The 57261-nt window shown below is 58.1% G+C and carries 55 protein-coding genes and 1 pseudogene (1 of these 56 only partly in view); 34 read left to right on the top strand and 22 right to left on the bottom strand.

What is annotated here, in order from left to right:
• Positions 1-1109, top strand: the 3' portion of a protein-coding gene (locus FJ145_14675; protein ID MBM4262661.1) for an acyl-CoA dehydrogenase. It extends 43 nt beyond the left edge of the window; 1109 of the gene's 1152 nt are visible here — the last part of the coding sequence; its start codon lies beyond the left edge, outside the window; its stop codon occupies positions 1107-1109.
• 66 nt (positions 1110-1175) lie between these two features.
• Here the strand turns inward: FJ145_14675 and FJ145_14670 are convergent, their stop codons facing one another.
• Together FJ145_14670 and FJ145_14665 are read right to left on the bottom strand one after the other, a co-directional pair.
• Positions 1176-3056 (bottom strand): amino acid permease, encoded by a 1881-nt coding sequence (locus FJ145_14670; GenBank protein ID MBM4262660.1) that lies wholly within the window; start codon positions 3054-3056, stop codon positions 1176-1178.
• Positions 3057-3096: 40 nt separating this feature from the next.
• Positions 3097-4935, bottom strand: a complete 1839-nt coding sequence (locus FJ145_14665; GenBank protein MBM4262659.1) for an APC family permease — start codon at positions 4933-4935, stop codon at positions 3097-3099.
• A gap of 127 nt (positions 4936-5062) precedes the next feature.
• Between FJ145_14665 and FJ145_14660 the strand changes: the two genes are divergently transcribed.
• The 3 genes from FJ145_14660 to FJ145_14650 all read left to right on the top strand — a co-directional run bounded on the left by FJ145_14660 (position 5063) and on the right by FJ145_14650 (position 7862).
• Complete coding sequence (locus FJ145_14660; protein MBM4262658.1) at positions 5063-6202, top strand: response regulator; 1140 nt, start codon at positions 5063-5065, stop codon at positions 6200-6202.
• 9 nt (positions 6203-6211) lie between these two features.
• Complete coding sequence (locus FJ145_14655; protein MBM4262657.1) at positions 6212-6550, top strand: tetratricopeptide repeat protein; 339 nt, start codon at positions 6212-6214, stop codon at positions 6548-6550.
• An 82-nt stretch (positions 6551-6632) separates the two neighbouring features.
• Positions 6633-7862 carry an MFS transporter gene (locus FJ145_14650; protein ID MBM4262656.1) on the top strand — a complete coding sequence of 410 codons (1230 nt, stop codon included), beginning with the start codon at positions 6633-6635 and terminating at the stop codon, positions 7860-7862.
• A gap of 55 nt (positions 7863-7917) precedes the next feature.
• Here FJ145_14650 and FJ145_14645 read toward each other — a convergent pair whose 3' ends face one another.
• The 8 genes from FJ145_14645 to ppk1 form a co-directional block, all read right to left on the bottom strand.
• Complete coding sequence (locus tag FJ145_14645; GenBank protein ID MBM4262655.1) at positions 7918-8286, bottom strand: hypothetical protein; 369 nt, start codon at positions 8284-8286, stop codon at positions 7918-7920.
• Positions 8287-8660: 374 nt separating this feature from the next.
• Entirely contained in the window at positions 8661-8981 is a 321-nt protein-coding gene (locus FJ145_14640; GenBank protein MBM4262654.1) for a winged helix-turn-helix transcriptional regulator, read from the bottom strand.
• A gap of 6 nt (positions 8982-8987) precedes the next feature.
• Positions 8988-9155, bottom strand: coding sequence for a hypothetical protein (locus FJ145_14635; GenBank protein MBM4262653.1), 168 nt, complete (start codon positions 9153-9155; stop codon positions 8988-8990).
• A 55-nt stretch (positions 9156-9210) separates the two neighbouring features.
• Positions 9211-10197 (bottom strand): PstS family phosphate ABC transporter substrate-binding protein, encoded by a 987-nt coding sequence (locus FJ145_14630; GenBank protein MBM4262652.1) that lies wholly within the window; start codon positions 10195-10197, stop codon positions 9211-9213.
• A 345-nt stretch (positions 10198-10542) separates the two neighbouring features.
• Positions 10543-11547, bottom strand: coding sequence for a CHAD domain-containing protein (locus FJ145_14625; protein ID MBM4262651.1), 1005 nt, complete (start codon positions 11545-11547; stop codon positions 10543-10545).
• On the bottom strand, positions 11445-11963 hold the full coding sequence (gene sixA, locus FJ145_14620) for a phosphohistidine phosphatase SixA (protein MBM4262650.1): 519 nt from the start codon (positions 11961-11963) through the stop codon (positions 11445-11447). The genes FJ145_14625 and sixA overlap by 103 nt, the downstream gene beginning before the upstream one ends.
• 73 nt (positions 11964-12036) lie before the next feature.
• Positions 12037-13581: a Ppx/GppA family phosphatase gene (locus FJ145_14615; protein ID MBM4262649.1), complete on the bottom strand. Its 1545-nt coding sequence runs from the start codon at positions 13579-13581 to the stop codon at positions 12037-12039.
• Positions 13582-13623: 42 nt separating this feature from the next.
• Entirely contained in the window at positions 13624-15723 is a 2100-nt protein-coding gene (gene ppk1, locus FJ145_14610) for a polyphosphate kinase 1 (GenBank protein MBM4262648.1), read from the bottom strand.
• Between the two features lie 116 nt (positions 15724-15839).
• Here ppk1 and FJ145_14605 point away from each other — a divergent pair.
• The 9 genes and pseudogenes from FJ145_14605 to FJ145_14565 all read left to right on the top strand — a co-directional run bounded on the left by FJ145_14605 (position 15840) and on the right by FJ145_14565 (position 26519).
• Positions 15840-16010 (top strand): annotated as a pseudogene (locus tag FJ145_14605) (aquaporin family protein).
• On the top strand, positions 16007-16429 hold the full coding sequence (locus tag FJ145_14600) for an arsenate reductase ArsC (protein ID MBM4262647.1): 423 nt from the start codon (positions 16007-16009) through the stop codon (positions 16427-16429). Before FJ145_14605 ends, FJ145_14600 begins: the two are co-directional and overlap by 4 nt.
• A gap of 508 nt (positions 16430-16937) precedes the next feature.
• Positions 16938-18191 (top strand): FAD-dependent monooxygenase, encoded by a 1254-nt coding sequence (locus FJ145_14595; protein MBM4262646.1) that lies wholly within the window; start codon positions 16938-16940, stop codon positions 18189-18191.
• 120 nt (positions 18192-18311) lie between these two features.
• Positions 18312-18599 carry a hypothetical protein gene (locus FJ145_14590; GenBank protein ID MBM4262645.1) on the top strand — a complete coding sequence of 96 codons (288 nt, stop codon included), beginning with the start codon at positions 18312-18314 and terminating at the stop codon, positions 18597-18599.
• A gap of 179 nt (positions 18600-18778) precedes the next feature.
• Entirely contained in the window at positions 18779-20902 is a 2124-nt protein-coding gene (locus tag FJ145_14585) for a carboxypeptidase regulatory-like domain-containing protein (GenBank protein ID MBM4262644.1), read from the top strand.
• Between the two features lie 111 nt (positions 20903-21013).
• Positions 21014-22270, top strand: coding sequence for an amidohydrolase family protein (locus FJ145_14580; GenBank protein MBM4262643.1), 1257 nt, complete (start codon positions 21014-21016; stop codon positions 22268-22270).
• A 408-nt stretch (positions 22271-22678) separates the two neighbouring features.
• Positions 22679-22879: a helix-turn-helix domain-containing protein gene (locus tag FJ145_14575; GenBank protein MBM4262642.1), complete on the top strand. Its 201-nt coding sequence runs from the start codon at positions 22679-22681 to the stop codon at positions 22877-22879.
• Between the two features lie 104 nt (positions 22880-22983).
• A complete protein-coding gene (locus FJ145_14570; protein MBM4262641.1) occupies positions 22984-24609 on the top strand; it encodes a GAF domain-containing sensor histidine kinase in 1626 nt (541 codons plus the stop codon).
• Between the two features lie 44 nt (positions 24610-24653).
• Positions 24654-26519 carry a PAS domain S-box protein gene (locus FJ145_14565; protein MBM4262640.1) on the top strand — a complete coding sequence of 622 codons (1866 nt, stop codon included), beginning with the start codon at positions 24654-24656 and terminating at the stop codon, positions 26517-26519.
• Here the strand turns inward: FJ145_14565 and FJ145_14560 are convergent, their stop codons facing one another.
• The 3 genes from FJ145_14560 to FJ145_14550 form a co-directional block, all read right to left on the bottom strand.
• Entirely contained in the window at positions 26520-28073 is a 1554-nt protein-coding gene (locus FJ145_14560) for an acyl-CoA carboxylase subunit beta (GenBank protein ID MBM4262639.1), read from the bottom strand.
• Between the two features lie 22 nt (positions 28074-28095).
• Positions 28096-29244 (bottom strand): sodium ion-translocating decarboxylase subunit beta, encoded by a 1149-nt coding sequence (locus FJ145_14555; GenBank protein ID MBM4262638.1) that lies wholly within the window; start codon positions 29242-29244, stop codon positions 28096-28098.
• Between the two features lie 218 nt (positions 29245-29462).
• The gene (locus FJ145_14550; protein MBM4262637.1) at positions 29463-29654 is read right to left on the bottom strand and encodes a biotin/lipoyl-binding protein; all 192 of its coding nucleotides are present in this window, start codon (positions 29652-29654) and stop codon (positions 29463-29465) included.
• A 219-nt stretch (positions 29655-29873) separates the two neighbouring features.
• On the opposite strand from FJ145_14550, the gene FJ145_14545 reads away from it, so the two are divergent.
• The 3 genes from FJ145_14545 (at position 29874) to plsY (ending at position 32330) form a co-directional block, all read left to right on the top strand.
• Entirely contained in the window at positions 29874-30965 is a 1092-nt protein-coding gene (locus FJ145_14545; GenBank protein MBM4262636.1) for an ethanolamine ammonia lyase-activating protein, read from the top strand.
• Positions 30966-31069: 104 nt separating this feature from the next.
• A complete protein-coding gene (locus FJ145_14540; protein MBM4262635.1) occupies positions 31070-31714 on the top strand; it encodes a hypothetical protein in 645 nt (214 codons plus the stop codon).
• Between the two features lie 25 nt (positions 31715-31739).
• On the top strand, positions 31740-32330 hold the full coding sequence (gene plsY / locus FJ145_14535; protein ID MBM4262634.1) for a glycerol-3-phosphate 1-O-acyltransferase PlsY: 591 nt from the start codon (positions 31740-31742) through the stop codon (positions 32328-32330).
• On the opposite strand, the gene FJ145_14530 is transcribed toward plsY, so the two are convergent.
• Both FJ145_14530 and FJ145_14525 read right to left on the bottom strand, forming a co-directional pair.
• Positions 32317-33030 (bottom strand): OmpA family protein, encoded by a 714-nt coding sequence (locus tag FJ145_14530; GenBank protein ID MBM4262633.1) that lies wholly within the window; start codon positions 33028-33030, stop codon positions 32317-32319. The two genes, plsY and FJ145_14530, sit on opposite strands and share 14 nt — an antisense overlap.
• A 100-nt stretch (positions 33031-33130) precedes the next feature.
• Positions 33131-33469, bottom strand: a complete 339-nt coding sequence (locus tag FJ145_14525) for a hypothetical protein (protein MBM4262632.1) — start codon at positions 33467-33469, stop codon at positions 33131-33133.
• 196 nt (positions 33470-33665) lie between these two features.
• Between FJ145_14525 and FJ145_14520 the strand changes: the two genes are divergently transcribed.
• Genes FJ145_14520 through amrB form a run of 3 tightly spaced genes read left to right on the top strand, consistent with a single transcriptional unit; the run spans position 33666 to position 36342 of the window.
• The gene (locus tag FJ145_14520) at positions 33666-34766 is read left to right on the top strand and encodes an Mrp/NBP35 family ATP-binding protein (protein ID MBM4262631.1); all 1101 of its coding nucleotides are present in this window, start codon (positions 33666-33668) and stop codon (positions 34764-34766) included.
• Between the two features lie 13 nt (positions 34767-34779).
• Positions 34780-35079: a DUF59 domain-containing protein gene (locus FJ145_14515; protein MBM4262630.1), complete on the top strand. Its 300-nt coding sequence runs from the start codon at positions 34780-34782 to the stop codon at positions 35077-35079.
• A gap of 15 nt (positions 35080-35094) precedes the next feature.
• Complete coding sequence (gene amrB, locus FJ145_14510) at positions 35095-36342, top strand: AmmeMemoRadiSam system protein B (GenBank protein MBM4262629.1); 1248 nt, start codon at positions 35095-35097, stop codon at positions 36340-36342.
• 27 nt (positions 36343-36369) lie between these two features.
• Here amrB and FJ145_14505 read toward each other — a convergent pair whose 3' ends face one another.
• The 5 genes from FJ145_14505 to FJ145_14485 all read right to left on the bottom strand — a co-directional run bounded on the left by FJ145_14505 (position 36370) and on the right by FJ145_14485 (position 41382).
• Entirely contained in the window at positions 36370-37131 is a 762-nt protein-coding gene (locus tag FJ145_14505) for a glucose 1-dehydrogenase (protein MBM4262628.1), read from the bottom strand.
• A 105-nt stretch (positions 37132-37236) separates the two neighbouring features.
• Entirely contained in the window at positions 37237-38277 is a 1041-nt protein-coding gene (locus tag FJ145_14500) for an amidohydrolase (GenBank protein ID MBM4262627.1), read from the bottom strand.
• Between the two features lie 129 nt (positions 38278-38406).
• On the bottom strand, positions 38407-39177 hold the full coding sequence (locus FJ145_14495) for an SDR family oxidoreductase (protein ID MBM4262626.1): 771 nt from the start codon (positions 39175-39177) through the stop codon (positions 38407-38409).
• 43 nt (positions 39178-39220) lie between these two features.
• Complete coding sequence (locus tag FJ145_14490) at positions 39221-40315, bottom strand: zinc-binding dehydrogenase (protein MBM4262625.1); 1095 nt, start codon at positions 40313-40315, stop codon at positions 39221-39223.
• An 89-nt stretch (positions 40316-40404) separates the two neighbouring features.
• Complete coding sequence (locus FJ145_14485) at positions 40405-41382, bottom strand: ABC transporter substrate-binding protein (GenBank protein ID MBM4262624.1); 978 nt, start codon at positions 41380-41382, stop codon at positions 40405-40407.
• Between the two features lie 98 nt (positions 41383-41480).
• On the opposite strand from FJ145_14485, the gene FJ145_14480 reads away from it, so the two are divergent.
• The gene (locus tag FJ145_14480; protein ID MBM4262623.1) at positions 41481-42461 is read left to right on the top strand and encodes an ABC transporter substrate-binding protein; all 981 of its coding nucleotides are present in this window, start codon (positions 41481-41483) and stop codon (positions 42459-42461) included.
• A gap of 61 nt (positions 42462-42522) precedes the next feature.
• Here FJ145_14480 and FJ145_14475 read toward each other — a convergent pair whose 3' ends face one another.
• The gene (locus tag FJ145_14475; protein ID MBM4262622.1) at positions 42523-43017 is read right to left on the bottom strand and encodes a hypothetical protein; all 495 of its coding nucleotides are present in this window, start codon (positions 43015-43017) and stop codon (positions 42523-42525) included.
• Positions 43018-43176: 159 nt separating this feature from the next.
• Between FJ145_14475 and coxB the strand changes: the two genes are divergently transcribed.
• From coxB to FJ145_14405, 14 genes are all read left to right on the top strand, one after another.
• Entirely contained in the window at positions 43177-44199 is a 1023-nt protein-coding gene (gene coxB, locus FJ145_14470; GenBank protein ID MBM4262621.1) for a cytochrome c oxidase subunit II, read from the top strand.
• A 95-nt stretch (positions 44200-44294) separates the two neighbouring features.
• The gene (locus FJ145_14465) at positions 44295-46046 is read left to right on the top strand and encodes a cytochrome c oxidase subunit I (protein MBM4262620.1); all 1752 of its coding nucleotides are present in this window, start codon (positions 44295-44297) and stop codon (positions 46044-46046) included.
• 14 nt (positions 46047-46060) lie between these two features.
• Positions 46061-47026, top strand: coding sequence for a cytochrome oxidase assembly protein (locus tag FJ145_14460; GenBank protein ID MBM4262619.1), 966 nt, complete (start codon positions 46061-46063; stop codon positions 47024-47026).
• Positions 47023-47928: a protoheme IX farnesyltransferase gene (gene cyoE, locus FJ145_14455; protein ID MBM4262618.1), complete on the top strand. Its 906-nt coding sequence runs from the start codon at positions 47023-47025 to the stop codon at positions 47926-47928. The genes FJ145_14460 and cyoE overlap by 4 nt, the downstream gene beginning before the upstream one ends.
• 145 nt (positions 47929-48073) lie before the next feature.
• Positions 48074-48739: a heme-copper oxidase subunit III gene (locus FJ145_14450; GenBank protein MBM4262617.1), complete on the top strand. Its 666-nt coding sequence runs from the start codon at positions 48074-48076 to the stop codon at positions 48737-48739.
• Between the two features lie 40 nt (positions 48740-48779).
• Positions 48780-49055: a hypothetical protein gene (locus tag FJ145_14445; GenBank protein ID MBM4262616.1), complete on the top strand. Its 276-nt coding sequence runs from the start codon at positions 48780-48782 to the stop codon at positions 49053-49055.
• The gene (locus FJ145_14440; protein ID MBM4262615.1) at positions 49052-49669 is read left to right on the top strand and encodes a cytochrome oxidase subunit III; all 618 of its coding nucleotides are present in this window, start codon (positions 49052-49054) and stop codon (positions 49667-49669) included. The genes FJ145_14445 and FJ145_14440 overlap by 4 nt, the downstream gene beginning before the upstream one ends.
• An 18-nt stretch (positions 49670-49687) precedes the next feature.
• Positions 49688-49966, top strand: coding sequence for a hypothetical protein (locus tag FJ145_14435; GenBank protein ID MBM4262614.1), 279 nt, complete (start codon positions 49688-49690; stop codon positions 49964-49966).
• The gene (locus FJ145_14430; protein MBM4262613.1) at positions 49966-50391 is read left to right on the top strand and encodes a DUF420 domain-containing protein; all 426 of its coding nucleotides are present in this window, start codon (positions 49966-49968) and stop codon (positions 50389-50391) included. The genes FJ145_14435 and FJ145_14430 overlap by 1 nt, the downstream gene beginning before the upstream one ends.
• Positions 50392-50438: 47 nt before the next feature.
• On the top strand, positions 50439-51239 hold the full coding sequence (locus FJ145_14425) for an aspartate dehydrogenase (GenBank protein ID MBM4262612.1): 801 nt from the start codon (positions 50439-50441) through the stop codon (positions 51237-51239).
• A 124-nt stretch (positions 51240-51363) separates the two neighbouring features.
• Positions 51364-52962, top strand: coding sequence for a thiamine pyrophosphate-binding protein (locus FJ145_14420; protein MBM4262611.1), 1599 nt, complete (start codon positions 51364-51366; stop codon positions 52960-52962).
• Between the two features lie 15 nt (positions 52963-52977).
• The gene (locus tag FJ145_14415; protein MBM4262610.1) at positions 52978-54198 is read left to right on the top strand and encodes an MFS transporter; all 1221 of its coding nucleotides are present in this window, start codon (positions 52978-52980) and stop codon (positions 54196-54198) included.
• Positions 54199-54456: 258 nt separating this feature from the next.
• Positions 54457-54942: a DUF393 domain-containing protein gene (locus FJ145_14410; GenBank protein MBM4262609.1), complete on the top strand. Its 486-nt coding sequence runs from the start codon at positions 54457-54459 to the stop codon at positions 54940-54942.
• 109 nt (positions 54943-55051) lie between these two features.
• Positions 55052-55618: a periplasmic heavy metal sensor gene (locus FJ145_14405; GenBank protein ID MBM4262608.1), complete on the top strand. Its 567-nt coding sequence runs from the start codon at positions 55052-55054 to the stop codon at positions 55616-55618.
• Positions 55619-55875: 257 nt separating this feature from the next.
• Here the strand turns inward: FJ145_14405 and FJ145_14400 are convergent, their stop codons facing one another.
• Positions 55876-56910 (bottom strand): hypothetical protein, encoded by a 1035-nt coding sequence (locus FJ145_14400; protein MBM4262607.1) that lies wholly within the window; start codon positions 56908-56910, stop codon positions 55876-55878.
• Between the last annotated feature and the right edge of the window lie 351 nt (positions 56911-57261).

The raw sequence follows: 57261 nt of genomic DNA, 5'->3' as shown, positions 1-57261 counted from the left end.
CCATCGACAGGTTCGCTGCCAAAGAGCTTAACCGCGACAATCTCGAGCGCGATCGCGATCATGTGTTTGCGCGCGAGCTTTGGCTCAAAGCCGGAGAAATGCGCTTGCAAGGTTTGCCGGTGCCCGAGGAGGACGGCGGCAGCGGCTTGGATCCACTGACGACGGCGATCGCGCTCGAAGCGCTGGGCCATGGCTGCCGCGACAGCGGCCTGGTCTTTTCCATCTGCGCGCATCTGCTCTCCTGCGTTATTCCGATCTGGCAGTTCGGCAACGCCGAACAGAAAAAACGCTATCTCGCCGATCTTTGCAATGGCAAGTTGATTGGTGTCCACGCCATGACCGAAGCGGAGTCCGGCTCGGACGCATTTGCCATGCGAACCAAAGCCGAGCCCGACGGCAACGGCGGCTACCGCATCAAAGGCACCAAGACTTTTATCTCCAACGCGCCGGTCGCCGACATTGTCATCGTCTTTGCCGTCACCAATCCGGGAAAGGGCTACTACGGCGGCATCAGCGCTTTTCTGGTCGAAAAGGGCGCGCCCGGTTTCCAGTGCACCCAGACGTTCGAGAAAATGGGCCTGCGCACGGCGCCGCTGGGCGCGCTGGTGTTTGACGACGTCAGGGTCGGGCCGGAGGCGATCCTCGGCGGACTCGGCGCCGGCACGGCGATTTTTACCCACGCGATGGATTGGGAGAGGGTTTGTCTATTTGCCAGCCACGTCGGCACGACGCAGCGGCTGATGGAGCAGAGCATCTCCTTCGCGAAGTCACGCAAACAGTTCGGTCAGACCATCGCCAAGTATCAGGCGATTTCCCATCGCATCGCCGATATGAAAGTGCAGCTCGAAGCGGCGCGCCTGTTGGTCTACAAAGCCGCTTCGCTCTTGGATAAAACCAAAACGGTTTCCCTCGACGCGGCGATGGCCAAGCTGTTTGTCAGCGAATCCCTCGTGCAAACCGCTTTAGGCACCGTGCAGATTCACGGCGGCAATGGCTACATGGTGGAATACGAAATGGAACGGGCGCTGCGCGACGCCATCGGCAGCACGCTCTACTCGGGCACCTCGGAGATACAGCGCAATATTATTGCCCGATGGTTGGGGTTGTAGGAGGGGGCGGTTTAGATCCTTCGCTTCGTTCAGGATGAAGTTAGCTGCGTTGCAACACAGCCAACTTCAATTGCAGATCATCAAGTGAACATCCCGCGGCAGTCTTTTCATCAATCCCTTGATCACGTGGCCGCGCAGCATGTGATAAAACGCCGAGCGGCGCGACTGGCCGATGATCACCGAGTCGACGTCGAGCGCTTTGGCGGCGTTGGCGATCGCTTCGGCGGCGTTGTGCGACACTGCCCAGATCGGCACGATCTCGACGCCCTTGGCGCGCGCGTTTTGCAGCACGGCCTTGAGCGTCTGCACGCCTTGCTCGTTAGGGACATGGGGCGTCTCGCCGGCAAACAAGCCCGGCCATTCCTCGACGTAAATGCAATAAAGCGCCGCTTCGCCTTTGCCCTTGACGCGCGTGACCGCTTCTTGGACCAGGCTCGGGCTATCGTCGCGCACCGCCAGCAACGTGGTCGACGAGTAGAGCGGCTTTACTTCCACCGCTTCGGTGAGCGTCATCAGACCTTTGAGCTCATCTTCGACCAAGTCTTCCGAGGCGCGATAGGCGCGCGCTTGTAGCTTCTGAATAAACGGAATCTGGACGAGTAGATCGACGAACCAGGCGCGCCGCACGCCCATGGCGATCAATAGGCCGAGCAGTGTGACGCCGCCGCCGAACCAAGTGGCGAGCTGTTTTTCGATCAGGTTTACGCCCCATGCCACGATCACCATTACTGTGGTTAAAAATCCCAGCCAAAACCCGATATCGCGCCGGCCCAGGTTCCAACGAATCTTGTCGAGGCTGAGCGAAGAAAAGACAAACGCGCCAAGCAAACCGAAGGCGTACATGTCGCCCAAAATTTTCATCTGGCCGCCGCTCATGAGGATGATCAGCACCGGGACAATCGTAGCTATTCCCACGGCGATGTGTGGAGAATTAAATGTGGTGTTGCGCACCGCCAAGATGCGCGGCATGAAGTCGCCTTTGACCAAGGCGAGAAACACGTGATAGGCGCCGATGATCGCCGTGTTGGCGGCAAACAGCAGCAAGCTAGTAGCGGTCAACACCACCGCCAATTTCACGCCCAACCCGCCGACGATGGAGCCGAGTTCGGAGATGAAGCGCTCGCTTTCGGTGGCTTTGAAATGTTCCGGCAAAAGGCCGATCGAAAGCGCGGTCAACATCGGCGAAGTGACCACCATGGTAAACATCACGGCGCCCATCGCCCAACGAGTAGTTTTGCGCAGCGGCAGGCGCATGGTCGGGCTCAACTGGCTGATGCTTTCGAGGCCTGAGAACGCCAGCCAGGCCGATGCAAAGCCGACCAGCAGTTCGTAGGAAGATATCCCCTTGGCGGTGCCGAGCTTGCTGAGACCTGTCTGCCATTGGGCGCCATCCATATAGGCAAACGCCGCGCCCATGACGACGAGATTAACGAGAAAAGACGCGCAGGCCATCACCAGCGAGACCGCGGCGCTCTCGCGGATGCCGACGATATTCAATGCCGCGAGCACGCCGACGCCGGCGCAGGACAAAAGGACGATATGTGAATCGAGGGCAGGGAAGGCGCTGCCGAGATATTGAAAGCCCGAGACCGCCGAGATCGCGGTCGTAAGAAAATAATCGACGGTTATCAGCATGCCGCCCAGGCAACCCCACATGGGGCCGAAGGCTTTCGAGGTGATCGTCACGACGCCACCGCCCTCGGGGTTGCGCCAGGAGATTTCGATGTATTTGAACGAGAGTAGAATGAAGCCGGCGGTTGTCAGCAGCACAAAGAACGGCGTGGCATCTTTGACATGGCCATACATGATGCCGGGAACGTAGTAGACCGAAGTGCCAATGTCGCAAAAGACAACGGCCCAAGCCAAAAACCAATTGAGCTGGCGAGTGTCGTGAGTCGGCTGCATGACGTGTGCACGCGTGGACTGGCAATATAGAATCGCCGGCATTGAGATTCAATCGCACTAAAGGCGTAGGGGCTGGCAGCGTTCAGTTGAAGATCATCAGGTGGCAATCGCGCGGCAGTTTCCTGGTGAGCCCTTTGACGACATGGCCGCGCAGCATGTGATAAAACGCCGAGCGGCGCGACTGGCCGATCAAAACACTCTCGACGTCGAGTGCTTTGGCGGCCGAAGCAATGGCGTCGGCGGCGTTGTGCGACACCATCCAGATGGGTATCACTTCGACGTTCTTGCCGCGCAGATGCTGGACTGCGAAACGCAGCGTGCGAATGCCTTCCTCATTGGGACGGTGCGGCGTGTTGCCGTTAAGCAAACCGGGCCACTCCTCGACGTAGATGCAATACAGCGCGGTTTCGCCTTTGCCCTTGGCGATGTGGATCGCCTGTTGGAGCAGCGCCGGGGTCTCGCCGCGCAGCGCCACGAGCGTGGAGCCGGGATAAAGCGCTTTCAGCTCGGCGGCATCGGCCAGTGTGACCAAGCCCTTGAGCTCGTCATCCACCAACGCTTCCGAAGCGAGATAGGCGCGTGCCTGCAGCCGCTGGATGGCGGGAACCCGCGAGAGCAAATCGACAAACCAGGCACGCCGCACACCCACCGCGATGAGCATGCCCAGGATTGTGAGCGCGCCGCCGAAGAGGGTGGCCAGCTCTTTCTCGACCAAATTGACGCACCACGCCACCGCAAGCATGACCGTGGTCAGTGCGCCGATCCAAAAGCCGACGTCGCGGCGGCCGAGGCGCCAGCGGATGATGTCCAGGCTGAGCGAGGAAAAAACAAACGCACCGAGCAATCCAAACGCGTACATCTCGCCCAAGATGCCGAGCTCGCCGCTGGTGGCGACGATGACCGCGATCGGCACCACGGTGGCGACGATGATGGCGATGTGCGGGCTGTTAAAGCGAATGCTGCGCAGCGCGATGACGCGCGGCAGAAAGTCGGTGTTGGCGAGCGCGAGAAAGACATGGTAGGCGCCGATGATCGCGGTGTTGGCGGCAAACAGCAGCAGGCTGGAAGCGCTGACGACCACGGCCAGCTGCAAGCCAAAGCCGCCGGATACCGAAGCGATTTGCGAAATGAATCGCTCGCTCTGGGTTGCCTTGAACTCCGGCGCGAGCAGATTGATCGATAGCAGGCTTAACATGGGCGCCGTGATCAGCATGCTCGCCATGACGCCGTACATCGCCCAGCGGGTTGTTTTGCGCAGCGGCAGGCGCATGGCTGGGCTCAGCTGGCTGATGCTTTCCAGGCCGGAGAAAGCCAGCCACGCTGCGGCGAAGCCGACGAGCAAACTATGGAACGGCATTTCACGACCAGGCTGGAGGCTCTGCAGCATCTGGGTCCACTGGCTTGCGGAGAAATCTTTGACCGAAAACAAAATGACCAGAATATCGACGCCAAACGCCGCCACCGCCATGATCAGCGCGGCCATGGCGCTTTCGCGAATGCCGATGACGTTCAAGATCGCCAGTGCGACCAGGCCGGTGCAAGCCAATATGACGATATAGTTATCGAGCGCATGCACCACCGAGGCGATATAGTGGAACCCGGAAACCGCTGAGATCGCCGCCGTGAGAAAGTAACTGGTAGTGATCAGCATGCCGCCCAGGCAACCCCACATGGGACCAAAGGCCTTAGTCGTGATCGTGACGACGCCGCCGCCCTCTGGGTTGCGCCAGGTAATCTCAATGTACTTGAGCGCTAGCGGAATGAAGCCGAGGGTGGTCAGAAGAATGAAAAACGGAGTCTTGTCGCCGACGTTGCCGTACAAAATACCCGGGACGTAGTAGACCGAAGTGCCTATGTCGCAGAAAACCACGGCCCAAGCGAGCGTCCAGCTAAGCTGTCGAGTGTCAGAGGTTGCGGCCATGTGCGTGAAATAGGGTGATCTGGGAATGACGATGCAATCCGAAGGATCGCAGATAAGAGACGTCTAAGCTAAGACTCTTGCATTCCCTCAATGGTTAGAATTAAGATACGCGGAACGCCAACGATCTATGGCCTTACCTGTACAATACTTTCAAAAGCTCGTCGAGAGTTGCCCAGACATAATCATCTCCGTCGATAATCAGGGCACGATCACGTTCTACAACGACGGCGCGCGGCAAAACCTCGGTTTTGCCTATGAAGAGGTGCTGGGTAAGAACGTTTTGGAAATCTACCCGAGCATCGATGAAGCGCGCCGGGTGATGTCGGCCATGCGCGCCGACAACGAAGCTGGCAAGGGGCGGCTGCGCAACTTCGAGACCGCGTTTAAAACCAAAAAGGGCGAGAAGATTCCGGTGACGATCTCGGCGTCGATCATCTATGACGATAAAGGCAAAGAGGTCGGCTCCATCGGTTTTGCCAAGGATATTCGCGAAATTCGCCGGCGCGATCGTTTAGTAACGCTCGGTGAGATCGCCATCGGTCTGTCGCATGAGATCAACAACTCGCTCGAGGTCTTGGTCAACCAGACCGAGATGGTCAAGAAATACGTCGAGCGGGTGGCGACCGATGAGGATTATATCGTCGAGTCGGATCGCGTCGAGTCGATCGCTTCGCAAGTGAAAAAAATTCAGGACATTACTACGCGCATCGGCAGCATGGCCGAAGAAGGGGAATACGGGACCAAAGAGTATATCGGCGGCAAGTTGATGACCGATCTGCATGTCGACGGTGACGAAAAGCCATGCGAGCGGCCAAAGCCGGACGCGCGCTTCCCGTTAGGCGGCTTGCGCATTCTGGTCGTCGACGACGACGCCGGCATTTGCAGCTCGTTGCGCGAGCTGCTCGAAGCCGAACGCTGCTGCATCGAGACCGCTGCCTCGGGCGTCTACGCCATGGATTGGCTCGGCAAACAAAAGTTCGATCTCGTGTTGAGCGACGTCGTCATGCCCGACATGGACGGCTATCAACTCTACCAGACCGTCAAACAAACCACGCCCGAATTACCGGTCGTGCTGATGACCGCTTTCAACTACGACAAAGATCACATCATCAAGCGCAGCTGCTTGGAGGGTCTGCAAGGCGTGATCTTTAAAAAGCCGGTCAATCCAACCATGCTGAAAAAGGTTTTGCTCAAGCAATGCCGCCCCGAAGTCGCCGAATCCTTGCAATCGGCCAAAGTGCCGCTCGCCGCTAACAAAGTCGCCTAACAATTTACCGTGAATAAAGAAGACCTGTACAACCAGGGAATGGAGTTTTTCGCCCAGGAAAATCTTGGCGAAGCGATTCGCTGCTACCGGCAGGCGCTCGATGAAGACCCCGCCTACGCCGACGCGCTGCACGCGCTGGCGATGACCTACGCGCATCAAGAAAAGTTCGATGACGCCATCGCGGTCGGGAAAAAACTTATCGAAGTTGCGCCCGACGATGAGTTGGCCTACACCAGCCTGTCGATTTTCTACCAACAAAAAGGCATGATCGTCGAAGCCGAGCAGGTCGCCGCGCAAGCGCGCACCCTGGGTTGGAAACGGCAATTGGCCGAGCAAAAGAAAAACTGACCGGGTTTTCTTTACCCCTCTCGCCGCCGCGTTTGGTTTCCCCCGCAGCGACTCACGCCGTGGGTCGTCGGCCTGAACTACCATGTTTCTCAAGAACACTTTTCGGGCGTTTCGCCATCGCGATTATTTTATTTTCTGGTGCGGCCTGTTTCTCGGCCATTCGGGCACGTTGGTGCAGACCACGGCGCAGGCATGGCTGATTTTTCAACTGACCAACTCGCCATTTTACTTGGGCCTCGACGGCTTGTGCCTCGGCCTGCCGCGCGTGCTTTTCTCGGCGTTTGGCGGTGCAGTGGTCGACCGCGCCGATCGCAAACAGCTTTTCGTAATTACGCAAAGCGCGTTTTTCCTGATGGCCTTGTTTCTCGGCATTATGAATTATTTGGGCACCATTCAGGTCTGGCATATCTTGCTGGTTTCGGCGTTGACGGGCTTCTCGGTTTCCTTCGAGCAGCCGGTGCGCCAATCGATCTTGCACGACGTCGTACCGCGCAGTGATCTGCCCAACGCCGTGGCGCTCTATCAGATGATCTTCAATGGCTCGATGCTCTTCGGTCCGTCGATCGGCGGTTTGCTGATTCCGATCATCGACACCCAGGGCTGTTTCTTCGCCGCGGCGATCGGCAACCTGATCGTGCTGGTGACGATCTTCATGATCCGCATCCCAAAGACCAAGCCTGTGGAGCGGCGCGCCAGTCTGCTGCAGGATATGATGCAAGGTCTATCGCTGGCATGGAACACGCCGATCTTTCTGGCGCTTCTGTTGGGGCTCGGCGTCGTCAGCTTCTGCACCAAACCTTACACGCAGTTCATGCCGGTCTTTGCGCGCGATATTCTCAACGTCGGCGCTCCAGGTCTGGGGATGTTGTTGATGGCGCCCGGAGCTGGGGCGATTCTCGGCGGGCTGACTTTGGCTTCGGTGCGGCGCTTTCCAAAACCGCACCGGCAGCTGATCTTTCTCGCCACCGGTTTTGGCGTGGCGATTCTGCTGTTCGCAGTTTCTCAGGTGTTTGCGCTATCGCTAGTGTTCTTGTTTATCGCCGGCGCGTTTCAGACGACATTTCTGTCATCGACGGCGACGCTGTTGCAAGTGCACACCGACGAAAAAAATCGCGGCCGCGTCATGTCGCTGTTCGGTTTGATCAACCGTGGGCTGGGACCGATGGGGAGTTTCCCGTTTGGCCTGTTGGCGAGCTGGATTGGCGCGCCGTGGACGGTGGCGGGTTGCGGTGTGCTGACCGTTGTGTTGGTGGCTTACATCATTCGCCGTCAACCGGCGCTACGTGCGGCGCAACCGATTGGCGAGAGCTAAAAAAGAGCCCGCGCCCCAGCCCGAAGTCTGGGAGGCGGGCCCGCTTGGCTGAAGATTAGATCTTACCGTGCGCTTTGAGATGGTCGAGGCGTGATTGGACGATTTCCGCCAGGTCTTGGCTCTGCAGGCTGTCAGGGATTTCCATCACCGGCGAGCCCACTTGGGTGAGCTTTTCATTTAAGCCCGACAGGCCCGAGCGGATGCTGTTGTATTCATCCAAAGCTTGGCGGCAAGCCAAGATGTTGTTATCGATTTGTTCGAGACACTTGTGCAGCCGTTGGCTTTCCTGGGTAAAAGAGACGCGAATGTGCTCGCGGTTGGCGTGAATGATTTGCTCTTCGACCGGCCGAATTTGCTTGGCGATCTCGTTTTTCATGTCCTGCAGAGCTTGCAGCAGTCGTTCGTAGGATTGTTCTTCGTTCATAAGATCCTCCGGCATGTGTATTCGCGGACCCTGGCTCGTGTAGTTTTGTACTAGCGATTCGGAAATCTTCTTCTTGACAAGAGTCAACGCAGCTTGAGTATCGCGGATCTTCTCGTTGATGCGCGTTTCCTCGGCGATCAGCTTAGCCAACGTTAGAATCGGATCCGTTGCGGGGGGGATGCCATGGCTAGATGTTCTCCCGTTGTATTCTTTGCACCCTAAAGCGAAACCGGGCCCAAAGTGGAGAAAGTCTTATCGACTCTTGCACTAACTTTCAAGAGGGAAAATCGTTATTGGCGGTAAAAATTGTAGTAGATGTTCGGTAGGCTCTCACAAATCAAAATAATTCCTAGAAAGCTCCTTGAATGGCATTACTACCGGTGGTGGGATTCGTCGCGAAGCGGCTCCTCCAGCGTCCTCTCATCGAACTTGTAGCCCACGCCGCGCAGCGTCGAAATCCATTTTGGATTACTGTCGTCTTGTTCAATGGCTTTGCGCAGACGCCTAATATGCACGTCGACTGTGCGCGGCGTGACGAACGTGTCGCCGCCCCAAACGCGATCCAATAGTTGATCGCGGTTCAACACCCGGTTGGGATTCTGGACGAGGAAACGCAGCAGTTCGAACTCTTTTAGGGTCAGTTTGACCGGCCTGCCGGCGACTGAAACTTCGTAGGTGGTATAATCGATTTTCAGCTCACCTTACTGGTAGGCGGGCCGCTCGTTGCCCTTGACCATAAAGACCACCAGCTCGGCGATGTTGGTCGCGTGGTCGGCGATGCGCTCGATGTACTTCGAAATCGAGCTGATCTTGATCGCCCGGCTGATCGTTTGAAGGGTGGCACGAACGTCCTGTAAGTTTTGACTCAATAAATAATAGAAGCAGGAGCCGGCTCGGCCCCTGCCTCGCGGCGCGCCCTGACGGTTAGAGTCTGGCTTCGCGCTTCAGGAGATCTTCGATCTTGACGCCGATCTCGGCGGTGCCGTCAAACACGGTGCCGGTCTTATTCTTTTTCAGATGGTCCATGCCGATGCTGTAGGCTTTAGCCGGAAGGGCAACATACTTGACCTGCGGCACGAGCTTGGGGGCTTCTTTGAGGGAGAACTCAACGAACTCCCTCACTTCCGGTTTGCTGTCCATGGCCTTTTTGCTGACGTAGATGAAGATGGGTCGGGAGAGCGGCTGGTAGCTGCCGTCCTCGACCGCTTTTGCGGAAGGCGCTACGGGCCCCTTGCCGCCGTCGATGGCAACGCCTTTGAGTTTCTTTTGGTTTTCGACGTAGTAGGCGAAACCAAAGTAGCCGAGCGCATTGCGGTCGTTGGCGACGCCTTGCACCAGCACGTTGTCGTCTTCGCTGGCGGTGAAGTCGCCGCGGCTCGATTTGGCCTTGCCGACGATCGCTTCGGTGAAATAGTCAAAGGTGCCGGAATCGGCGCCAGGACCGAAAAGCTTGAGCGGCGCATTCGGCCATTCAGAACGGACCTGATTCCAGTTGGTCACTTTCCCTTGAGCGCCCGGTTCCCACATCTTCTTGAGGTCAGCCACTGTCAGTGATTTAACCCAGTCGTTTTTCGGGTTGACGATAATAGTAAGCGCGTCATAGGCCACCGGCAGCTCGATGAACTCAACGCCGCTGCCTTTGCAGGCTGCGATTTCCTGTTTCAAGATCGGCCGCGAAGCGTTGCTGACGTCGGTTTCGCCGCGGCAGAATTTTTTGAAGCCGCCGCCGGTGCCGGCGATGCCGACGGTGACTTTCACCTTGCCCTTCTTGGCTTTCTGAAATTCTTCCGCCACCGCTTCCGTGACCGGAGACACCGTGCTCGATCCGTCGACTTGAACAATCTGCGCCCGCGCGTAGGAGCTGAACCCTAAGCCGGCGGCCAACCCAAACGCTAAAATTGTATTCTTCATCTGGTTATTTCCTCCTTGTCAAAAAATAGGTTTGCTTTGTTACAACTGTGTTTCGCCCACATGAATCGTTGATGAACTACCGATCTCTACTTGAAGCTGTTCTTCACCTCCTTGAAGGGCTGCTTTGTGAAAGTCAGTTTTACTTTTTCGACGCGAAGGCAAAGAAGATTTGTTAACGGCGCGTGAAGCTTCGGTGAACTGCCGGATAAATTTGTTCTGGATCAATATAATGAAGAGCTTGCGGGGGAGACCCGCGGAGGCTTTTGATTGAGCGTAGGGTGGATTGAGGCGTTTCGCCGATACCCACAGTGTTGAGACGATGGGTATCGCTACCCTCAACCCATCCTACGCAGCAGGGTCGGACTTGATCGGCCAACTGTTGCGCAGCGACTGGGCTGCGGCGATCGCTTCGTCGGCCTGGGTTTGACCGCGTTTTTGCTCGCGCTCCACCTCAGAAAGGAGTGCGCGGCTTTCGCCGGCACGTTCGGCGCGGAGTTCTTTCTGATTGAGATAGGCGTCGACGTACTGCATCAGCGTGTGCACGTCGTGCCAGGCGCCGAGGTTGTCCTGCAGCTTGGCCAGCGATTGCGCCAGCGGTTTTAACGTGCCGTCGCTCACTGCGGCGCGCAGCTCGATGGAGTAGCGCAGCCGCTTGCCGGCGATGCGCAAGGCGTGCAGGCGTTTCACTGTGGGCTCCGTAACGACCTGGCTCAACGCATCGCTCCATGACTGGAAACGGCGCTCGGTAGTCTCTTGCAAGTCTTTCGCATCCGAGTCCTGGGCCGACCGACTGTGCAGCGTGCGCGTCATGCGGTCGAGAAAGCCGGTCAAATCGAAATCCTTCATCGCTTCGCGGGCGCGCGCGTTTTCCTCGGCGCGCTCTTTCTCAATGGCCGACGCAATTCCCAGCCAAGTGCCGCGGGTCGCCGCGCTGTGGCCAGCTTGGGCGCGGGCTGCCGCCATTTCTGCCATCACGTCCAGGTTGCGCAGCGGCCCAAGGGCCTGGCGCAGCGCGCGCAAAAAATCGCCGGCCTTTTTCGCCGGTTTCTTGTTCTTGACAGAGTGCAGAGCGCGCAACAGTTGCTGCAGGCGCCGGCTGGCAACGCGCAGGTCGTGGACAGTTTTCGGATCGTCGGCAATCATCGCTTGAGCGAACAGGGCGGCGAAATCGCCGAGCCGCTTGTGCGCCAACTTGCCGAGGGCGTCGGTCTCTGCGCGCGCTGGCTTTGTGTCGGGCTTGCGCCGGGTTACTTTTTTGTCTCGCCCAGTTGGCGCAGCTGTTTTGGCGTCAGCCAAAAATGCAGCGTTGCCGGTTCGGAGGGCGGAAGGTGATCGACTTCGAGGTGGCATAGGCCCGCCTTTTTGAGCGTGAGGTTCAGGCTCTGATCTCTTTCAAGCGCCAATAAGAATGAACAGGCTTGCGTCAACAGCGGTTCATGGCCGACGAGCAGCAAATTGTCTTGCGCCGGCAGCCGGCTCAAACCAAAGATCAGATGCTCCACCGTGCTCTCCGGTGCCAAGTCCATCATTTCCCGTGGCTCGGCCGCGATCTTGAGCGCGACCGCGACGATCTGTGCGGTCTGGCGCGCGCGCACGGCCGGGCTCGTCAGAATGGCGTCGAAGGACAGACCGAGCGCGCGCATGCCGCGCGCCGCTTGGCGCAGGCGCTTGATCCCTTTGGGCGTGAGGAAGCGCTCCGTGTCGCTCTCGACGCGCGGATCGCCGTGCTCGATGGCGCTGCCGTGGCGCAGAAAAAACAAGTTCATCTGCCAATAGCGTAACTCTCAGCTGACGTTGCGCCAATAGTCCATGAACGGTGAGCCCCTCCGTTAGCGTTGCTTACAAACTGCGTGGTTTGGCGCGGTTCAACGATAGCTTGACGTCGAAAACTTCTTCGATCAGCTTGCCTTTCTGCAAAGCCCAATGAATTTCATCGCTGACATTTTCCGCGGCGCTGCAGGCGATGTCGATCACTTTGCCGCCGTGGTAGGCGCAGGCCACCGACTTCACCGCTTGGGCGCGCTTGAAGTCGAGCGCGTCGGCGACGCGCAGGACTGCGCTCAATTTGCGCACCACGTCCTGGTTGTCCGGCGATAGCTGGCTAAAGCCCAAGTGCTTGGGGCTCGGGTGGGCTTTGCGATGATAGCGGGCGATGTTGGCCACCAGCTCGAGCTCCAGCTTGTTGAAGGATTCGAGGCCGGAGCTTTTGATCAGATAGTAAGAGTGCTTGTGATGCTTTTTCTGGGTGATGAAGTGGCCGATGTCATGCAGCATCGCGGCGGCGTGAAGGATGCCGGCATCTTTTTCGCCGAGCTTATGGAGCGGCTGCAGCTGATAAAATAGACTGAGCGCGAGTTGGCTGACGTGGGCCGAGTGGACGGCGCCGCCGTCGTATTTCTGAAACACCTGCTCCACCGATTGAGCGCGCTCGCTTTCCTGCTGCCAGGGCGCGCTCTCGCCGTATTTCTTGCGCAGCAGATCGACCATGACGCCGTCGCGCAGGCCGCGCTTGGAGACGAAGAGATAATCGAGCTCCGCCTGAACCATGATCTCATGCAGGACTAAAGCGCCGGCGACGATGATGTCGGCGCGCTTCGGATCGCCGCTGATTAACCTGGCGCGCTCGGCGGCCGGCTGCTGCATTAAGATTTCGATCAAGGTCTTTAAGCGCGGCCGGCGCAGCACCGCCAGCGAGCCGATCTTGCTGTCGCCGGCCAGGCGCGCGTCGGTCTCGGCCAAGGTGGTCAAAGTGCCGCCGCTGCCGAAGGCCATCGTGAACTTTTCTTTGCGGATGCGCTTGACGACGTCCTGCAGCGTCTCTTCGACGTGGTAGCGCAGATGTTTGATGCCTTTGCGCCGCGGCGGATCTTCCTGCAAAAAACGCTCGGTTATGCGCACGGCGCCGAGCGGCAAGCTGAACAAACAATAATTGCTGCTGGCGTTGGCCACCGCCATCTCAACGCTGCCGCCGCCGATGTCGACAAATAGTCCGAGCGGCAAATGAAACTGTAAGCCGCTCATGATGCCGAGCGAGATCAGCCGCGCCTCTTCGGCTTCCGAGATCACTTCAAGGTGGACGCCGAGTTTTCTCACCCGGTCGGTAAAAGCTTTGGCGTCGCTGGCTTCGCGCAACGCGCTGGTGCCGACGGCACGCAGCGCTTTGACTCGGTAACGGTCTGCGGTGGCTTTGAATTTCGCGAGGGCCGTGAGCGCTTGCTCCGCCGCGCGGCTGTCGAGCTGGCCGGTTTGAAAGACCTGGTAGCCCAGGCGCACGGGCAATCGGTCTTGTTCGAGAACCCGATAGCGCTTGGGCTGCGGCACACTCGCTAACTGAAAGCGCAGCGCGTTGCTGCCCACGTCGATGACGGCGAAATGTTCGAGCATAAAGCTTTTTACCTATACCAACCCCGGGTGGGAACTATTTGCTCAAGACGGCGTGACCGAGCCGTTGGCGGCGCTGCGGGTGAGCTCGTAAAGTTTTTCCTGAGAACGAACCAGCCTCGTGCCGCAGGGCGGCGAGCGGCGCCACGTACCGTCGGGCTGCAGACGCCAGCTCTTGAGGCAATCGCTCAGCTGCACTTCGAGAATCTCTTTTAACCTTGCCTGATGCTGCAGGTCGAGCACGGGAAAGGCGATCTCCAAACGGCGATCGAAATTACGCTCCATCCAGTCTGCTGAGGCGAGCCAATACTTCGGATCGTTGTCGTCGTGAAAATAGAAAACCCGGGCGTGCTCGAGATAGCGGTCGATGATCGAGACGACTTCGATATGCTCCGACACTCCCACCAGCCGCGGGCGCAGGCTGCACATGCCGCGCACGATCAGGTCGATCTGCACGCCCGCCTGGCTGGCGCGGTAGAGCTCGTCGATAATCGCCGGGTCGATCAGGCTGTTCACCTTGGCGATGATGCGCGCCGGCCGGCCGGCGCGCGCATGGTCGGCTTCGCCGCGAATGCAATTGATGAAATGCTCGCGCAGGCCCAGCGGTGCAAGCAAGATGTGGTTGAATTTTTGCGGCCGGGTGTAGCCGGTCAGTAAGTTAAACAGCTCGGTAAGATCCTGGGCGAAGCTCTCACGGCAAGTGAACAGGCCGAGATCGCTGTACACTCCGGCGGTGCGCACGTTGTAGTTGCCGGTGGCGAGATGACAGTAGCGCCGTATGCCGTCGGCTTCCTGGCGCACCACGAGACAGATCTTGCAGTGAGTCTTGTAGCCGACCATGCCATAAACCACGTGGGCGCCGACGTCTTCCAGGGCGCGTGCCCAGGTAATGTTGGCTTCCTCATCGAAGCGCGCTTGCAATTCCACCAACACCGAAACTTCTTTGCCCGCCTCGGCGGCGCGCCGCAGCGCCGGCGCAATCGGCGAAGTCGGACTGACGCGATAAAGCGTCATCTTGATCGCCAGGACCTTGGGATCGCTGGCCGCCTCGTCGACAAAGCGGGTCACGGTGTCGAACGACTGATAGGGGTGAAACACCAGCACGTCGCGCGCTCGAATCGCGCTCCATAGATCGGCGGCGTGTTCGAAGGACGGCACTGGCAGCGGCGGCTGCGGCCGGTCGCGCAGACGCGGAATGTTGAGCGCGTTGTAGAGCTGGAGCAGGTCGGTGAACGCGGTGAACCCTTCGCCGGGGTAGAGGCTTGCCGGGCTGAGGTCCAACTCGTCGACCAGCTGGTTGACGATGGCCATCGGCATGTCGCGATCGTATTGCAAGCGCACCGCATCGCCCATGCGCCGCTTGCGAATGCCCTTTTCGATGAGCATCATCAAATCTTCGTCGCGCCGGCGCGTCAGGCCGAAATCGGCGTCGCGGGTGACGCGGATCGCGTGGCAGGAAAGTATTTCAAAGCCCTGATAGAGCCGCGGCAAATAATGGCGCAGCACATCCTCCAACAAAACGAAGGCGTGTTGGCCCTCAACGGTTGGCAGCGCAATAAAGCGCGGCGCGACGTGGGTGGGAATATGGACGATGGACAAATCGGTGTGGGGTAGGCGCGAGGCGATCGCCGCGCGCAGCGAGACCACCAGACAGAGCGAGCGATTGGCCAGGTAAGGGAACGGATGGCCCGGGTCGATCGCCAACGGCGTGACAATCGGGTAGAGCGTGCCGAGAAAATAATCCTCGAGAAAACGCCCCTGTTCGGCGGTCATTTCTTTGGGACGGCAAAGATAAATGCCTTCATAGGTGAGCCGCGGCAAGATCGTGTCGAGAAAACACTGGTGCTGCTCATCGACCAACTCGTGCGCCAACTTCGCCATCGCCGTGAGGGTCTCGGCGGGGGTGAGGCCGTCGGGCCCGGGGCGCCGATCGCCGTCGTGGACCCGTCTCATCAGCCGAGCGACGCGAACCATGAAGAACTCATCGAGGTTGGAGCTAAAAATCGCGAGAAACTTGATGCGCTCGAGCAGCGGCACCGAGTCGTCTTTGGCCTCTTCGAGCACCCGGCGATTGAACTCCAACCACGAAAGCTCGCGGTTGATGAAAAGGCTCTCGCCCGCAACGGGGTCGGTTAAAGAATCCATAGTGCCAAAAAATTAATCATCGTTGTGTTACAAGGACGTTACGAATCTATTAAATGCACCGCCGTCTTGGCAATCACGGCATCGGCAAGAAAGCATAATTGTTGCGTGAAAGCTTTGCCAGCGATACGTTCGCAGGCATGCGGCGCGCCGATGCAGCTGGCTTTGTCGTGATGCAGCTCCTCGGCGCAGCGGCGGCGACGTTTGTGTTGCGCTGGCTGGTGCCCGCGTGTCCGAAGGAAGTTGCCGCCGCTGTATCACCTATTTCTCAGCCCATCGCCAAACCATGAGCGTCAAAAAACGTGTCCTGATACTTTGCACCGGCAATTCGGCGCGCAGCCAAATGGCCGAGGGATTATTGCGCCACGATGCCGGCGAGCGTTTCGCAGTAGCCAGCGCCGGCACCCGGCCGAGCGTCGTGCGACCGGAAGCGATCGCAGTCATGGCCGAGCTCAATATCGACATCTCGGCGCATCGCTCGAAACATGTCGATGTGTTTCATGGCCAAACCTTCGACTACGTCATCACGGTTTGCGACAACGCGCGCGAATCCTGCCCAGTGTTTTTGGGCAAAGCGCAGAAGCTGCATCATGATTTCACCGATCCGGCAGCGCTTGACGGAACCGAGCAAAAACGGTTAGCGCTGTTTCGCCGCGTGCGCGACGAGCTGCGGGCGTATTTGCGGGTGTTCGCACTCGGTCACCGATAAGCCGAAGTCGCGTAATGTCCCAGGCACGAAATCACCAGGGATCTCATTCATTCATCGGGTTTTCTCTCAACACAATTTTAGCCCTGAATTCACCGAACCGTCTGTTTCCATCCTGCCTAAGCTTGTCGGCGGGGATGGTAAAAGTTGCCGCGGCGTTTAACGCCAACCAAGAGCTGCGCACGTGCAAGAAGTGCGGCACGGTGCTGCCGGATCCGACGACGTCGTAACAGAATATTAGACTCTGCTGAAAAACCCATCTAGAGTTCATCGACGAGGTCAGAAAGAACCGTTTCGCAGTTGAAATTGTTCATGAAAAAGTCCGAAATGGTTCCCATGTCCGCTTTGCGACATGTTGTTCGTTCTCGCTGGCGCCGACGTTGATTGTCGTGAAAACTTTGGCCGTCAACGAAGGCGGGTCCGCTGTTAACGGAGTTGTCGGGCCAATACTTGATGGAGTAGCTCTACCCGTCGGGCGGCATGCTATTTGACACGAGCATTGTCGAGGCCAATGCCACTACCACTGCAGAGAAATAGAAGGCCGATTGAAATGAAATCTCCTCATATCATTATTGCCGGTGCCGGGCCGGTTGGCGTCGTGGCCGCGCTGGCGTGCGCGCAAAACGATTTTTCCGTGACGCTGCTCGAAGCTGAAGCGAAGATCGATGACAACCCAAGGGCGGCGACCACCCATCCTTCGACGCTGGCCATGATCGCGCGGGTCGGCTTGATCGATCAGTTCATCGCCGAAGGCTTGGTGGCGCGCTACTTTCAGTTCTGGGACAAAGCGAAGCGAACTAAGATTACCGAATTCGATCACGAGCTGTTGCGTGGCGAGACCGAGTTTCCCTTCGTTGTGCAGACCGAGCAGCACAAGCTATGTAACATGGGACTAAAGAAATTAACCCAATATGGCCACGTGCAAATTCGCATGAACACGCAACTGACCGACTTGTCGCAAACCGATGCCCGAGTGACGGCCACCGTCAACGGACCCCACGGCACTGAGTCCATCGAAGGCGACTATTTAATCGGCGCCGATGGTGGCCGCAGCGTCGTGCGCAAGGCACTCGATATCGAGTTCGAAGGTTACACCTGGCCCGAGCAATTTCTGGTTTTGACCGTACGCGACGATTTTCAGCAGATCCTAACCGGATCGTGCTACCGCAACTACATGGCCGATCCCGACGAGTGGACGAACTTATTCAAAGTAGCGGGCGATGACGGCAAAGGCCGCTGGCGCGCGGTGTGTCCGACGCGGCCTGAAGAAACTGACGCCGAAGCGCTCAGCGACGAATCCGCCTATCGCCGCTTGGAACGCATTTGCCCGTTGCCCAAGGGCTATCGCTTGATGCACAAGAACCTCTATAAAGTTCATCAACGCGTAGCGGTGAAATTTCGCAAAGGGCGAGCCTTTCTCGCCGGCGACTCGGCCCACGTGAACAATACGGTAGGCGGCCTGGGTTTGAACGGCGGCATTCACGACGCTATGGAGCTGGTCGAGACGTTGATCGAAGTCGAGCGCAACGGCGCCGATCGATCGCTACTGGATCGCTACGAGCGGCGCCGGCGCACGCTCAATATCGAGTTCGTCCAGGAGCAGACCATCAACAATAAAAAGCGGTTGGAAGAAAAAGACCCGAGCGCGCGCCAGGCGCGCTTTGATGAGCTGCGCGCGATTGCCGAAGACCCCAAGCGACACAAGCAATTTCTACTGCGCACCTCGCTGATCGAAAGCGTGCGCAAGGCCAAAGGCATTAGCTAAGGCGAAGATACACGCTTGGACAAGCTCAGCATGACGGGAGCCTTTTGAACAGTTTCGACCCCGACCGAACAACAGTATTGTTTCAACGAAGGCACGAAGGACACGAAGGGAGGAACGAAGATGGTCTACGAAATGCGTTTTCAAACCGTCGATCCAGCCAAGCGTGCGGAGTACGTCAAGATTTATCGTGACGCCGTGCAAGGTTGTAAGTCGGCGGGCTCTACCGGCGGCCATATTCTCTGCAGCGACGACGATCCGTCGCAGGTGATCGTTATTCTACTCTGGGAAAGCAAAGAACACCTGGCGCGCTGGCGCTTTACGGATTCCTACAAATCGTTCCGCGCCGCCGTCGGACACTTACAAACCGAGAAAAGCCACGGTGGGTTCTACATCGCGGAAGCCATCTGACAAAATCAAATAGGCTCCACCGCCTGGGCAGACCGAACCGCATAAGATATCGGCTGGCGCTATCTACTTCCCGCCGATTGACGAGATGCTTCTTTCTCGCTAATCTCCGCTCGCTTCCAGTAAACACGTGTAGAGTTAAAGGAGTCGGTATGAAATCAAGGATTGCGTGGCTCTCATGCTTGACGATTGCCGGGTTGGCGCTGGCGGTTTTTCTTTTGCCGCATCCCCTGAGCAGTCAGCAAACGGTCGCTCTCGATAACAACGATATCGGCGGCGTCGTGACGAGCGCTAAAGGACCGGAGGCGGGGGTTTGGGTCATCGCCGAAACCAACGATCTGCCGACGCGTTTTGCGCGCATGGTCGTCACCGACGATCAAGGCCGCTACGTGCTGCCGGATTTGCCGAAGGCGAGCTACGATATCTGGGTGCGCGGCTACGGTCTGGTCGATTCGCCGAAGGTGAAAGCGGCGCCGGGGCGGCACCTGAACTTGCGCGCGGTGCTAGCGCCCAACGACGCGGCGGCGGCGAAGTACTATCCGGCGATCCATTGGTACTCGATGCTGAAAATCCCCGAAGCGAGCGAGTTTGGCGGCAAGGGCGCGGTCCCCGTCAAGATAACCCAAAACGCCTGGCTCAATTCGATGAAGAGCAATGGCTGTGTCGGCTGCCATCAGATGGGCCAACTCTCGACGCGCACGTTCCCGAAGGACATTCCCCATCCGATTAATATTGAAAATTCCCAGGAGGCATGGTTCCGCCGCATCCAGTCGGGACAATCCGGCGAGTCGATGTTCAACACACTGATGAAGGATCTCGGCGGGGCGCCGATCAAATATTTCGCCGACTGGACTGACCGGGTCGCCAAAGGTGAGCTGCCCGACAGCAAGCCGGCACGGCCCCAGGGTGTGGAGCGCAATATCGTGGTGACGACCTGGGACTGGTCGAGCGAGAAAAAGTATTTGCACGACCTGATCGCGTCCGACCGGCGCTACCCGACCGTCAACGCCTACGGACCGCTTTACGGCTCACCGGAGTATAGCACCGACCTCATGCCGGTGCTCGATCCCAAAAAACACACGGCGACCCATATCTCAACGCCGGTGCGGCCCGGTACCCCGGAAGCCCTCGGCCCGGGGCATGCAGCCAGCGATAAACTCTTGCAGCCTTCGCCCTACTGGGGCGCGGAAAAACTCTGGGACACTCGGTCGAATAATCACAACGCGATGTTCGACCGCAAAGGGCGGGTGTGGTTTGCCGCTGCTTTTCGCGACGCGCCGGCGCCTGATTTCTGCAAGAAGGGCTCGAGCCATCCTTCGGCAAAAGTCTTTCCCGTGGAGCGCAACAACCGCCAGCTCACGATGCTCGATCCCAAGACCGGCCAATATACTTTCGTCGATACCTGCTTCGGCTCGCATCATTTGCAGTTCGGCTACGACGCCAACGATACGCTGTGGACGAGCGGTGCGGGCCAGGTGGTGGGTTGGGTCAATACCAAGATGTTCGATGAAACCGGCGATATCGCGCGCTCGCAGGGCTGGACGCCGATGATTCTCGACACCAACGGTAACGGCAAGCGCGATGAATACGTCGAGCCCAACCAGCCGGTGGATCCGGCCAAGGATAAGCGCATCGTCGCCGGCTTCTACGCTGTGATGCCGAACCCGGTGGATGGCTCGGTCTGGGGCACGTTCCGCAGCTTTCCCGGTGCGGTGGTGCGCGTCGCTCCCGGCAGTAATCCTTCGGAGACGGCGCTGACGGAAATCTACAACGTGCCGTTGCCCGGCTTCGGCCCGCGTGGCGGCGACATCGATAAGCAAGGTGTTATTTGGGTGTCGCTATCGAGCGGACACTTGGCGAGCTTCGATCGGCGCAAGTGCAAAGGGCCTTTGAACGGTCCGAAGGCGACGGGCGATCACTGCCCGGAGGGTTGGGCGTTTCACAAATATCCGGGCCCGGGCTTCAAGGGCTTGGGCGATAACAGCGCCGAGTCGAGCTACTACACCTGGGTCGACCAGCACAATACGTTTGGCTTAGGCAACGACGTGCCGATGTCGACGGGTAACTTGAATGATGGTTTGATCGCCTTTAAAGACGGCAAGATGATGGTCCTGCGCGTGCCCTATCCGCTGGGTTTCTACGCCAAAGGTTTCGACGGCCGCATCGACGATCCCAACGCTGGCTGGAAGGGGCGCGGCCTGTGGAGCGCCAGCGGCGACCGCGCGCCGTGGTTAAACGAGCGCGGCAAGGGCGCCAAACCGATGGCGGTGCAGTTTCAGTTGCGGCCGGATCCGTTGGCGAAGTAATTCGGAATGTCTCGCGCAGAGGCGCAAAGGACGCAAAGTAAAAATACCTCCGAGCTTTGCGTCCTCTGCGTTCTCTGCGCGAGATACTCCGAGCACGATTGAGGAGGCGGTATGCGCAAGAGCGTCTTGCTAAGCATCGTGCCGATTGCCGCGGCGATCTTCTTTGCGTCGATTGCCGCCGCTCAAGTAATCGTTCTCAATCGCGCCACGGTCATCGACGGGAGCGGCGCGCCGCCGCAAAAAGATTTCACCGTCGTGATGGAAAACGGGCGCATCCGCGACCTGGGACCATCGTCCAAGATCAAAGCGCCAGCCGGTGCCACCGTCATCGATCTCACCGGCAAGTTCATCGTTCCTGGCAGTATCAACGCCCACGGCCACGTCGGTGAGAATAGCGAGCCGCAGCTGCGCCAGTACGCGCTGTACGGTGTGACTACGGCGACGAGCATGCAGACTGATCCGGACGAAGTCGTTCAGGTTCGCGAGGCGCAGAAGAAAGGGGTGCTGCGCGGCGCGCGAGTCTCTACGGTCAAGCATCGCTTTGCGCCCGACCCGGAAATTGCCACGCCGGAGCAGGGGCGCGCCAAAGTTGACGAGATCGTCGCCGCTGGCGCCGACTACATCAAAGTCTGGGTCGACAGCGGCTTCGGCACCCGCGCCAAGCTTTCCGCCGAGTTTTGCGCCGCCGTGCTCGAACAGGCGCGTAAGCTCGGCAAGCGCACTTTGGGCCATGCCTACGAGATGGTTGATGCCAGGATGCTCATCGAGGGCGGTCTCAATATCCTTGGCCACAACGTGCGCGATCGCGAAGTGGACGCGGAGTTTATCGCCCTGGCCAAAAAGCACGACGTGACGTTGACGCCGACGTTGATTCGCGACGAGTTTCTTTTCGCTTACGGCGATAGTCCGGCCTGGATCGAGGATCCGTTTTTCCACAGATTTTTGTCGGCAGCGCAAATGACGGCGCTTAGAACCAAGGTGCGCGAGCTTCAGGCCAAGCATCCGCAACGCGATCTCTTCAAGGCCGGTTTCGAGATGAATAAAATCAATCTGAAAAAGCTTGCCGATGGCGGTGTGCGCATCGCCCTGGGCACCGACAGCGGCGGCGCGCCCAGCCGATTTTTAGTGCAGGGGTTTTCCGAGCACCGCGAGATGGAGCTGATGGTGCAGTCGGGATTGACGCCGATGCAGGTGATCCAGTCGTTCTCGAAGAGTGCATCGGAATCGCTCGGCATCGCCAAAGATTTCGGCACGCTGGCCAAAGGCAAGGCCGCCGATTTGCTCGTGCTGGATAAGAATCCGCTGGAAAACATCACGCACATGCGCGCCATTCATACGATCTATCTTGGCGGCAAAAAGTTCGCGTGATTTTGGGTGACAAGAATGGCCGCTAAAAACGCAAAAGACGCAAACCTTTGCGCCTTTGCGCGAGAAAAATCCTAATCGATATACCCTTTCTCTAGCTTCATTCGGCTAGACTCCAGCGATCAATTTGCCTATCACTGTCCGTAAACGTCTAGCTTGTCAATTGCGCCAAAATTTCGTCAGATAGGAATGACCCCTTTGGGCTCGATTCACGATCAATACACCTCCCAGGCTGCCGTTGTCGGTCCCGCAGGCCTCCTTGCACAGATGGGTCAATATTTGTCCGGGCATGTCCAATTTTGTGCTCGAAGCAAACACAGGTCAGTAACAAGTGCTGTAAAATCAGCATGTTAGGCCGCACCCGGCGCTGGCATTTTACTTGCCTACGCAGTGCGCGGGGGATTTTTAGCCATGGAAAAACAGCTTGAAATTATCCGTCTTCTGACCCTCTCCGAGGCTGCCAAACTGCTTCAGGTTTCCACTCGGACCTTGCAGCGCATGATTCGGCAAAAGCAGTTGCCGGCGTTCAAGGTCGGAGGCCAATGGCGTCTGCGCGAAGCGCAGCTGAGCGATTGGCTCGATCAGCGTGAAAAGTTAGCCCGCGAAGAGTGATTGGGTTCAAGGACAAAAATGTCCAAACGATCCGGGAAAGCACCCTGCTGCTACCTGGGTCGATTGCCTTAGGGGGTGGGTCTGGCTGTTACTTTTGATGATCTATGAAACCGCGAACCCGTACTGTGTTGCTACCCGGAGCGGTCTTCTCGATTTTGCTTCTCGATAGTCCCGGAAACATTGCTTTAATAAGACTGGCCGTTGCGGCCCCGGTCGCTGCGTCCGTGGTGGCGCCAGGGCCACGGCCCGCGGCGCCGGTGCCGTTCATGCCGGGCGATTTCGGGCTCGTGCTTGGCGCCGCTGCGGCGGCGCTGTGGAGCGCGCGCCGCCGTGCTGCAACGCATCAATTCGCCATGCGCGCCGCCAAGCACAAGAGCGATAAGTCCAGCACCGGCAGCAGCAAAGCGGCTGGTTGGCGTCCAGTCGTCGGTCTGCCGACAGCGAAAAGCAACCCGTCATCGTTGTTGCCTTCGCCGCGGCGCTCAAGAGACTATATCGAGCGCATGGAGCACCTGCATCGGCTGGCGCAAACCTTTCTCACAGCACCCGGTCTGCATAAAATTCTCGACGCGTTATTCGATGCTGCCGCGCCGATCGCCGCGGTCTCCGCCATCACCATACGCATGCGCAACCGTAAGACCGGCGCGTTGGATGCCATCGCTTGCAAAAACCTTGATGAGGAGGAATGGAAGCATACCATCCCCCGCGGTGCCGTTGGGCTGAGCAGGACCGCCTTGGAGACCGGTAAACCGGTCATGATTGCTAACGCGCAAGCCCGTGCCAGTACGCGCTACATCCGGTTTCTGCGCAAATATGGCCTGCGCGCCTACTACGGCGTGCCGCTGGTTGTCGACGGCACTATTCTCGGCGTCATCGGCTACTATTCTACGGCGCCGCATGGTTTTTCCCGCGACGAAAGGGTCGAGCTAACAACACTGACCGGCGTCAGCACCGTGGCGTTGCACAACGCGCTTTTGCGCGAAGAAAACGCGCTGCAGGCTCTCGATCTGCGGCGCGCGACAGTGAGCGCGGAGCGATCGGATAAAGCCAAAGCCGAATTTCTCAGCGTCATGTCCCATGAATTTCGCACACCTTTAAACCTCATCATGGGCTACGCCGGCATGATGCAGGAAGGTTTGTTGGGCGATCTGACCGACGAGCAGAAACGGGGCATCGACCGCATCATGCAATGCTCCGACGATCTGCTCGGTATGATCATTAGTATCTTGCAAGCCACCAGTATCGAAGCGGGCGCAGTCCGGGTGGATCATCAGGTCATCGAGGCGAGTCAATTGATCGATGTGCTCAAAGCGACTTGCACGGTGCCCGCCGGGAAAGAACTCGATCTGGTCTGGCACTGCCAGCCCGACCTACCGGATCTGAAAACCGATCCGGAAAAGCTCAAGGAAGTTATTGAGCATCTCATCGAGAACGCAATCAAGTTCACCGACCAGGGGCGTATCGTCGTCACTGCGTCGGCTGCGGCGGGTGGTAACGCCGTGCGCTTTTCCGTGAGCGATACCGGCATTGGCATTCCAACCGAAGCGCTGCCGCATATTTTCGAAATGTTTCGACAATTGGACAGTTCGATTACGCGCAGCCACGGCGGCGTCGGTCTCGGATTGTACGTCGCCAAAAAATTCGTCGACTTGCTGGGCGGCGAGTTACAAGTCGAAAGCGAGCTCGGACGCGGCTCGACTTTTAGTGTGACGCTGCCGCGCCATCTGTAGGTAAAGCCGTTTGTGGCAAGAAATTATTGATTAAGCAGACTTCGATGACATCCAACGGCCAACAGCGCATCAAGTTTATTTTCGTCCTGCTTTTGCTTTGTGGCGTTTTGGCATTGCTTGGGCATGAACTGCTGTACCACACGGCGGGGTCGAATTTGCTCGCCTGGGTGCTGGGTTTCGTCTTGCTGTTGGCCACCGCGATCGGGATTAGCGCCAACCGATTCATGGAAGCGCGCGGGCGTGCCAACGAAGCGCAGTCGCAACTGGCGGCCATCGTCGAGTCCTGCGAAGACGCCATTATCGGTATGACGCTCGATGGCGTGGTGACGAGTTGGAACGCCGGCGCGGAAAACACCTATGGCTACGGCGAACAGGAAATCGTCGGGCAGCCGGTGACACTGCTCAATCCCCCCGACCGGCCCAACGAGATTCCCGATTTGCTGGTGATGGTCGCCCAGGGCAAAGGCATCAACCGCTACGAGACCGAGCGCATCCGCAAAGATGGCCGGCGGCTCTACGTCTCGGCATCGGTTTCCCCGATCAAGGATCCGGCTGGCAAGATTATCGGCGCGTCGACGATCGCGCGCGATATCACTTCGCTGAAAATGGTTGAAGAACGGCTGCGCACTGACGCCAGCCATATGGAAACCCTTTACACCGTTGCTCAAGAGGTCGGTGGCACACTTGCGTTGGGCGACGTCGTCGAGCGCGCGCTGCGCCGCTTGGTCGCCGCCGCGGGCTTTGAGTACGCGTTTATGCGTTTCTACGACGCCAATGGCCAGCCGCGCAGCTACGGTGCCAGCAGCCGGCCCAACGTTGTGCAAGCAGATCTCGACGACCTGAAGCACCTGAGCGAGGCGACGGTGGATCGCATGCCCGACCCCGGCCAACCGTGGTTTGTTGAGGACGCCAGCAAGTTGCCGCGCATCGGTGCGGTCTACAGCGCCGCGGGAATGAAGGCCCTCACTGTCTTGCCGCTGCCGCGCAGCGCGCAGCTGCACGGAGCGCTGACGCTGATGCATCCCGAGGCGCGCGACTACACACCTGAGCAAAGTCAATTTTTGCAAGCGCTGGCGCATCAGATTGGCTTGGCGGTGGAGAACGCCAGCCTTTATGGCAACACGCTACAAATCAATGCCCATCTCGAGGGCGAGATCGAAGAGCGGCGCCGGACGGAAAAGCTGTTGGCCGATTTCACCGCCATGGTGGTGCACGATCTGCGCGCGCCGCTGTCGAACCTTGCCTCCATTGCCGAATCGCTACAGGACGAGGTCTTCGGCGAAGTCAACGCGGAACAGAAGCAATGGCTCGGCAAGATGCGCGGCAGTTGCATGAGTCTGGTTGAGCATATTACGCAGTTTCTGGACCTCTCGAAAATGGAAGCCGGCCATATCAAATTGACCAAGCAAACGGTCGATATGGGCGCCATCCTGCGCGAGAGCATGCTGCAGTACTCGATTCAGGCTGGCAAAAGATCAATCGAGATGGCCGTTGTCGTGAGTCCGGACTTGCCGCCGGTGCCGCTCGACCCACGCTTGATCAATCAGGTGTTAGACAACCTGCTCAACAATGCGCTTAAGTTCACCCAGCCGGGGGGGCGCATCGAGATCGGCGCGCGCTGCGAGAGCGCCTCGCAGATCACCGCCTGGGTTAGAGACAGCGGCGTCGGCATTCCTGAAGCCGAAATTGCTTCGATCTTCGAAAAATATCGCCAAGTTTCGAGCGGGCAAAAGTCAGCGCCGCTGGGCACCGGCCTGGGCCTGGCGATCTGCAAAAAAATCATCGAAGCGCACGACGGCGTGCTCTGGGTTGAGAGCGAAGAAAAGCGCGGAGCGACGTTCTTCTTTTCGTTGCCAGCCGGACTGGGCGAGCCAGCTGAGCTGCTCGAAGAGCAGAGAGCAGATCTTTAACTACACCGGCATCAAGCCGTGTTTCTTCTGCGGCCGCTCTTCTTTTTTGTTGCGCAGGATCTCCAAGGATTGAATCAACCGTTTGCGGGTTTCCGCCGGGCGGATGGCCGCCTGGGCGAATTGCTTTGACAATGCTTCGAACGGGCCGCTAAAACGCTCTTGATATTCGGCGATCTTCTCGGCGCGGGTCTTCGCCGGATCGGCGGATTGATCGATTTCTTTTTTGTACAGCACATTGACCGCGCCGCCGCCGCCCATGACCGCGAGTTCCACGCCGGGCCAAACAAATAGCTGATCGGCGCCCATCTCGCGCGTGCACAGCGCCTGCTTGGCGCCGCCGTAGCCCTTGCGCAAAACGATCGTAATTTTGGGCACCGTCGCCTCGGCGTAGGCGTAGAGCATCTTGGCGCCGTGGCGGATGATGCCCTTCTCTTCTTGCTGTTTGCCGGGAAAAAATCCCGGCACGTCCATGAGCGTAATGACCGGCACGTTGAACGCATCGCAGAAACGAATAAAGCGCGCCGCTTTGTCCGAAGCATCGACGTCCAAGCTGCCGGCCAAAAACATCGGTTGGTTGGCAACAAAGCCCACCGGATGGCCGTCGAGGCGGCCGAAGCCGATCACCAGATTGCGCGCGAACTTGGCTTTCAACTCGAAAAAATCGCCGTCGTCGACGATCGCTTTGATTACCTGGTTGATGTTATAGGCGCGCTTCATCTCTTCCGGGACGATCTGCTCGAGCTTATCCAGCGCCCGCGCCGGATCGTCGGTGGGTGGCTTGCGCGGTGGCTGCTGTTCGAAGCTGAGCGGCAGAAAGCCGATCAGCTTGCGAATCATTGCCAAACACTCTTCATCGTTTTTCGCCACCAGATCGGTGCAGCCGGAGACTTCGGAGTGAATTTTGGCACCGCCGAGCTCTTCCATGGTGACCGTCTCGCCGAGCACTTCTTTAATGACCGCGGGGCCGGTGATGAACATTTGGCTCGAGCCCTGCACTTGCAAAATCACATCGGTCAGCGCCGGCGAGTAGGAGCCGACGCCGATGCAGGGGCCCATGATCGCCGAGATCTGGGGCACGCAGCCCGAAGCGATGCTGTTCTCAAAAAAGATTTTGCCGATGGCGGAGGTGACCGAGAGTCCTTCTTGAATGCGCGCGCCGGCGGAGTCATTCAAGCCGATCACCGGCACACCGACCTTGCGGGCGGTTTGAATCGCGTAGGCAATTTTCTCCGCATGGGCGGCGCCGACGCTGCCGGCCATCACCGAGCGGTCTTGCGAGTAGACGTAGACGAGGCGGCCGTCGATCTTGCCGTAACCGATGACCACACCGTCCGAGGGTTGGCGGCGCTCGGCCATGCCGAAGTCGGTGCACGGCGTTTCCGCCAGCATAAACTCTTCAACGAAAGTGCCGGGGTCGAGGAGCTTGTCGATGCGCTCGCGACAGGCGAGGTTGCCCTGCTCATGGAGCTTGGCGACGGTTTTGGCGTCGCCGGTGATGACTTTCTGTTCGAGGCCGGTGAGTTTTTTTGCTAGCTCTTCACGGGTTGGCGCCATGGCTCACCTGATAGAAAATTTTTTATTTGCCGACAATGCCCATGCCCTGCAGCACCGAGAGCATGACCGCGGCGGCTATCACCGAACCGATTTGGCCGCCGGCGTTGGCGCTCATGGCATGCATGAGCAGATAGCTCTTCTTATTGTACTTTTGTCCTTCCGCCTGCACGACCCGAGCCGACATCGGAAACGCCGAGATGCCGGCGGCGCCAATCAGCGGGTTGACTTTGCCGCCGGTGAAAAAACACATCGCTTTGCCGAACAGCACGCCGACGGCGGTGTCGAGGCTGATGGCGATGAAGCCCAAAGCGAGGATGAGCAGGGTTTGGGTTTTGAGAAATTTGTCGGCCTCCATGGTCGCGCCGATGCACAGACCGAGGAGCAGGGTAACGATGTTGGCGATCTCGTTCTCCGACGCACTTTTCAAGCGCTCGACCACGCCGCACTCGCGCAGCAAATTGCCAAGCATAACCGTGCCGATCAACGGCGCGCCTTTGGGCGCTAGGATCGACGCAAATATGGTGACAGCGATGGGGAAAACGATCTTGGTTGTCTTTGAGATCGGCTCGAGCTTGGCCGCGCCCATGACGATCTGCCGTTCTTTCTCGGTGGTCAGCGCGCGCATGATCGGCGGCTGGATGAGCGGCACGAGCGACATGTAAGAGTACGCAGCGACCGATACGGCGCCCAGCATATGCGGCGCGAACTTCGAGCTGACGTAAATCGCCGTCGGGCCGTCGCAGGCACCGATGACCGCGACGGCGACGGCGTCGAGCTTGTCGAAACCGAGCGCCAGCGCGAGCAATAGAGTTAGGAAAATCCCGAACTGGCCGGCGGCGCCGAGCAGAATAATTTTCGGATTTTGCAGGAGCGGCTGAAAGTCGGTCATGGCGCCGATGCCAAGGAAAATCAGCAGCGGAAAGATTTCCGTGCTGACGCCGATGTTGTAGAAAAATCTCAGAAAACCGCCGTCGTGCATCATCTCGGACAGCGGAATGTTGACCAGAATGGCGCCAAAACCAATGGGCACGAGCAACAACGGCTCGTAGCCTTTCTTAATGCCGAGATAGAGCAGCCCGGAACCGATTAAGATCATGATCACCTTGGGCAAGGTGATGTTCACGACGCCGAGAAACAGGCCTTGTAGACCATAAGCGAGGGCTGATTCCATTCTAGCCGATTAACCTTTCTTGGCGCCCGAGTCTTCGGGCTTGTAGGGGAAGGCTTTGCGGATCAATAAAATCATCAGGCTCATCAGCCACAAAACCAGCATGGTGCCGCCCATGCCGATCAGGGCGAGGGTCCAGCCAAACGTCCAATTATCTAGATTCATCCGCGTTCCTCGGAAAGCGCTATAGAGTGAGAGGGTATTTGCGCCAGAGCGGCGAGTTATTCGATAACGGCGAGCACTTGTTCGGCTTCGACAGCCTGGCCCGCGGTCACCTTGATTTCCTTAACCGTGCCGGCGGCAGGAGCCACCACGGGAATTTCCATTTTCATTGCTTCCATGACAATCACCACATCGTCTTCATCCACATGGTCGCCGACGTTCTTCTCGATTTTCAAAACCTTGCCCACCATGGGGGCTTCAACGGTTGTCGCCAAGGCGTCGCTCCTTTTCTGCTGCAACTAAAATAGTAGCCGCCATTTAGAAGAGTTTCGACTTTAAAGTCAATGCTATGAGTTTTTCAGCGAGGAGATTTCCGAGGGTTTTGGGCGCCTCTAGAACGCGGCCAACAACCTTGCTTTCACCGGTTCGATACGATATGAAAACGGCATAGTTTTTTTCGGAGGAAAATCATGTCGAAAGCCGCTGAGCAAGTCGATAACATAATGGATAATATCCCCTTCTATGACAAGTGGCAGCTGGGTGAGGGGATCCCGGTGATGAAAACCTTTTTCGTTCAAGACTTAAAGAAAGTCGAGGTCAAACCCTGGGCGCGCACCGGCGGCAGTGGTGCCTTTATCAACATGGAAGGCGCTGAAGGGGCGACCGGCTCTTACGTGAGTGAAATCCCCGGCGGCAAGAAGTTGAACCCGATGCGCCACCTGTATGAAGATCTGCACTTTGTCTTGAAGGGCAGCGGCGCGACGACCATTTGGAATGACAAAGGTGCCAAGACTCAGTTCGAATGGCACGAAGGCAGCTTATTCGCGCTGCCGCTCAACTGCACCTACCAGCATTTCAACGGCTCAGGCAGCGAGCCGGCGCGATTTTTTTCAGTTAACAGCGCGCCGATCGTGTTGAACCTGTTTCACAATGAGCAATTCGTCTTCAACACGCCGCAGGATTTTACTGAACGCTTCGACGGCGACCCGGAATACTTCAGCGGCAAAGGCAAAGCATATCCGGGGCGTGTGTGGGACACCAACTTTGTCGCCGATGCGCGTAACTTCGCGCTTGAAGAATGGAAAGAGCGCGGCGCCGGCGGTAAGAATGTTTTCCTGGAAATGGCCAACGGCTCAATGGCGGCACATATCTCGGAATTTCCCGTGGGAACTTACAAGAAAGCCCACCGCCATGGCCCTGGCTTCAACGTGATCATCATCAAAGGCAAAGGTTTTTCACTCTTCTGGAGAGAAGGACAAGAGCCGAAACGCTACGACTGGCAGGACGGCAGCGTGTTTACGCCGCCGGCGATGATGTGGCACCAACATTTCAACACGGGAGCGGAGGGCGCGCGCTATCTGCCGCCGCGTTTGGGCGGTATCAAATACAGCCTGGGCGAAGGCTTTGGCGACATCACCAAAGTCGACAAGGATGTCAAAGCCGGCGGCAACCAGATTGAATATTTCGACGAACAACCATGGATTCGCAAAGCCTTCGAAGAAGAACTCGCTAAGTCCGGCACCACGACGAAGATGGATCCCAATTTCTACAAACGACCGTAGTTCTGGTTTCGATGTAGAGCAAAAGCCTCGCATGGGTGCACGCTATGCGGGGCTTTTTTGTGGCCGAAGAGCGGCCATGAGACAACCCGTATTAGGTCAAAGCCATGCACGTCGCAATTGTTCGAGTTTTTCTTGCGCTAGTAATCGCTTTCTTCAGCAGTTCGCCAGCCTTCGGCGCTGAGAAGGCGCTGGTCTCTGGCACTCCGACGGCGAACCTGCGCGTTGGCCCGAGCGTCGAACAGGCGATCATCGTCACCCTCAAGGAGGGCGACGCCGTTATGGTTGAAAGACTAGACGGCGAATGGTACCAGGTGACGGCCGCCGAAGGGCAAAGGGGCTTTATTCATAAGAACTTGTTGAAGTTTTCCGAGCCGCAGAAAGCGGCCGGGACGCCGGCGAAGGCCGGCGAAACCAAAGAAGTTGGCAAGACGCCGGTCCCACCGAACGTACCCACGCCGGTGGCCAACCCTAAAAAATCCGCAGAAGCACCGGTGACTCCGACTGCCGTGCCTCCTGCGCCGGCTCTGGTGCCAAGCGCTCCGGCGGCAAAGGGGCCGGTGCCGCTTACCGTCGGCACTAATGCAGCAGCCGGCAAATCGCGGCCGTTGATCGACCTCCTAGTCGGTGGCGGCTTGGGCACCGCCATTTGGCTCGGCGTTGCAGTGCTGACCTTCGTTCTAGGGTGGATTTGCGGCGGTATTCACTCTCTGCGGCGCGAGCGGCTCAAGCGCAGCCGCTTGATGTTTTAAACCGGTTCATATTGTTTGCTCCCTCATGGAAATTTTGTTGATTCTTTGCGCCTATTTCATCGGTGCGATCCCGAGCGGCTATGTGTTAGGAAAGCTCGCCGGTGTCGATGTCCGCAGTGCCGGCAGCGGCAACGTCGGCGCCACGAACGTTGCCCGCGTCGTCGGCAAGCGTCAGGGAATACTGACGTTAGTCATCGACGTCGCCAAAGGAGTCCTGCCGGTTGTGGTTGGGCGCCGGATGAATTTAGCGGAACTGGCGATCGCCTGCGCCGGCATCGCGGCGTTTCTGGGACATCTCTATCCAGTCTACCTTAAGTTTAAAGGTGGGAAGGGAGTGGCCACGGCGTTGGGGGTTTTCCTGGCCTTGGCGCCGCTCGCCACGTTGGTTTTCGTCGGGGTTTTCGCTGGGGTGATTGGCAGCAGCCGCATCGTTTCATTGGGCTCGATTGCCGCTGCTGCCGCTGCCCCAATAGCTTTGTGGCTTTTAGCCTATCCGCCGGTTTTAGTCGGCATGGGAGTTCTTCTTGCCGTCATGATCGTTTGGCGCCACCGCGGCAATATTCAGCGGCTGCGCGCCGGCACCGAGCCGCGCTTTGGCTCGGCTAGTTCTCGATAATTACTTCCACGCGGCGGTTTTGGCTGCGCCCCGATTCCGTATCGTTGGTTGCGATTGGCGAACGGGTGCCAAGGCCGCGGGCGCCAAGATTGCGGCCATCGACGCCGTTGCGCTCAAGGGCATCGGCCACTGTATTAGCCCGTCGTTCGGAAAGCCGCTGGTTGTAATCCTCCTGAGCGGCGCTTTCGCGGCTCGCGTGCCCTTCCACCGAGATTCTGCGGCCCGGCGCATCTCTGCGAATGATGCTGGCGATTTGGCTGACTTTGCTTTGACCGTCGCGGGTCAGGTCGGCGCGGTCAAATTCGAAATTGACCGCCGGCAGATTGACCATGACGCCCCGGTCGGTTTCGCGCGCGTCGATGTTGCGTTTGCGCAACTCTTCGATCAATTGGCGGTTCTTTTCGATCTCAACACGCTGTTGATCGAGGGAGCGCTGTTGCTCGGCCTGTTTGTTTTGCTGGCCTTGAATCTGATCGCCGATGATTGCGCCGGCGCCGAGGCCTAACACGCCGCCGATGGCAGCGCCGGTTCCCGGGCGTCTGACCGCAGCTCCGACGGCCGCACCGGCCGCGGCTCCACCTAGCGCGCCAATGGCAGCGCCTTTTTCGCGAGTGGTTATCTCACCCCCGGCGCACCCCGAAATAATAACGGCGGCTGACAATGCCACACCGGTAAGCTTTTTCATTGAAAGATTCATCATTGATACTCCTTCTTGGCACGCGCCACGGGAAACTCACGGCGGCGGCGCTTTGCTATTAGACGTTTAACTCGGAAAAAAAGTAGATTTTTTGTGCCGGATGCTAATATTCGCCCTGTTTTCTCAGACGTTCCAGCTCGCGCCGCTGGCGCTCGATTTCCGCCTGATTGCTGTCGATTTGACGCTGTTGGTCGATCTGTCGGTTGTCGGTTCCCTGGATTTGGTCGCCGATCAACGCGCCGGCGCCCAACCCCAATAGCCCCCCGACCGCCGCCCCCACTCCTGGGCGGCCTACCGCCGACCCGATGGCACCTCCCGCTGCGGCGCCGCCGAGCGCGCCAATGCCGGCGCCGGCTTCACGCTTAGTAATCGAACCGCCAGCGCAGCCTGTCACCGCACCGATGAGACATACCAAAGCCACTCTCTTTGCAGCGTTTCGCATGGAAACCTCCTGACGCATTTGCAAGTGTTGTTAAGGGTGTAAAAGTTACCTCAATTTTATCAGAGCAAACCGAGAGCGGCAAGGTAAGTAGCGGCAGATGCAATGAAAACTCTGCGCGCTGCGCTTTGGCCGGGGAGAATCGTTGACCTGATAGACCTTATAGGTCTATAGTTTTTTCATTCGCGAAAGGAACCTTGTGGAAGCTGTAACGCAGGAGCAAATTCTTCAAGCATTAAGCCGCGTGCAAGATCCGGAACTGCACCGAGACATTGTCAGCCTAGGCATGGTGAAGCAACTCGCCCTAAACGGCGGCAGGGTTAGCTTTACCGTGGAGCTGACGACGCCAGCCTGTCCGCTCCGAGAAACTATTGAAACCGACTGTAAAATGGCCCTGGCCAGCGTGGCGGGGATTACCGGGCTGGAAATTAACTTCGGCGCTCAGGTGCGTGGCAGCAAAGCTGGCGCCGGACAGACCGATCTCTTGCCGTCGGTGAAAAATGTCGTGTTGGTCGCTGCGGGCAAGGGCGGCGTGGGCAAGTCGACGGTGGCCGCCAATCTCGCGGTCGCGCTCAAAGCGCACGGCGCGGCGACGGGCCTCCTCGATGCCGACATTTACGGCCCCTCGGTGCCGATCATCATGGGCGTGAAGGGCGAGCCCACCAAGGTCGACGTCGCCGGCGCGCAGAAAATCGCGCCGACCATGGCGCACGGCATTCCGATCATGTCCATCGGCTTTTTTCTCGACCCCGATCAGGCGGTGATCTGGCGCGGCCCAATGTTGGGCAAAGCGCTGCATCAATTGATGGCCGACGTGCATTGGGGCGACTTGGATTATCTGGTCGTCGACATGCCGCCGGGCACCGGCGACGTGCAGATTACTTTTTCGCAGCAATTGAAAGTCAGCGGCGCGTTGTTGGTGGCGACGCCGCAGAACGTCGCGTTGGCCGATGTCGTGCGGGCGAAATCGATGTTCGACAAAGTGATGATTCCGATCCTCGGCATCGTTGAGAACATGAGCTATTTCATCTGCGACGGCTGCGGCAAGGAGCACGATATTTTTTCCCGCGGCGGCGCCAAGAATGCAGCAGATCGATTTCAAATTCCTTATCTCGGTGAAATTCCGATCACACCGGCGCTGCGCGAGGGCGGCGACAGCGGCGTGCCGATTCTCGTGCAAGATCCGAAATCACCCGTAAGCAAAAGTTTTCTCGATATCGCGGCCAAGTTGGCCGGCCAACTGTCGATCGCTTCCGAGCGCGCGCAGAGAGTTCAAGGGTTGAAAATCGTCTCGAGCTAAGAGGAAAACTCTCATGGTCACCAAAGAACAGGTTTACGAAGCGCTGCAAGATTGCTACGACCCGGAGATTCCGGTCAACATCGTCGACCTCGGTTTGGTCTACGACGTCGAAGTCAACGACGATCAGGTGGCGGTAAAGATGACGCTGACGGCGCCGGGCTGCGGCATGGGGACGATGATCGCCAACGACGCCAAACAGAAAATCATGGCGCTCGAAGGGGTGAGCGATGCCACTGTCGATCTGGTCTGGGACCCGCCGTGGAATCCGAGCATGATCGCCGAGGAGGCGAAGCAGAGATTAGGCATTGTCTGATTTTTGTTCGGACCCATGGACAAACCGCTGCTGCGATATGTCGATGCGTTCCCGGTAAAAGAGGGGGAGCAGACCCTTATCTATCTTAAAGATCCCGCCAACTTCGCCACCCCCATCGGTCTTTCGCCGGTGGGTTATTTCATTCTTTCTCACTTCGACGGCCAGCATTCGCTGCTCGATATTCAGGAGGCCTATGCCAAACAGTTTGGCACATTGCTGCTGAGCGACGAGCTGAAAAAGTTCGTCGACATGCTCGACCAGCAGCACTATTTGCAGAGTGAGAACTTCGCGACGTTCCAAAAAGGGTTGATCTTAGAGTTTCGCCGGCAGCCGACGCGCGCCGCCGCGCATGTGGGTGGTTGCTACAAGAACGATGCGCGTGGGCTCAGAGCCCAGCTCGACGGTTACTTTCAATCGCCGAAAGGGCCGGGCATGCCGGCGGGCAAAAACTCTGCGCCGACGCCGAAAGCGATCGTTGCGCCGCACATCGATTTCCATCGCGGCGGGCCCGCCTATGCCTGGGCGTACAAGAGCTTGGCGGAAAGCGCAGGGGCGGATCTCTACATTATCCTTGGGACTTCGCACTGCGGCGGCGAAATGCCGTATATTTTAACGCTGAAAGATTTTGAGACCCCGCTGGGCGTCGTCGAGACCGATCGAGAATTTGTCAACCGCTTGCACGAGCAATGTGCCAGCGATTTTTTTGTCGACGAGTATCTGCACCGCGGCGAGCATTCGGTCGAATTCCAAGTGCTCTATTTGAAGTACATCGCGCAAAAACGCGCCGAGCTCTCCGGCAAACCGGAGCGGCCGTTTAAGATCGTGCCAATCTTGGTGTCGTCGTTTCACGAAGCGATGATCAGCAAAACCCTGCCGGAGAGCCAAAACGATGTCGGCAAGTTCCTTAGCGTTTTGCGCCGGCTTGCCGAATCCGACGGCCGGCAAGTCTGTTTCGTTGCCGGCGTCGACCTAGCCCATGTGGGCAAGCAATTCGGCGATCACGAACCGGTCGATGAAGCGTTCCTCAAATGGGTTGAAGACGAAGACCACAAACTGGTCGAGCGTTTAGCTGCCCTGGACGCGCCGGGATTTTTTCACGAGATCGCCAAAGATCAGGACAAGCGCAAAATCTGCGGCTTCTCGCCGCTCTACTCACTCATTCATCTGCTCGACGACACGCGCGGCAATCACCTGCACTACGGCCAAGCCTTCACGCAGGAGACCGGCTCGGCGGTGACGTTTACGAGTATAGTCTTTGAATAAGTCTCGCGACCCTCTAATCCCGTTGCCTCAATGCATGTTCATGCCGCCGTCGACGACGATCGACTGGCCGGTCATGAAGTCGCTGTCATCAGAAGCAAGAAAGATCACCGTGCCGACGAGATCCTGCGGCACTTGGTCGCGCTGAAAGGCGCGCCGCTTTCTGCGGTCGGCGAGCTGCTCGGGGCTGGTGACCCCTTCCTGGTTGGGGCCCGAAATAGTCAGGCCGGGCATGATCGAGTTGACGCAGATGTTGTCGCTGCCCACCTCGCGCGCCAAGGCGCGGGTAAACGAGAGCACCGCACCCTTCGACGAGACGTAGTGCAAAAACATCGGCGTGCCGGTTTGGGTCGTGCCCGACGAAATATTGATGATCTTGCCTTTGCCCTGCTGTTTCATCGACGGATAGACGGCTTTGACGCAATGCCAAAGTCCTTTGACATTGACCGCCATGACGCGGTCCCACTCGTCGCCGTCGATTTCCATGAAGGCTTTCTTCTTGAGCGCGGAATAGAGCCCCGCGTTGTTGACGAGAATATCGATGCGGCCGTAGGCTTTGAGCGCGGCGGCCGCCATGGCTTGAGTTTTTTCTCGCGACGTCACATCCACCGCGACGGCGATCGCTGCGCCGCCGGCGGCTTTGATTTCCGCGGCGACCTTCTGCGCTTCGGTGTCTTGAATATCGGCGACGACAACCTTCGCACCTTCTTTCGCGAGACCGTGGGCATAGGCTTTACCGATGCCCACGCCGCCGCCGGTGACGATGGCAACTTTGTCTTTCAAACGCATGATGAGCCTCCTGTGGGGGAGAATTCAGAAGAATATCTCGCGCCGAGGCGCTGAGTTCGGAAAATATTTTTTCTCTGCGATCTCTGCGCCTCTGCGCGAGATACTTTCTTAAATCTTCAGCCGGTAAAAGTTCACTGGGTTGTCGTGCAGGATCGCTTTCTTAGTTTCGTCGCTGATGTCGTCCCGTTCGAGAAACTCCGGAATATCGCGCTTGAACATGTCCGGCAGCCGCTCGTGCGGATAGTCCGAGGGCCACATCAAGCATTTGGGATTGAATAGTTTCAGCACCGACGGCAGCGCTTTCTCCTCGACTTCGCAGGTGGTCCAGATCTGGCCATTGCGGATCAGCTCGCTGGGTTTTTGTTTCAACAGCGGCGCCTGAACGCGGTAGGGCTTCTCCATCTCTTCGTCCATGCGGTCCATCATGTAGGGGAGCCAGCCGCAGCCGGCTTCGAGATACGCCACGCGCAGTTTGGGAAAGCGCACGAAGACACCTTCGAAAACCATGTGGGTGAATTGAATCAAGATCGCGAACGGATGTTCCAGCGTGTGGACGTGGAGAAACTTGTTGAAGAAATCGAAGCCCATGCCGCGGCTGGGCGCGCCGTGGATCGTGAGCGGCATGTCGAGCTTCTCCGCCGCTTCGTAGATTGGATCGAAGTCATGGTGGCCGTAGCCCTTGTGCAGCCAGGTGACGGCCGGCATGAGACCGGCGACGAAGCCGAGCGACTTCGCACGCGCTAATTCTTTGGCGGCCTCGATGGGCTCATGCACCGGCAAGAGCGCCACGCCTTGCAGGCGCGGGCTCACCTTCAAAAAGCGGTCGGAGAGCCAAGAGTTGTAAGCCCGCGCGAGCACGCAGGACCACTCGGGATTCTGTACTAGCCCCAATCCTAATCCGCTGGTGGGGTAGAGAACCGTCAAGTGGACCCCTAACTCGTCCAAGAATTGCAGCCAGCGCGAAGCCGGCGTCTCCGGATCTTTTCCCGGCACACCGGTGCCGCGATTCCAGCCGTCGAGCGACGGAAAGTAGCCATAGGTCTCGAAGCGCGGTGCGCTGGAGTAGCGGCCGCCGAGGTAGTCGTGCAGCTCGCGATCTTTTTCCAAGATATGGCCGTCGGCGTCGATGATCGGATAGGAAACGTTCATGGCAAACTCCTCATAACGTCATGCCGGCGCAGGCCGGCATCCAGGTTGGGTTGAGGGATGGATACCGGCCTGCGCCGGTATGACGGAACCTTCGATCCCATTAAGGGTGCAGTGTTGAACACTGGTGCCTCAAAGAAACGATATCCCGCCGTCGACGTTGACGGTTTGTCCTGTCATGAAATCGCTCAACGGCGACGCGAGAAACAGCATGGCGCCGACGACGTCCTGGGGCACTTGCACGCGCTTGAGTGCGCGCAGGCCCGCCGACGATTCGCGCAGGCGAATCGTCGCTTCGTCCGGGTTTTCTTCCGATAGCGTGTTGCCCGGCGCCAGACAGTTCACATTGATGTTGAACTCACCGACTTCGCGCGCCAGCGTGCGGGTGAAACCGATGGTGGCGGTTTTCGACGTCACGTAGTGAATGCGCCCCGGGCTGCCGGCGAAGACCGTTCCCGAGGCGACGTTGATGATCTTGCCGGATTTCTGCGCGCGCATGGTCGGCAAGACCGCGCGGCAGCAGAAAAACAGGCCGCGCAGATTCACCGCCATCAAACGATCCCACTCATCAGGGTCGATGGTTTCGATGCGGCCGCGGTTCATCGGCACGACCGAAAATACCGCGGCGTTGTTGATCAATACATCGATGCGGCCAAAGCGCTCCAGCACTTTGGCCGCCATGTTTTTTGTTGATGCTTCGTTCGAAACATCGGTGTGCAGCGGGAAGGGCGATTCATGAATCGCCCCTACGATTTCGGCTGCAGCTTTTTCCGCGGCGGCCTGATCACTGTCGGCAATCACCACCCGCGCTCGAGCGCCGGCAAACCCTTTGCAGTAGGCTTTGCCGATACCATGGGCACCGCCGGTGACGATGACGACTTTGTCTTTGAGGCCTTGGATCATGCAATCTGTAAGGGCGACCGGCCGGTCGCCCCTACCTTTTGTTTTAACCGATCGCCGGATTGATCAACGCCTTGGTCGGGAACGTGCCCGGCACTTCGCCGCCGATGGAGCGGATGCAGTGCTCGATGTCTTTTAAGGGAAAGACGTGGCTGACCATTTGCTCAACCGGGAATTTGGTCTCTTCGATGATGCGTAGCGCCGCTTCGGTGGCGTCGTTGTCGGCGGTGAAGCAGCCTTGGAGCTTGATCTCGCTCCAGACTAGTTTGTCCATGAGCATCGGCGTCACCGTCGTGTCGCCGGTCAAACCGCCGAGGACCATGGTGGCCTGGCGGTGCAGGCAGTCGACTGATTTCAAGATCGCATTGGGATTGCCGGAAACATCGACGACCACGTCGCACATCTCGCCGTTGGTTTCTTTACGAACGACTTCGACCACGTCTTCTTCTTCGACGTTAATAACGCGCGTGGCGCCAAATTTTTTCGCCAAATCGAGCCGCGGTTTGTCGCGGCCGATGCCGCTGACGAAAATTTTCGCGGCGCCGCCGTGCTTGGAAGCAAAGGTGCAGGATAGCCCCTGCTGGCCGGGGCCCTGGATCAAAACGTAATCACCCATCTTAACGCCACCCCGTTTGAGCGCCCACTGAAAGCCGTTGGCCATCACGGAGCCCACGAGCGCGGCCGCTTCAGCAGAAAGCGACTCGCTCACTTTGGTGCAAAGCACGTCGGGCGCGAGATAGAGATAATCGGCGAAGCCGCCAAACAGATGCGGCGGCTGGTCGCACTTGGTGCGTCCGCCGTAATTGGTTCTTTGCCGGCAGAAGCGCTGATTGTTGCGCCGACAGTCGGGGCAGCGGCCGCAGCCCAGCGCGCCCTTGAGAATGACCCGGTCGCCTTCTTTGACGTGGTGGATCGCCGCGGCCTTGCTGCCGAGCTTCTCGACCCGGCCAAGGATTTCATGGCCGAGGATGATCGGGTAGTCGACTTTGAGCTTGCCGTGGAGATACTTGACGTCAGTGCCGCAGACGCCGCCTATCTCGACTTTCAACAATCCACCATCGGGCGGAATGTCGGGGATGGGGTATTCGCGTAGTTCCAGTTTGTCAGGGCCTAGTAGAGTTGCGCCTCTTGAGCTTGCCATAGTTTGTCCTCCTTTATTGATGAGTAAAATCGCTTATTCTCAGTTCAGTGTTCCCCCCTTTTTGCAAAGGGGTAAGGAATCCTTCTCAGCTATTTGACTTTGTATTCCGCCATCACCTTGTCGATGAAGCCACTGTTTTCGATTTCTTTGACCAGCGACATGTCGGCGTAGCGTTCGGGATTTTCCTTCAAAACCTTGGGATCCTTCTTGCCGACTTCTTGAATCGGCAGCTCGAAGTATTCTTTGGCAGGGTAGGGCCTGAGCGGAAAATCGTACTCGCGAAAGTTTTCTTCCAATATTTCACGATCTTGAACTTTCATGTACTTGGACAACACTTTGAGCGAAAACTCCTTGTTCGCTTTGTAAAGCGCCACGCCCTCGATCATCGCTTTGGTGAAGTTGACCAACTCGGCGCGGGTTTTGGTCAAGTAGGGGCGGCGCGCGACAAACATCAAGCTGGAATAGGGAATGTTCATCTTCGAGGCGTCGACCAAGAGCGTCATGCCGAGTTTGCGCGCCTGAAGCGTCATCGGCGGCGTCAGCATGGCGGCGTCGGCGTTGTTGGTTTCCACCGCGGCGATGCGGTTGGATTGATTGCCGACTTGCAGCAAAGCCACGTCGATTTCCGGTTTCAACCCTTCGCGCTGTAGGAGATAGCGAGCCGCGAAGTCGGCGTTGCTGCCAAAGCGGCTAATGGCCACCCGTTTTACTTCTTTGAGGCTCTTGATGCCTTTCTTGGCATAGATGCGATTATCCATCGTATTGCCCAGGCGGCCGAACATGAGCAATTCCAACTGCGGCGTCGAAATCACCACCTGCGGCGAAAACATCCCGACGTGGGCGTCGCCAGAGGTGAGCGCCGCTGCCGCGGAGGAAGCGCCTTGAATGAATATGAGTTGCACACTGTTGCCGTATTTCTCGAACAGCTTGGCCTCTTTGGTCACCCAGAGCGGGGCGAACTGGCCAACCTCGCTGGTCCAAACGACATTTATGTTGGCGGCCGCCGCCGGGCCGGCCTGAAGCAAAACGAAAGCCAGCAAAAGAAACATCTTGCGCAGATACACCATTCGAGCTCCTATTCGGAAAGCCCAATATTGACCTTGCTTCTCGCTTACCTCTATACTTCTGAATCCGTCCTGGAATCAAGTAAGTGAATGGAGGACAAATGATTCGATCGATGTTTTTTCTGTTGGCGTTGCTACTCGGCGGCCAGCAGGCCTTGGCGCAGACGCCGGCGCGCGTGATGACCGGGTACGCGGCGACCTCGGGGCCGCACGCCGTATTGTGGATGGCACGCGAAGCCGGCCTGTTCGAGAAAAATGGCCTGCGCGCCGATGTGGCTTACATCCGTAGCGGCTCGACCATGGCGCAGACTTTGGTCGCCGGCGAAATTCAATTGTCACAAATGGGCGGGCCTGCGATGCTCGCCGCGGGTGTTGCCGGCATGGATGTGACATTTGTCGCTGTCGCGCTCAATACGACGCCGATCGTGATCATGGGCACGGTCAACCGCATGGAAGATCTGAAAGGTAAAGCCGTGGGGGTAACTCGCTATGGCTCTAACACAGACATCTCGGCGCGCTACGCGATCCGCAGGGCTGGCCTCCAACCGGAAAAAGATGTCGCGCTGATCCAGCTCGAAGACTATCCGGGCATTTTCAACAGCATCCAATCCGGCCGCGTCGCCGCCGGCGCGTTGGCCGACCCGTTCACGGACCACGGCAAGCGCATCGGCTTCAAAGAGCTGGCCGATATTGCCAAGTTGGGATTGGAGTTTCCGTTTGTCGGCCTGGCGGTGAAAAAATCCTACATCAAAGACAACATGGATACGGTGCAGCGCTTCGTCCGCGCCTACACCGAAGCCATCGCGCTCTATATCAACAATCGCGAGTTGGCGATGAAAGTCACCGGCAAATACACCGGCATCAAAGACGCCGCGATTCTTGCCTCCACGGTGGACTTTTACGCGCCCAAACTGCAGCGCGTGCCCTATCCGACAGCGGGCGGGATAAAGTTCGTGCTCGAACAGGTGGCCGTGCGCGATCCTCGGGCGAATAGTTTCGCGCCGGAAGCTTTCATGGATACCCGCTTCGTCAGACAGCTCGAAGACAGCGGCTTGATCAAGAGTTTGTATCCGAAAGGTTAGACGAGAACCACGAAACACAGGAAAATCACGAAAAATCGATTGTTTCGGGTTTTTCGCTTTACTAACGCGTCAACATCAACCCCATCAGTATCACAATCGGCCCCAGCGTCGCGTTGATTTTAAGCAGCGTGAACCAGCGCTGCCATTGCGCGCGCAGCTCCTCGGGCCAAACCATGGCATGGGTCGGCGCCCGCTCCGTCAACGCGGCGAGTTGCGGGCCATATTTGAAAACCTGCAGGCAGTGATGCACCACCATCGCCAGGAAAAGAAAGAGCTTGATGGACAAGCCCAACATGTAGGACGGCGCGAGCGGCAGGTTGCTGGCATGGCTGCGCAGTATGATGTTGGCGATGCCGGTGATCAGAAGCACAATGATCGCCAGCCAGGAGAGTTTTTCGAAAGCCAAACGGCCGCGATGGAGCGCCCGTATGCCGATATTGGGCTCCAATTGATGCACTGCCGGGCCGTAAACCACTAGAAAAAAGGCTATGCCGCCGAGCCATAGGGCGATCGCGACCAGATGGAGCGACGCGCTCAGGGTGTACCAAACATTCATCGAAAAAAAATATCTCAGTTCGTAAGAGTGCGCCACACAATCGCATAAAAGCTTGGTAATTCAAAGAGATTTTCGCTTGAAATGGTGGAATCGCTGTGTTAGCAAAGAAAAGTTTCCACGCCATTTTCGCAAAATCATTTTTTAAGGATGGTTGACTAGATGCTTCAGTGGTTGCCGGAAAATGTCTCGACGTACGGCGGTGAAATAGATTCACTATTCTTTCTCATCTACTACATCACCGCGGTCGCGTTCGTATTGGTAACCGTGCTGATGGTGGTGTTTCTCTTTATCTATCGCGAAACCGGGGGACGGCGCGCGACCTATTCCCACGGCAACACGACATTAGAAATCATTTGGACCATCGTGCCGGCGGCGATTCTGATTGTGTTGGCTTTCATGAGCGCCAACACCTGGGCCAAAGTGAAGCGCCATGCGCCGGCGAGCGATTTTGAAATCTCAGTGGCGGCAAAACAGTTCAATTGGGACGTCGCCTACCCGGGTGCTGACGGCAAGTTGGGCACCGAAGACGATGTGAAGTTCGACAACGACATTCATGTGCCGGTCAATAAAGTCATCCGCATTCAACTGACATCGAAGGACGTCATCCATAGCCTGTTCGCACCGAGCCTGCGCCTAAAACAAGACGCGGTGCCGGGGCGTAATATTCTTGTCTGGTTCGAGGCCACCAAGGCCGGCAAATATGAGCTGCCCTGCGCCGAACTCTGCGGCTTCGGCCACTCGGGCATGAAGGGCTGGCTCTACGTGCATAGCGCGGAAGATTACAAGAAATGGGCTGACCAGAACCTCGGTGGCAAACCGGCCGCCCAAGCCGAAGCGCCGGCTCCGGCTCCGGCAACCGCCGCGCTTCCACCGGCGGCCAAACTCTATTTCGCAGTGGGCGCCAACGCTCTCCCCAAGGAAACGCCGGAGACGTTGAAAGTTATTCTCGACTATCTCAATGCCAACCCGAGCAGCAAAGCGGTGATTTCCGGATATCACGATCCCACCGGCAACAAGGCGCAAAACGAAGAGCTCGCCAAAAACCGCGCCAGGGCCGCGCGTGAAGCGCTAAAAGCAGCCGGCATTGGTGAAGACCGTGTTGTCATGCAAAAGCCGCAGGAAACGACCGGCACGGGCAACGACGCTGAGGCCCGGCGAGTGGAAGTCAGCATCCAGCAGTAAGGAACTATACGCCGGCACGGCTCAGGACGAGCCGAACCAACCAATCTCGCATAGAGTAAGCAGGTTTCTGAGTTTTAGACGGAGGATCTTAAGCGATGAGCGAAGCAGCCCACGCGGCGCACGGCCACCATCAACAGAGTTTCATTAGTCATTATATTTTTTCGCTCGATCATAAGATGATCGGGCGGCAGTTTTTGTTCCAGGGCTTATTCATGATCTTGGTCGGCGGCTTGCTTGCCATGCTAGTCCGCTGGCAGCTGGCTTGGCCGGAAACACCGGTGCCGGGTTTGGGTTTTATCTCGGAGCCCTACATTTACCCCGGTGAAAAGGGCGGCGGCATCATTCCGCCGCAAACGTATAACGCCTTGTTCACCATGCACGCCACGATCATGATTTTCTTCGTCGTCATGCCGATCATGGTCGGGACCTTCGGCAATTTTCTGATTCCTTTGATGATTGGCGCGGGAGACATGGCGTTTCCCAAGCTCAACATGTTTTCTTTTTGGGTGTCGTTTGTCTCGGGCATCGTGATGCTGGCGAGCTTCTTTGTCGCTGGCGGGCCGGCGGGAGGAGGTTGGACGAGCTACGCAACGCTGTCGGCGCGAAGCCAGTACACCGGTGTTGGGCTGGGGCAGAATTTATGGATCATAGCCCTGCTCATCAACGGCGTTTCATCGTTGATGGGCGCTATTAATTACATTACGACCATCGTCAACATGCGCGCGCCGGGCATGACCTATTTTCGCATGCCGCTGACCGTCTGGTCGCTGTTTGTCACCGCGATCCTCTTGCTTTTGGCGCTGCCGGTTTTGACGGCGGCGCTGGCGATGCTGCTTTTCGACCGCACCATGGGGACGAGCTTCTTCTTGCCGGAAGGCGGCGGTGAGCCGCTGCTCTGGCAGCATATGTTCTGGTTCTTCGGCCATCCGGAAGTTTATATTCTGGTGTTGCCGGCCATGGGCGTGACCTCCGATATCCTTTCGACTTTTTCTCGTAAGCCGATCTTCGGTTACCACGCTATGGCATTCTCAATGATCGCCATTGCGTTTTTGTCCTGGATCGTCTGGGGCCATCATATGTTCGTCAGCGGTATGAACCCGCTTTTGGGCACCGCGTTCATGATGACGACCATGGTCATTGCAGTGCCGTCAGCGATCAAGACCTTCAATTGGCTCGGCACACTTTGGGGCGGCACGATTCGTTTCACCGCGCCGATGCTGTTTGCGCTCGGTTTCGTGTCGAACTTTTTGATCGGCGGCTTGAGCGGCATCTTCATGGCTTCGACGCCGGTCGATATCTTCATTCACGACACCTATTACATCGTGGCGCATTTCCACTACGTGGTTGCCGGCATCGTCTTCGCTTTGTTCGCCGCCGTTTACTACTGGTTCCCAAAAATGTTCGGCCGGTCGATGAACGAAGGCATGGCAAAGTTGCATTTCTTTCTGACCTACATCTTCTTCAACGGCGCCTTTTTCCCGATGCATTTTCTCGGTGTCGGCGGCCATATGCGGCGCATCTACAACCCGATGCAGTATGAATTCCTGCAACCCATGCAACATTGGAATGTGTTTATTACCGTCAGCGCGCTGCTCCTCGGCGCATCGCAGATTTTCTTTCTGTGGAACTTCGTTTGGAGCCTGATCGCCGGTAAGAAGGCCGAGAAGAACCCCTGGCAGGCGAACACTTTGGAGTGGACTGTTCCGTACCCCACGCCGCATGGCAACTTCGAGCATACGCCGACGGTGTATCGCGGTGCTTACGAATACAGTTCTCCGGAAGTAAAAGAAGACTGGCTGCCGCAGGATAGGAACCTGGGAACCAAGGCGGCAGCCCGAGCGCACTGATCGAAAGCAGAAGTATGAAAGCGGAAAGCGGAAAGGGCGGCCATGCCGTCCTTTCCCAGTCCTTCTCTCCCTGGCCGCATCGCCTAGCGGTTGTACTTTCCTGCGCGACTCTTCCTCTCCTTTTTATCGGCGGGCTGGTGACCAGCCTTGGCGTCGGCTTAGCGGTTCCCGATTGGCCGACAACGTTCGGCTACAACATGTTTCTCTATCCGTGGTCGAAGATGATCGGCGGCATTTTCTATGAGCACAGCCACCGCTTGGTGGCTTCCTGCGTCGGCTTGCTCACCATTGTTTTGGCGGTCACATTGTGGCTCAAGGAGTCGCGCAACTGGCTCCGTTGGTTGGGTATCTTCGCCCTTGGCCTGGTTATTTTCCAGGGCGTCTTGGGCGGGTTGCGAGTTGTGCTACTGCGGGACACGTTGGCCATCGTGCACGCCTGTTTCGCTCAGGCGTTCTTTGCCCTGACCGTCTGCCTGGCGGTCTTTACCTCGGCTGAATGGCGCACCGAGATGAAAAATCCGCTCGTCGTTGACGGCGGCAAGCTGCGCCGACTTGCTGCGATCACCACCGGTTTGATTTACGTGCAGGTGATTTTCGGCGCGCTCTTGCGCCACACCGGCGAGCGCTTGGATGGCCATCTGTTATTCGCCGCGCTGGTCGCTGTGCACGTGGTCTTGTTGCTGCTCCGGGTGTTGCGTGCCCATGCCGAGCAAAAAACGCTGGCGCGGCCGGCCGTGTGGCTGGCGATCTTACTGGGTCTGCAGGTCATTCTCGGCACCGTTTCTTACCTTGCCAAGTTTACCGTTGCGCTACGTTGGCCGTTCGAGGCGATTGTAATATTAACGACCTCCCATCTGGTCGTCGGCGCATTGATGTTGGCGACCAGCGTGGTCTTGACGCTGCGCGCGTATCGTTATTCGAGGGGCGCAACCGCAGCTGTCGGTCGTCGTCAGGTCCTATCGGAGCAGCTTCCCGCATGAGCTCGAGCAGCCAAAGCACGATCCTCTCCGGCGCGTTCGTGGCGCGCCGCGTCGCCGATTTTTTTGAACTGACCAAGCCGCGCGTGGTCTTGATGATTCTGATCACGGCGTTTGTCGGATTTTATGTCGGCTCCGGTGAGGTGCCGAATTATTTGCGCCTGCTGCAAATGCTCTTTGGCGTCGCCCTAGCCGCCGGCGGCACGTTGGCGCTCAATCAGTTCATGGAGCGCCAGACCGATGCGTTGATGGAACGCACCCGGCGCCGGCCCGTGCCGGATGGTCGCATCGCCGCGCGTGAGGCGCTTTGGTTCGGCGTCGCCGTCGCCTTGGCGGGCCTGGTCTACCTCTGGTTAGCGGTGAGCTTGTTGAGCGCTTTGGTTACGGCGTTTATCACTCTGAGCTATCTGGTTCTTTACACGCCGATGAAGCCGCGCAGCTCCCTGTGCATGCTCGTGGGTGCGGTGCCGGGCGCTCTGCCGCCGGTCATCGGCTGGGTCGCCGCGCGCGATAGCCTGGACGTGTCGGCATGGGTTTTATTTGCCATCATGTTTCTGTGGCAGGTGCCGCATACGCTGGCGATTGCGCGGCTTTACTGTGAAGATTATGCAAAAGCCGGTATTCAATTTCTGCCGGTGATCGAGCCCGAAGGCAGCAGCACGAGTCGACAAATCGTTAGCCACACGGCGGCCCTTTTAGTGGTGAGCCTCTTGCCGACGCTCTTGGGTGTCGCTGGGCCGATTTATTTCGTGGTGGCGTTTGCGCTGGGCGTTGGCTTTCTGGTCTATGGCATTCGCTTAGTACTTGACTCGACCCTCAGGCGGGCGCGCCACTTGCTTTTTGCCTCGCTCATCTATCTTCCCGTGTCATTGCTGGTGATGGCTTTAGATCGAGTGCCTCATTGAGTACAATGACCACCATGGACCGACATACGGCAGCCAAGTGGCAGCCGAAGATATCCCGCTTCGGCCTCTTGTTAAGTGGGTTTATCTTGCTTTACATCGCCGCAGTCGTCGCTTTTATCATCGCGTACTGATGAGGTAGCGAGCCATGGCGCAAGAATCGACCGCGAGGAAGTTGACCGAGTTCGAGCCGGTTGCCGTCGGCAAAGCGGCGCGCTTCGGTGGCGGCGAGCCACCGGCGCCGCCGGTGCGGCCGAACCGGCCGATCGCCGCAAATGCTTGGTTGGCCGTAGTCATGTTTCTCGGCGCCGAAGTGATGTTTTTCGCCGGATTGATCGGCGCCTATCTGGTTTTTCGAGTCAACGCCGTGCATTGGCCGCCGCCCTTTCAGCCGCGTCTACCGGTGGGGGTGACCGGTGTCAACACGATCATCCTGATCGCCAGCGCTTTTACCATGTGGCGCGCCTTGAAAGCCGCGCGGGTGAGCGATCGCATTGGGCTGGTGCGGTATCTTGCCATTACGGCAGCGCTGGGGACGGCTTTTTTGTTCATACAAGGCTACGAGTGGGCGCAGCTCCTGCGCTTTGGTCTGACCGTGAGCAGCAGTGTCTACGGCGGGCTGTTTTACACGCTGATCGGCTTTCACGCGCTGCACGTGTTCGGCGGATTGACCTGGCTGTTGGTGGTTTTGCTGCAAGCCCGTCAGGGCAGCTACACTGGCCGGCAGCATGTCGGCGTGCAGACCTGCAACATGTACTGGATGTTCGTCGTCGCGCTTTGGCCGGTGCTCTACGGGCTGGTTTATCTTTATTGACAGAGCAGCAGGGTTGGGCTAGTTATCGAAAGATAATTTTATGAAGGCGAAGGTTCTTGGTGTAGCGTGCGGCGTGCTTGTAGCGCTGGCACAGCGCGCGTATGCCTGTTCGGTTTGCATCACCGGCGAGAACGATCCCACCGCCGGGGGCTTCAATGCCAGCGTGCTATTTTTGCTGGCGACGCCGTACCTGGTGTTTGGCACCATTGGAACGGTTCTTTTCGTGGCCTATCGACGGGCGGTCGCCAAGCGCGATAACGAATCGCAAGAAACGGTGGCTCCGATAGCTTTGAATCAGGAGGAAAGTGCAAGATGAGTGAGGCTGTTGCGGCGCACGGCGGACATGGACATGTCCAGCCGGCGGAAAAGCCGCTCACCCCGGAGAGCTGGGGCAAGCTCGGCATGTGGTTGTTTCTCGCCGGCGACGCCATGTCGTTCGGCGCTTTGATCGTCGGTTATGGCATCTTGCGCTACGCGAGCAAGAGTTGGCCAGTGCCTTCCGAAGTTCTGGGCATCAACCTGACGGCGATGATGACATTTTTGCTGATTGTCAGCAGTGTCACCATGGTGCTGGCGTTGGCGGCGATCCAAGACGGCAACAAAGCCAAATTTAAAAAGTTCATGGGCTTTACCATCCTTGGCGGCGCGATCTTTCTTGGCCTGCAAGCCTATGAATGGACGCATCTGTTTACAGACATACTGCCCAAGTACAATCTGACTTTCAGCAAGGATCTGTTTGCCACGACGTTTTTTATCTTAACGGGTTTCCACGGCATGCACGTGACCGGCGGCGTGATTTACAACATCTGCGTTTTGATGGCGGTCAATCGCGGTCGCTATCAGGCCAAGCACGTCGAGATCGCCGGGTTGTACTGGCACTTCGTCGATCTGGTCTGGATCTTGATCTTTACGTTCGTTTATTTGCTCTAGCAGAACCGAGAGGAAAACATGTCCACGGCGGCCCACTCGCAGCATAACTACATTAAAATCTTCGTCATCTTGACGGTCCTGACGGTCATCGAAGTTGCGGTGACTTTTCTCGGTCTGTCGAAGATGACGTTGGCGGCGATCCTGGTAATATTGGCGGTTTGGAAGGCGGCGTTGGTGGCTTTGCATTTCATGCATTTGAAGATGGAGAAAAAGACGCTGACGATCATCGCGCTTGTGCCCTTTGCGCTTTGCGTTTTTTTGATCCTGATGCTGCTGCCGGATATCTATCCCCATTGATTTCGCTCACCGATCTACCGACTCTCAACGCGGCGCTGAACTCACTCAGCGCCGTTTTGCTTTTCACCGGCTATCTTTTCATTCGCGCGAAAAATCGTGAAGCGCACCGCCGCTGCATGCTGCTGGCGTGCGCCAGCTCGGTGTTGTTCTTGATTTCGTATTTGATCTATCACTTCAACGTCGGCTCGGTGAAGTTCCAGGGCCAGGGCTGGATTCGTCCGGTCTATTTCACGATTCTGATCACGCACACAGTCCTCGCCACGGCGATGGTGCCGCTGGTGCTGATGACCCTTTCGCGCGCGCTGCGCGCAAGGTTTGACGCCCACCGGCGGATTGCCCGCTGGACGTTGCCGATTTGGCTGTATGTTTCGGTGACCGGGGTGGTGGTTTACTGGATGCTGTATGTGCTTGTGCCATCGGATTGACAGGCTGAAAAGCTTCGCGATACAGGTTGTCGTTAGTGGAGAATAACATGAAATCCATCGGTATCGTCGGTTGCGGGGCGATCGGCAAAGCGCTCATCAAAGCGGTTGAAGACGGCAAGCTTGCTGTGCGGGTTGCCGCGGTCACCAGCCGGACCGAGTCGAAGGCGCGTGAGTTTCTCACGGCGTTTAAGAATCCGCCTCCTTACATGTCCCTCGACGGGTTGATCGCGGCGTCGGACTTAGTAATCGAGGCCGCCGGCGGCGATGTTGTATTGGAATTGGCGCAAAAAGCTTTCGCCGCGGGCAAGGAGCTGATGGTGATTAGTGTCGGCGCGGTGGTGGAACATCCCGAGATCATGGAGCTGTCGCGCAAAACGGGTTGCCGCCTCTACCTGCCTTCCGGTGCCATCGCTGGTTTGGACGGCATCAAGTCGGCATCGGTGGGCGCGATCAAGCACGTGACCCACACGACGCGCAAACCGCCGCTCGGTTTGGAAGGCGCGCCTTATCTCGTTGAGCGGGGCATTTCGCTGCTCGGGCTCACAGAGGGAAAAGAGGTTTTTTCCGGCAACGCGCGCGAAGCCTGCCGAGGATTTCCGGCCAACGTCAACGTCACCGGCGCGGTCAGCCTGGCGGGCATCGGCCCGGACAAGACCCGCGTGCGCATCGTCGCTGTCCCCGGCCAGGCGCGCAACCATCACGATATCGACATCGAAGGCGAGTTTGGCTTGCTCCACGTGCACATTGAAAATATCCCGAGCGAAAATCCGAAAACCGGCAAGCTCACGGCGCTGTCGATCATCCGCGCAGTGCAGGACGCGATCGATCCGGTGCGGATAGGCAACTAGTGGCGCTGAGAAACTTTCACCACGCAGACACGAAGATCACCGAGGCAAGAAAAGCAATAAACAAAACTTCTATCCGAACTCCGTGTCCTTCGCGTCTTCGTGGTGAAGTATTTTTCCCATACACATGAATAACAGCGATCTCATCGTCCGCATCCTCGAAGCCGCCGGCGTGCGCTGGGTGTTTGGCATTCCCAGCGGGCCAGTGCTGCCGCTGATCGAAGCGCTGCGGCAGAGTTCGGTCAAATTCGTGCTTACCGCCAGTGAAACATCGGCTGGGTTCATGGCGAGCACAGTCGGTTATCTCACCGGCGTGCCCGGGGTTTGTGTTTCTACCGTAGGCCCGGGCGCGACCAATCTTACCACCGGTGTCGGCTGCGCCTGGCTCGATCGCGCGCCGGCGTTGGCGATCACATGCAACGTCGGTTCGGCGTGGTTGGAGCGGCGCATTCAGATGCGCATCGATCACCACGCGCTGTTCAAGCCTTTGACCAAGGCGACTTTTTCTCTGCGCGATGGCCGGGTCAGCGAAACGCTGGCGCAAGCTTTGGCGATCGCCACTGGTGAACCGCCGGGACCTGTGCACTTGGACTTGCCCGAAGATATTGCGCGCGCGAATACGGTGGCCGGCACGGCGAGACGGGAAAATTTCGCTGCGGAGCCGGATTTGTCCAATGATCTGCGTTCTGCGCTGACCCTGGCACTGCAAAACGCGCGACGACCGTTGGTTATCACCGGACTTACGTTTACGCGCAGCAAGGCCGGCGCCGAACTGAAACGTTTCATCGACAAGCAAAAACTGCCGTTTGTGACGACGCTCCATGGCAAGGGTTTTCTGCCAGAAAGCCATCCGCATTGGGGCGGCGTCATCGGCCGCGCGCGCCGAACCGATGTCAAAAAATTCACCGATCAGGCTGATCTCGTCATCGCCGTTGGCTACGACCCCATTGAGATCAATTACGAAGAATGGGTGAAACAAAACACACCGATCGTTCATATCAGCAACGAAGCGGCGGAGCCGGGAAACGGGCTCAACTTCGTTTGGAACACTGCGTGTGACTTCGACCCAGCGGTCGAAGCGCTTAACCGGATTCCCCCAACAAAAAACGACTGGACGCTGGAAGAATTTGCCGCGCAGCGCGAGTTGCTCGATCGCGCGCTGCGCCCGGTGATGAGCGCATTCGCTGCGCATCACGCAATCGACATCCTGCGGGACAAACTTTCGGTCGACGGCATACTCGCTTACGACGTCGGCGCGCATACGCATCAGATTGCTTCCCAATGGCGCACGGATTTGCCGAAGACTTTGTTGGCGACCAACGGTTGGTCGTCGATGGGCTACGGCATGCCTGCAGCGTACGCAGCGAAATTGGTTCATCCCGAACGACAGGTTGTTTGTGTCGTTGGCGACGGCGGCTTTCAAATGACCGGCGGTGAGTTGGCGTTGGCGCGCCGCTTGAATCTCGCTGTGCCGATCGTGGTGCTCAACGACGGCTGGCTCGGCTTGATGAAGCGCAAACAGGAACACAATCACAATCCGCTCTCCGGGGTTTTTCTCGGCCCGCCGCCGGAATCGCCGGCGCACTATTTCGGTGTGCCGTGCCGCGGTGCCAAGACGGCTGATGAGTTTCGCGCCGCGCTGGCGTGGGCTTTTTCTCTCGGTGGCCCGAGTGTGGTCGAGGCGTTCACCGATGTCGAAAGCTATTCCTCGACGGTGTTCGATTGAAGCGCAGCAAATCTGATGGCTGAGTCTGCCGCTGCGCGCGATCGTTTTCGCTGGACCATTCTCGCGCTGATCACGACCTCACACATCATCGCTGCCGCCGCGCAGTACGGCATCAACACGCTGGGGCCTTTCTACAAAGACGACTTGGGGCTGACGCGCGCTCAAGTCGGCTTGTTCTTCTCATCGTTTTACCTCGCCATGACCGGCTTTTCGTTTTTTGCCGGCAAACTGGCGGATCGCCTCGGCGTGCGCCGGACGACGCTGCAGGGCCATTTGGCCGTCGGTGTGTGCACGTTCGGCGCGGCGCTGATGCCGTCGTTTACCTGGGGCTGCGCGAGTTTCTTTCTCGCCGGCTTGGGTTACGCTTTTCTCAATCCGTCCTCGAGCAAGGGCGTCATGGCCTGGTTCCATCGCGACGAGCGCGCCACAGCGATGGGCACCAAACAGACCGGCGTGCCCGCCGGTGGCGTGCTGACGGCGATGCTGGCGCCGCAGCTCGTGCTGCTGATGGGCTGGCGCGGTGCCTTGGCGGCGTTGGGCGCGATCAATTTTTTTTTCGGCTTTTTGTTTTCGTTTTGGTGGCGCGAGCCGGATGAAAAACATGCACCCGAGGAAGATCGCGAGACCGCCGCACAGGCAGCCAATGAACCCTTGAATGTCTGGAAATTCGTGCCGATCAGCGTCGGCACCGGGCTCTATCTGATTGGGCAAATGTCATTGATTACCTACGTGCCGCTCTATCTCAAAGACTCGATGGGTTTTTCTGCCTACTGGGCGAGTCAAGCATTGGCGCTGACCCAAGGCGGCGCAGTGATCGGGCGCATCGGCTGGGGCGTGGCGAGCGACAAACTATTCGGCGGGCGGCGCAAGATCGTTCTGGTCTTGATCGGCATTTGCTCGGCGCTATTAACCACGGCGTTGGGCTGGATGACGCCGCAATCGCCGGTGTTTCTCGTGATGGTCATTCTTTTTCTCGCCGGTGTGTCGTTGGTCGGTTATCAAGGCGTGTCCTACGCATTGGCCGGCGAGCTCGCCGGCAAGGCGCGCGCCGGTCAGGCGCTCGGCATGATGATCACCTTCAACGCTGCTGCCGCTACGCTCGGCACGCCGTTGTTCGGCTACATCGTCGATCGCACCGGCTCCTATCCGGTCGGCTGGTTTAGCCTTTCCGCAGCGATTACCGCCGGCGTCATCGGCCTCGCGATACTGCTCGAAGAACCGAAACGGGTGCGCTAGTTTGTGGCTTGAGACCCGAGGGGATTTTCACCGCGAAGTGGCCAGTGAGAAGCGCAATCAAAGCGGATAAGAAATTTGACCGCAGAAGGCGCAAAACTGGGAGAGGAAATTTTCACCACGAAGGACACGAAGATCACGAAAGTAAGAGAAGAGAGTCAAAAAGTCTTCTCCGCACTTCGTGGTCTTCGGATTTGACGGTGTAGGGGCGACCCTTGTGGTCGCCCGTCCGGTGGGCTTGGCTTTCGCCGCCAAGGTGACATGATGAGTCTAGCGGGTCTGTCCGTAAAGCGCGGCATGAGTAAAATCGCTGAAGCTCAATACCCTCAACACACGAACGTTAGTGTCGCAGCGCCGGTGCTGTTTTTCGACGGCGAATGCGGTCTGTGCAATCGCACCGTGCGCTGGCTAATAGCGCGCGACCGGCGCCGTGTGCTGCGCTTTGCGCCGTTGCAAGGCGAGCTCGCGGCGCAGAAACTGCCACCGCTTCCTGAAGGTTTTGAAGAAGGCTCCGTGGCGCTGTGGGACGAAGACGGTGTCCACTATCGCTCCGAGGCCACCCTGCGCGCGGTGGCGCGGCTGGGTGGGATCTGGCGACTTTCTACCATGCTGCTGTGGGTGCCCCAGGCTCTGCGTGATTTTTTTTACCGCTGGATAGCGCGCAATCGTATCCGTTGGTTTGGCCGCGTCGAATCCTGCGCGCTGCTTTCACCGGCAGATCGCGATCGCCTGCTGCTCGATGACTGACGGCGCAATACCGCAGGCCGCGATCTTTGCCTTCGCAGCCAATAATTTCTACAATTTTAGCGTCTAACGGAGTGTTAAACGCGCAGTTGGCGCGCGTGTGGAGGATCGCATGCGAACGTATCTTGCTGTCCGTGTACTCTCTGTGCTGCTGCTCTTGGCCGGCGTCGCGCGCGCCGCTGAGCCCGATCGTTCCCGACCACCGGTACCGGCCGAATGGGTCGATCTGTGGGAACGCTTCCAACGCGCGATGCAGGAACGCGGCGGCCAACTGCGTGATTGGCTCGGCGGCCGCGAATCGCGCGAAAATCGCCCGATCATTTCGCTGATGTTGAATAGTCGCGAGCGCCTCGGATTATCCGACGCCCAGGTGAAAAAGCTCGAACAATTGCGCGACGATTTCGAAAAGCAGAGTATTCGTAACGACGCGGATGCGCGCATCGTCGAGCTCGATATTGCGGCCCTGCTCGACAACGAGCCAGTGGACATGGCGAAAGTGGAGGCGAAAATTCGCGAAGCAGAAAAACTCCGCGCCGACCTGCGGATCGCCCGCCTACGCACCATCGAGCAAGCGAAAGCCGTATTGAACTCTGAGCAGAAAAAGAAACTGGCCGAGCTAACGCCGCCACCGCGCGTCGCCCGCACGCCGCGGGGTAGCAATCCGCCTGCGACCGAATAGGCGCGCGCCGGATACCGATTCAGCCAAGTACAGAAAGGACGCAAAAATCGGAGAGGAGATTTTCAAACGCTTCGCCAAGCCTCATCGCAATGAGCAGGCGACGGTGGCCAAGAACGAATCACTATCAGGAAAAGTTGACATGGCTGCCGGCGAGCGCGGCCAAAGTTTGCCGACCGCCGCCGCGGATGTAAAGGAGTTCCGCCGCCGGCCTCTCGTGAGAAGAGTAGCCGCCTTCGGTAAAGGAAATCCAGCTACGCTCAGGCGGTCGCCGCTTGCTTCGCCGGCACCGGCTCTTTGAGATTGAGGACACGCCGGGCGTTGTCGCACAGGATTCTTTGCTGGTCTTCCTTGGACAAACCGAGCTCCGCGAACACTTCGAGCGCCGGGTTGGGGTCCCAGCAAGGATAGTCGTCGCCATACATCACGTGGTCGATGCCGTAGTAGTCGATGGCCAATTTCATCCCGAGAGCGTGCGGCTGTACGGTGTCGGTGTACATGCGCTTTAAGTACTCGCTCGGCGGACGCGGTAGATTCGCCGCGTTGGAGTTTTTATCCATGCGCCCCGACTGGTACGGCAGTGCGCCGCCCGCATGCGAGACGTAGACCTTGAGAGCGGGATGGCGCTCCATGACACCAGAGACCACGAGGCGATAAATCGTCAAGCTCAGGTCGAGAATCCTGCCGAGCGCGTTGTAAAGCGCGCCCTCCTTGCCGTCGCAGAGTTCGGGGAAGACCACGTCAGTTGGGTGGAGGAAAAGCATGGCCCCAAGCTTTTCCGCGCAGTCGTACACCGGCTCCAGGCTCGGGTCGTCGATGTGCGTTGTTCCGCGCGGCCCGATGGTTCCCGGAATATTTATGCCGACGAGCCCCAACTTCATCGCCCGTTCAAGCTCGTCGACGGCCCGCTTGGGGTCCTGCAGCGGCACGACCCCGCTCGCCCAAACCTTACCGGGATAGCGCGAGACCGCGCCGGCCATCTCATCGTTCCACGTCTGCGCGGCGGCGTATCCGTACGCGGCATCGGTTTCAGAGAAGAACGCCCCGCCCGGTCCGGTGGTGCAGACCACGCCGAAATCGCAGCCGATCTTGGCCGCGGCCTTATCCATGTGTTCCAACGCCGCATCGAGGTCGAACCAATCGGCCCAGGTATCGCGGCGCGCCGCACCCTCGTGCGGCGAAACCATGTATCCGCCGTTCGTAGTCGGGACCGCGCGCGGATAATCGGTGCGCTTGCACAGGGTGTCGTACACCGAGCGCGGATACCAGTGAAAGTGGGTGTCGATGATACGCATCGGGCCTCCTCGTTAAGGTACTACGTCTATCATAAGAGCATGACGAGCCGCGAGACGTGGGTCAATGCCACCGGCGCTTCGTGCTCCCACGCTTTCTTCATGGCGCTCATGACCTTTGCACGCAGCTATCGTACTGCTTTTGCGGGGATACCGTCAAAGACGTTAACTCCGAGAGGTAAGATTTGTTCGAAGGAGAAATTCAGTTCAATAAACCAATTCTCAAAGCCTGAACATCCCGCTGAAAATTTCAAGCGAAAAACGTAATACTCCAGCTCTGCTCGTAGATTATTTCAATTTTTCTTACTGACTGATTTTTTCGGCATTCGTATTTGCGTTTTAAGCGACGATCTC

This window comes from Deltaproteobacteria bacterium, from assembly GCA_016874755.1.
Lineage (GTDB): Bacteria > Desulfobacterota > Binatia > UBA9968 > UBA9968 > DP-20.
Note: the sequence above shows the minus strand (reverse complement) of the source record. Positions and strands in the feature narration are given on the sequence as shown.

Coding starts and splice junctions, on each gene's coding strand:
- FJ145_14550 (MBM4262637.1), bottom strand. CDS start 29,654: ATGGTGGGCAAGGTTTTGAAAATCGAGAAGAACGTCGGCGACCATGTG.
- sixA (MBM4262650.1), bottom strand. CDS start 11,963: ATGAACTTGTTTTTTCTGCGCCACGGCAGCGCCATCGAGCACGGCGAT.
- FJ145_14440 (MBM4262615.1), top strand. CDS start 49,052: ATGAGTGAGGCTGTTGCGGCGCACGGCGGACATGGACATGTCCAGCCG.
- FJ145_14495 (MBM4262626.1), bottom strand. CDS start 39,177: ATGATCCAAGGCCTCAAAGACAAAGTCGTCATCGTCACCGGCGGTGCC.
- FJ145_14590 (MBM4262645.1), top strand. CDS start 18,312: ATGGTCTACGAAATGCGTTTTCAAACCGTCGATCCAGCCAAGCGTGCG.
- FJ145_14555 (MBM4262638.1), bottom strand. CDS start 29,244: ATGGAATCAGCCCTCGCTTATGGTCTACAAGGCCTGTTTCTCGGCGTC.
- amrB (MBM4262629.1), top strand. CDS start 35,095: ATGGACAAACCGCTGCTGCGATATGTCGATGCGTTCCCGGTAAAAGAG.
- FJ145_14565 (MBM4262640.1), top strand. CDS start 24,654: ATGACATCCAACGGCCAACAGCGCATCAAGTTTATTTTCGTCCTGCTT.
- FJ145_14570 (MBM4262641.1), top strand. CDS start 22,984: ATGAAACCGCGAACCCGTACTGTGTTGCTACCCGGAGCGGTCTTCTCG.
- FJ145_14595 (MBM4262646.1), top strand. CDS start 16,938: ATGCCACTACCACTGCAGAGAAATAGAAGGCCGATTGAAATGAAATCT.
- FJ145_14420 (MBM4262611.1), top strand. CDS start 51,364: ATGAATAACAGCGATCTCATCGTCCGCATCCTCGAAGCCGCCGGCGTG.
- cyoE (MBM4262618.1), top strand. CDS start 47,023: ATGAGCTCGAGCAGCCAAAGCACGATCCTCTCCGGCGCGTTCGTGGCG.
- FJ145_14650 (MBM4262656.1), top strand. CDS start 6,633: ATGTTTCTCAAGAACACTTTTCGGGCGTTTCGCCATCGCGATTATTTT.
- FJ145_14405 (MBM4262608.1), top strand. CDS start 55,052: ATGCGAACGTATCTTGCTGTCCGTGTACTCTCTGTGCTGCTGCTCTTG.
- FJ145_14465 (MBM4262620.1), top strand. CDS start 44,295: ATGAGCGAAGCAGCCCACGCGGCGCACGGCCACCATCAACAGAGTTTC.
- FJ145_14665 (MBM4262659.1), bottom strand. CDS start 4,935: ATGGCCGCAACCTCTGACACTCGACAGCTTAGCTGGACGCTCGCTTGG.
- FJ145_14410 (MBM4262609.1), top strand. CDS start 54,457: ATGATGAGTCTAGCGGGTCTGTCCGTAAAGCGCGGCATGAGTAAAATC.
- FJ145_14515 (MBM4262630.1), top strand. CDS start 34,780: ATGGTCACCAAAGAACAGGTTTACGAAGCGCTGCAAGATTGCTACGAC.
- FJ145_14660 (MBM4262658.1), top strand. CDS start 5,063: ATGGCCTTACCTGTACAATACTTTCAAAAGCTCGTCGAGAGTTGCCCA.
- FJ145_14530 (MBM4262633.1), bottom strand. CDS start 33,030: ATGATGAATCTTTCAATGAAAAAGCTTACCGGTGTGGCATTGTCAGCC.
- FJ145_14670 (MBM4262660.1), bottom strand. CDS start 3,056: ATGCCGGCGATTCTATATTGCCAGTCCACGCGTGCACACGTCATGCAG.
- FJ145_14460 (MBM4262619.1), top strand. CDS start 46,061: ATGAAAGCGGAAAGCGGAAAGGGCGGCCATGCCGTCCTTTCCCAGTCC.
- plsY (MBM4262634.1), top strand. CDS start 31,740: ATGGAAATTTTGTTGATTCTTTGCGCCTATTTCATCGGTGCGATCCCG.
- FJ145_14625 (MBM4262651.1), bottom strand. CDS start 11,547: ATGCCACCTCGAAGTCGATCACCTTCCGCCCTCCGAACCGGCAACGCT.
- FJ145_14560 (MBM4262639.1), bottom strand. CDS start 28,073: ATGGCGCCAACCCGTGAAGAGCTAGCAAAAAAACTCACCGGCCTCGAA.
- FJ145_14575 (MBM4262642.1), top strand. CDS start 22,679: ATGGAAAAACAGCTTGAAATTATCCGTCTTCTGACCCTCTCCGAGGCT.
- FJ145_14425 (MBM4262612.1), top strand. CDS start 50,439: ATGAAATCCATCGGTATCGTCGGTTGCGGGGCGATCGGCAAAGCGCTC.
- FJ145_14600 (MBM4262647.1), top strand. CDS start 16,007: ATGAGCGTCAAAAAACGTGTCCTGATACTTTGCACCGGCAATTCGGCG.
- FJ145_14435 (MBM4262614.1), top strand. CDS start 49,688: ATGTCCACGGCGGCCCACTCGCAGCATAACTACATTAAAATCTTCGTC.
- FJ145_14630 (MBM4262652.1), bottom strand. CDS start 10,197: ATGAAGAATACAATTTTAGCGTTTGGGTTGGCCGCCGGCTTAGGGTTC.
- FJ145_14400 (MBM4262607.1), bottom strand. CDS start 56,910: ATGCGTATCATCGACACCCACTTTCACTGGTATCCGCGCTCGGTGTAC.
- FJ145_14490 (MBM4262625.1), bottom strand. CDS start 40,315: ATGGCAAGCTCAAGAGGCGCAACTCTACTAGGCCCTGACAAACTGGAA.
- coxB (MBM4262621.1), top strand. CDS start 43,177: ATGCTTCAGTGGTTGCCGGAAAATGTCTCGACGTACGGCGGTGAAATA.
- FJ145_14445 (MBM4262616.1), top strand. CDS start 48,780: ATGAAGGCGAAGGTTCTTGGTGTAGCGTGCGGCGTGCTTGTAGCGCTG.
- FJ145_14615 (MBM4262649.1), bottom strand. CDS start 13,581: ATGCTCGAACATTTCGCCGTCATCGACGTGGGCAGCAACGCGCTGCGC.
- FJ145_14540 (MBM4262635.1), top strand. CDS start 31,070: ATGCACGTCGCAATTGTTCGAGTTTTTCTTGCGCTAGTAATCGCTTTC.
- FJ145_14480 (MBM4262623.1), top strand. CDS start 41,481: ATGATTCGATCGATGTTTTTTCTGTTGGCGTTGCTACTCGGCGGCCAG.
- FJ145_14580 (MBM4262643.1), top strand. CDS start 21,014: ATGCGCAAGAGCGTCTTGCTAAGCATCGTGCCGATTGCCGCGGCGATC.
- FJ145_14525 (MBM4262632.1), bottom strand. CDS start 33,469: ATGCGAAACGCTGCAAAGAGAGTGGCTTTGGTATGTCTCATCGGTGCG.
- FJ145_14450 (MBM4262617.1), top strand. CDS start 48,074: ATGGCGCAAGAATCGACCGCGAGGAAGTTGACCGAGTTCGAGCCGGTT.
- ppk1 (MBM4262648.1), bottom strand. CDS start 15,723: ATGGATTCTTTAACCGACCCCGTTGCGGGCGAGAGCCTTTTCATCAAC.
- FJ145_14645 (MBM4262655.1), bottom strand. CDS start 8,286: ATGAACGAAGAACAATCCTACGAACGACTGCTGCAAGCTCTGCAGGAC.
- FJ145_14415 (MBM4262610.1), top strand. CDS start 52,978: ATGGCTGAGTCTGCCGCTGCGCGCGATCGTTTTCGCTGGACCATTCTC.
- FJ145_14475 (MBM4262622.1), bottom strand. CDS start 43,017: ATGAATGTTTGGTACACCCTGAGCGCGTCGCTCCATCTGGTCGCGATC.
- FJ145_14545 (MBM4262636.1), top strand. CDS start 29,874: ATGTCGAAAGCCGCTGAGCAAGTCGATAACATAATGGATAATATCCCC.
- FJ145_14485 (MBM4262624.1), bottom strand. CDS start 41,382: ATGGTGTATCTGCGCAAGATGTTTCTTTTGCTGGCTTTCGTTTTGCTT.
- FJ145_14500 (MBM4262627.1), bottom strand. CDS start 38,277: ATGAACGTTTCCTATCCGATCATCGACGCCGACGGCCATATCTTGGAA.